Source organism: Pedobacter sp. B4-66, from assembly GCF_018492665.1.
Classification (GTDB): Bacteria; Bacteroidota; Bacteroidia; order Sphingobacteriales; family Sphingobacteriaceae; genus Pedobacter.
The window spans coordinates 692,057-749,727 of the sequence record NZ_JAFVME010000003.1 but is presented as its reverse complement, the minus strand read 5'-3'; the positions used below and the strand labels follow the sequence as shown (position 1 = coordinate 749,727).

The window sequence follows — 57,671 nt, the reverse complement described above, 5'->3', positions numbered from 1 at the left end:
TTATACCAGGTGTACAGGTAACAGGAAAGGATATTTTATTCAGAGGATCCGAAAGCGTTACGGTTTACATAGATAATAGAAGAATTCCGTTGATAGGAGATCAATTGCTCACTTATCTGCGCTCTATTCCTTCGGAGTCTATAAAATCCTATGAGCTAAAGGCTGTTCCTGGTGCCGAAAATGATGCACAAAATGGTGGCGTAATTATTAATATTGTTCTAAAATCTGAATATAAATACGGGTTAACCGGCAACCTAAATGCAGGCTATTGGTATAATAGATATAGCAATGCTTTTGGTTCAACTTTTTTGAACTATAGAACCGGGAAATTGAATGTACAGGGCAATTTTAATTACAGGAATACACGAGCTTTTTATGAAGACAATATTACTCAAGAGTTTAAATCTACTGGAGTTTACAGTCCTCAAACCGAGAAGTATACGGAGCATTATAATACTATTGGTTACAATGTTGGTGTCGATTATAAACTAACTCCCCAACAAACAGTAGGAGTTGATTTTAACCTGTTTGCTAATCCTGGAGATATCAGTAATAATAGCATTACCAATATCAATTATTTAGCAAATAAACAGGCAAATTCCATTGATTCATCTTCATATACTAATAGGAGTACAACTTTTCGTTATGTTAACCAAATGACCAATGTTTTTTATCGCAATAAGCTCGACACTCTTGGTAGTAAATTAGATGTGGGTTATAGTTACATAAATTATAGTTTGAGAGACCCTGCGGCAATAGAAACCCGATTTTTAAATGCTGAAGGAGTTGAGTTTCATCCTCGTGACAGCTTATTTACCAAAACAATGGGTAAATCTATGATTCATGTAGCCAATATAGATTTAGAAAAATATTTGTCTAAGTTGTTGGTACTAAATGTTGGAGGTAAATACACTGCTTCAAAAACTGATTACTCTATAAATTATCGAAGTGGTTTAAATGATCAATCACCATTGGACACATTGCAGTCGAACAGATTTTTGTATAATGAATATATATTGGCTTTTTATGGGACTCTTTCCCAGTCTTTCGATCAATGGAATATAAAAATAGGACTGAGAACTGAGCAAACTAATTATAATGGATTATCAGTAACAACCGGGCAAACTATTAACCGTAACCAGTGGGACTTATTTCCTTCGGCGTATATAAATAGAAAATTAGATGAAAGTCATTCATTTACCCTTTCTTATGCCAGAAGAATAAACCGCCCGGGATTTAGAGACTTGAATCCTTTTGTAGTTTATACAAACCTTAACTTTATCCAGCAGGGGAATCCAAATTTGCGTCCCTATTTTAGCAATAATCTACAGCTGGAATATTTATTAAAGAGTAAATATTCATTAACCGTTGGGTATCAAAACACCAATAATGCCATCGCAACCAATGTTACTAACATTGGCGACGTAATCATTTCAAAAGATGAGAATATCAACGACAATTACAATGTTTTTATCTCTGGGTATATACCTGTGCAAATAACAAAGTGGTGGGAGTTTAATACGAATGTTACGCTGAGATATAGAACCATAGATATCCAGACAACGCCCCTGGTGCACAGATCGAAGTTTTCACAAATGGTATGGGCAACAAGTAAGTTTAACTTGCCGGGTAAATATTTTGTTGAAGTCTCCGGATCTTTTAATAGAAACAGTTTTTATGATATCTATGACCAATTTAATGTCGGGAAACTGGATATGGCTATTAAGAAAAGTTTTTTCAATGATAGACTCACCTCGAGGATAGAATTGCAAGATCCTTTCCATTTGTATAAACCACAATACGAAATTAATACACCTGAACTTAGAAGAAATGTATTAAGAAACAGGTTGGATTGGAGTAGGAGTGTTGGTGTTTTCCTTAGCTACAATTTTTCGAGAGGAAAAAAACAGAGCAACAAGGAGAATATAGATGCTGCTGGAAATGAAGCGAGAGGGCGCTTGTAATGCAAAAAATCCTTTTTAAAATAAAAGCCTTAGAGAAATCTAAGGCTTTATATAAGATTACATAATTAAAAATCAGATATAACAACACCTGCGTCCGGATTTACTTTGCTTCGATGCATATTTCCCCAATCTGACATGGCTTTCAGCATAGGTTGCATACTTAAGCCGAGTTCTGTAAGTTCATATTCCACCCTTGGTGGAACAACAGGATACACCGTCCGCTTTACCACCTGGTCAGCTTCTAGTTCACGCAACTGAGAAACCAACATCCTTTCAGAAATCTGTTCTATAGAGTTTTTTAAATCACTGTAGCGCATAGTTTGGTGCATTAGTCTGCACAGTATGGCAGGTTTCCATCTGCCTCCTAATACCGATAGAGAGTACGCCATGCCACAACTGTCATTAATCTGCTTTTCGTTAATAGCATTCGTAGAAGATTCCTTTCTCATTTCTTACTTTTTTGTTAGTACCTGACAATTTAGTGTTTACCATCAAAAATAGGTATTAGTATCTACTTTTGAATATAAATTTAATAAAAACATTATGAAACGTTTAGAAAACAAGATAGCATTCATCACAGGCGGTGGTCGTGGAATGGGTGCGGCCATTAGTAAAAGACTTGCAGAAGAGGGGGCAAGTGTGGTATTAACCTACTCAAAATCCAGGGAGAAAGCGGAAGCCGTTGCCTCAGAAATTAACGCCAAAGGCGGAAATGCCCGAGCCGTTGAAGCAGATAGCATTGACCCGAAAGCTTTGACTAGTGCCATTCAAAATACAATCGCAGAACTCGGTCCTATTGACATTCTGGTTAACAATGCCGGAATTTATGTTGGTAAAGAATTTGAATCGCATACATTGGAAGATTACGAAGAAATTATGGCCATTAATGTTCGTGCCGTATACGTAGCTGCACTGGCAGTAGCACCTCAAATGCCAAATCATGGTAGGGTCATCACCATTGGTAGCAATATGGCAGAGAATGCCGTCGGCCCTCAAACAACTCTATATACGATGAGTAAAGCTGCGCTTACAGGTTTCACACGTGGATTAGCCCGAGATCTTGGGAGTAGGGGTATCACAGTGAACCTTGTACAGCCAGGGCCAATTAATACTGATATGAATCCTTCGGATACGGCACTAGCCGATTTTCTGAGAAGCCGGATGGCACTTTCAGAATATGGAACGGGTGAGGATATTGCTGGTCTTGTTGCCTATCTCGCGAGTGAAGAAGGTAAGTTCATTACAGGTACTGCCATTACAATTGACGGTGGTTTGAATGCTTAGTAATTTATTTATTTTTTGCTAATCGAGACCTGTTTTGTAGATGGAGCTTTCTTTGGCTTTGGACCTAAGCTTCTAAAATGGCTAAGGTCCTTCATTAATCCTATAATCAATTCCTTAATTAATTCAATATTGCTATCATCATGATTTAATAGTCTCAAACTCTCTTGCTCCGGAAGTTTAAGCTGTCGCTTCAATACAAGTGGTATTTTGTTGCTTTGTGCCGTTAGGGCATAAGCGTACAAACTCAAACTTTCAATAAAACCAGATATTGTGCGGTCATAGTATAGTTTTAATTTTTTTAAACTTTTAGAACGCTTAAAAACCAACGTATAAGGATAGAATCTGTTTGATTCCAAATTGATGATTTCATCTTCCAAATCTTCCACTTCATCAATACCAAACCTTAAGGAAAGTTCGACTTTATATTCAATAAGTCTTGTCATGGTATTAAGTGCGTTTTGAACGAAGGGGTCATCAATCTCTCTAAAAAACGCTTCGTGTTCAATGTGTTGCTCCCAGGGGTCTTTGAAATCTTGACCATAGGATTTCATTGTTTTTTTAAAGGTGAAATGGTAAATATATTCGTAAACATCTGAATGCATGTTTGTGATCACTACACCCAATCCTCTCATACAAAGGTTCAAATCAAACGGATCATTTCTAGAAGTTTTCATAAATACTTTAGATTTTATGTGTAACTTACATCAATAATAAATAATTTAAAAACATTAAAAAATTATCTACAGATAATTTTCCTATATTTAATGAGGGTAGCATTCTATCCGTTGAATCGGATGGTTTTTGATCCTAAAAGGAATCAAATTTCGTCGTAGAATATAGTCGTCTCTCGCACCATACTAAAACGGGTCTTGTTCGGACCTCGTTCGACCACAGTCGAACAAAGGGCGAACAAGTCTGGTACAAGGTCCGAGCGATTTCAAGAACCCAAAAAGAAGCCAAATTTTTTGGAACATAAAAACTTCTTTTGCGTTTAGTAAAAAAAAACATCTATTTATAAGGCGTAATACCAAAATTATTTTGGATATTTTTGTAGTGAAATACAATTCCATTTTGAAAACAGAACTTTTCCTTGTTACGCCTCCTTTTACCCAGCTGAATACTCCGTATCCTGCAACTGCATATATCAAAGGTTTTTTGAACACTAAAAATATATCTTCAACTCAGGCCGATTTAGGTATTGAAGTGATTTTGGCTTTGTTTTCCAAAAAAGGCTTGGAAGATCTTTTTTTATTTGCGGGGGAGCAAAGTGACAAACCAAAAAGTTTAAATGCAAAGCGAATTCTTGCTTTAAAAAACGAGTACATCAAAACAATAAACGCTGTTATTGCTTTTTTGCAGGGTAAAAATCCAACCCTGGCATTGCAAATTTGTCAGGAAGATTATTTACCAGAAGCCTCCAGATTTGAGCAGTTGGAAGAGCTAGATTGGGCATTTGGCGCAATGGGAACGCAGGATAAGGGTAAACATTTAGCAACGCTTTATCTTGAGGATATTTCGGATTTTATTATTGAATGTGTAGATCAGAATTTTGGTTTTAGTCGTTATGCGGAAAGACTGGGTAGGAGTGCAAATTCATTTGATGAGCTTTACGAGGTTTTAAATCAGGATTATACCTATATGGATAAGATTCTGATTGAAATTCTGGAAGAGAAAATTTCGGTCATTCAACCTAAGTTATTGTTAATTTCTGTTCCCTTTCCTGGAAATTTGTATGCAGCTTTTCGATGTGCACAATATGTGAAACAACGTTATCCAGAGGTTAAAATATCAATGGGCGGTGGTTTTGCTAATACCGAATTACGTTCAGTGTCTGACAAAAGGGTATTTGAATTTTTCGATTATATCTCGTTAGACGATGGAGAGTTACCTATTGAACTGCTCTATAACTCCATCATAAAAGGCGGAGATTTTAACTTGTACAAAAGAACTTTTCTATTAGAAAATGGAGAGGTTACTTATAGAAATGATGCTTTAAGAAGTGATTACAAGCAGTTTGATGTAGGAACGCCGGATTATAGCGATTTGAAATTGGATCAATACATTTCGGTTATTGAAATTGTAAATCCAATGCATCGGATGTGGAGTGATGGGCGTTGGAATAAATTGACAATGGCGCATGGATGTTATTGGGGGAAATGTACATTTTGTGATATTTCTTTAGATTATATTAAGGTTTATGAACCTGTTGCAGCTAAATTAATTGTTGATAGAATTGAAGAGCTAAGTGTACAAACAGGTCAGAATGGCTTTCACTTTGTGGACGAGGCTGCACCACCGGCTTTGATGCGCGAAGTAGCGCTGGAGATTTTAAGAAGGAAAATATCTGTAACCTGGTGGACTAATATTCGGTTCGAGAAAAGCTTTACCAGAGATTTATGCCTTTTGCTAAAGGCATCGGGTTGCATTGCAGTTTCCGGTGGTTTAGAAGTGGCATCTGATAGGTTATTAAAACTAATTGACAAAGGGGTAACGGTTGAGCAGGTTGCTAAGGTTACTCAGAATTTTACGGAAGCAGGTGTGCTGGTTCATGCTTATTTGATGTATGGTTACCCGACACAAACTATTCAAGAGACTGTAGATAGTTTGGAAATGGTAAGACAGTTGTTTGAAGCAGGCGTTTTACAATCTGGTTTCTGGCATCAGTTTGCAATGACTGCACATAGCCCTGTTGGCATGCATCCGGAAAGATTTGGTGTGGTAAAAGAGACTGAAGCTATTGGAACCTTTGCCAATAATGACATCAATTATATAGATAAAACGGGAATAGACCACGATAAATTTAGTTATGGCTTAAAGAAGTCGCTTTTTAATTTTATGCATGGCATCTGCTTCGATTACAAGTTGCAAGATTGGTTTGATTTTAAGATTCCCAGAACCGCTGTTCCTTCGGATTTTATTGAGAAAGCTCTTGTGGATGAAAACAGATTCAATATTAAACCAACAGCTAAAGTAATTTGGCTAGGAGGGAAGCCAGATACGGAAAGTGTTGTAAAGCATAAAAAGGGTAATACTTTTGAAACAATGGTTTTAACTTTTCACGATAAAAAGGAAACCTTTAGTATCAATACCAATAAAAATGAAGGAGAATGGTTGGTTTCAATGTTACAAAAGATAGCGGTTTCTAATGAGCAGGTTTATACTTTCCAGGAAATAAAAGCCGATTTTGAAGCTTCAATGGAGCATTTCGAACTATTTTGGCATTCAAAACCAATAAATAGTTTAAGGGGGTTTGGGCTGTTAGTTTTATAGCCCATTTTGTAAAACAAAAGCCTCACTTTTTTTGTGAAGCTTTTGTGAATCTCATTCAATTGCCTTTCCGAAGGGCTTAAAGGCAAATTGCTAAAAGAGTTTTTCTTGTGGTGGTTTTACACCTGCCAGTCTAAGATATACAGTTGTTTGCCCCCTGTGATGTGCCTGATGTTCAAAAGCCTTAGCTAAAGCCAATCTTTTAGTCATATCGAAGCTTCCAAACAGTTTAACCTGTTCATCTAGCTGCGCCTCGGGCATCTTTTTTATATTATCAATCACAAAGTCATAACTAGCCAGTACTAACTTGGTTACATTAGCTTTGGATTTATCACTGGTTTTTTCCAATTCGCCCTGACCAAAGGGACTTTTCGCACCTGTAGCAGCCGAAGCGAAACCATAGTTGGCATCCGATAGGTGTAATACTTGCTCTGCAAAAGATCGCATTTCAGGTGTGGGTTTTAAGGCATACCCGCTTTCAGGCATTGCGTCCAGATATTCTTTAGTATAAGCTTTTGATCTTTCCCATTCCTTTGCCAAATCGGCTACTTTTACTTGCGCCTTTGCCAATTGACTGCCTATGAGTAAACATAGTACAACTGCTAAACTTTTAAGTTTCATTTTTTTAGATTTTAGGGTGAGTATTTATTTTTTGCTTCTAATAAATTTACGGATTTTTCTAATGTGTAAGCTAATTAAGTTGATATCGTTTACCTGTTGTGGTAAGCCAGTAAAATAATGTGGCCCTATTAACAATCACTTAACCGACTGTTAATATGTGCTTGCTTTTAGCCTCTTATTTTTGCTTTGGATAAAAGCAAACCATCAATTATGATATTTAAGGGGTTACCAGATCGGACATTGATAGATCATTGTAAAGAGGGAAATGATAAAGCATTCAACGAACTTTTTAGGCGATACTTTAACAAGCTCTATCAGTTTTCATTAAAATATGTGAAAGACGAATCCATAGCCGAAGGTTTGGTCTTAGATCTTCTGCTAAAAATTTGGCAAAAGAGTGACGAGATCAGAACTGATGGTGAGATTGCTCCTTATCTTTTTTCTGCAATGAAAAATACCCTATTTAACCATATTCGTAAAAGACAGGAAGTTACAGTTCCTTTGGATTTAGTCTCCGAATGCGTAATGAGAAGTTCATCGCCTGCAGAAGACTTCGAAGCCAAAGAATTGCAGTTCGCTTATAGTCACACATTAACTCAATTGAGTCCCCAACGTAAAAAGGTATTTGTAATGAGTCGTGAGATGGATATGAATCATAAAGAAATTGCCGCTGAGCTGAAGCTCTCCCTTAATACAGTTGAAAATCATATTAGCGCATCTATTAAATTTCTGCGCAGAGAGCTACAAAAACATACGGATATAGCGCTTCTTTTGGCCATCTGCTTTTTTCTGTAAAATAATTTCATTTCCATTAGTGGTTGCCTTCAAAATATGTGTATTAACATATAGAAGCATCTAATTAATGAAATGGAGCAACAGGTAAATAAGCAAATCATCCTAAAATATCTTAAAGGCGAGTGTTCTCCCTCCGAATTGCAAACGATGAATTTGTTTATGCAAAGGGAGGATGCCGAACAGCTTATTGATGAGGTTTGGGCTGAGGAATGGGCAGAGTTTCAGGAGCAACAGATTTCTGATCAGGAAATTGCAAACTGGAAAAATCGCTTCACAGAAGAGCGATTACAAGACAATTCTGTATCGACTAAGAGAACAGGGATTAAATTCTTTGCCCTTCGCTATGCAGCTGTATGGCTAACCATGCTGCTCAGTTTAGGTGTATGGTTTGGTGTTTCGACTTTAAAAAAGCAGGAAAGCAATAAGGTGGCAGTAACCATGTTTGAACGTGTTAATGCCAATGGTCAGCGTGTTCAGATCCGTTTGTCAGATAGTTCGATTGTTTATCTGGCAGGAGGTAGTAAGTTGAGATATCCCTCTCGTTTTACCGGAAACACACGTGAGATTAGCCTGGAAGGAGAAGCCTTTTTTGAAATTGCTAAAAATCGGAAAAAGCCTTTTATTATTCATACGGGAGATGTGAGGACTCTAGTTGTGGGAACTTCATTCCGAATCAACGCTTTTAAAGATAAACCATTTTTAGTAGAGGTGGCAACTGGAAAAGTCCGAATAAGTCATCAACAGGGAAATCATGAAAACCAACTTGCTACACTCACACCTGGACAGAGTATGCTCTGGAAAAACAATCACGCAGTATTAGGCGAAATAAATGCGGATGATGTATCTGAGTGGAAAAACGGCAGATTGGTTTTCAATGGGGCTACCCTAAAGGAAATAGTCTCGGTATTTGAGCGCTTGTACAATGTGGATGTCAGCTTTAAACAACAAGTAAAAGCGGAGCAACACATCACCATAATGCTTACAGCTAACGTTCCTCTGTCTGATATTATGGAGGTACTTGCCACAACAGGTAAATTCCAATATAAGATTAAGGGAAGACAGGTTATTATTAATTAACAGAATGCAAACTAACAGCCTAAATATGTAACAGAGATACAAAAAACAAAACCCGTCCCTGAAACCAGGAACGGATTTAGACAAATAAGCCACAAGTTTTCGACGACCATTTGGCTTAATGAATTGACAACAGATTTACCGCCATAGGCGGGCAAACCCATTATTTAACAAAAATATGAAAAAAGGTTCAATCCTTCACTCAACAGTAAGACACAAACTTATCTTTCTCATGAAATGCTCCTCTATTTTATTGGTTGCAATCCTTACCTTAAGCAGTGTGCTGTTTGCCAACGAGGCAAACAGTCAGAATCTGGATAGGTTGAAAATTTCCTTGCATGTTGAAAAAGCAGGGATCAAAGAGAGTTTACTGGCTATTCAAAAACAGTCAAAATTACGGTTTTCCATACCTGATGATCTGCTTAGTAAATACCCTAAGAATATTAAGCTCAATGAGGATGAAATCAGTGTAAAAAAGGCTATCGAGCTCATTCTAAAAAACACCAACCTTCAATACAGGATACTAAATGATTTTATACTAATTGAAACCAAACCGATTCCTCAGCAGCCAGGTAAAATTACCGGGAAAATAACTGATGTTAAAGGGCAACCTCTGCCTGGTGCTAGTATCAGAATTGTGGAATTGAACAGAAATTTTTCAAACAACAACGATGGTTCTTTTAGCATAGATGTAAAGCCTGGTACTTATAGTGTTGAGGTTAAATACATGTCTTTTATTACACAGCTTAAAAACTCCGTGGTTATTGAAGAAGGTAAAAGTACTGCAGTAGACTTTGTTTTAAAAGAAGACACCGGTGTGCTTAATGAAGTTGTGGTGACTGCTTTGGGTATTAAAAAAGAAGTAAAAAAACTGGGCTATGCCGTTCAGGAAATTAAAAGTGAGGCCATAAATCGTGTACCCACCAATAATTTTGCAACACAGTTGAGCGGAAAGGTAGCGGGCTTAACCGTTTTCAATTCTCCTAACCTGATGCAGCAAACTAAAATTGAACTGAGGGGTAGAGAACCTTTAATGGTAATAGACGGTATTCCGGTTAATTCAAATACCTATGATATCAATGCATTGGATATCGAGAGCATTTCCGTTTTAAAGGGAGCTACTGCAGCAGCACTTTATGGCTCTAAAGGGCAAAATGGCGCCATTCAGATCACCACAAAATCAGCAGGAAAAGAAACTTCCATAGAGCTAAGCCAAAGGTCGATATTTAGGGCTGGATGGATCGTTTTTCCGGAAACCCAAAACCAATACGGAAATGGTGAACAGGGAAAATACGCCTACTTTGATGGAATGGGTAACGGAACATTCGATAATGACTTTGTATGGGGGCCAAAAATGGATGTGAAAGATCCTTCAACAGCTAGCGGTTACTGGGAAACTCCTCAATGGGACAGTCCTTTAGATGCCAATGGTAAAAGAATACCTACTCCGTTTATTTCCAGAGGTAAAAACAACCTTAAAAACTTTCTGGAAACCGGAAGTACCATCAGTAATTATGCCTCTATATCCTCATCAAATGACAAGACCAGCATGAGATTGGGTTTAGGCTATGATTACACCAATGGAGAAGTTCCTTCTACTGAGTTAAAAAATTATAACGCAACACTGAATGTAACCTCTCAGGCTACTGATCGTTTGAAATTATCATCAACACTCCAGTTCAACAAACAGGACTCTCCAAACTTTCCGCGTATCAATTATGGTAATACCAACATTTTGTACGGAATGCTGATATGGGCAGGAACAGATGTGGATATGCGGGATTTTAAAAACTACTGGAAAGCCGGTAAAGAAAACTATGAGCCGGTTTACTTTAATTATTCCTGGATCAATAATCCATACTATATGGCTTATGAGCAAACACAATCTTTAAGCAGGAATAAGTTTTTTGGTGTTGGTAGCGCAGATTATCAAATCTCTAAATCCTTTAGTGCAACCTTAAGGCAAAGTGCTGAGGTTTCGGGAACAACCAATGAAATGAAATATCCTTATGGATACATCGGCGCTAACGCCATCAAAGGAAATTATGAACTGACTGATGCAAATGTTTCGGAGTACAATACTGATGCATTTGTTAAGTACGCTTCTACTCTTGGTAAATTCGGCATCAATGCTTTCGTAGGTGGAAGTATTAACTTTAAGCAGAATACGCTTCACAATTCAAAAACACAGGGCTTGCAGGTTCCCAAAATTTATAACCTTTCCAATTCTATAGGTTCAGTTTTGTCAACCAATTCCTTAACACAGTATGCCAGAAACAGCTTATTTGTTTCAGCAGATTTAAGTTATGATGATGCTTACTTCTTGTCGTTAACAGAGCGTGTGGATGTTTCTTCGGCACTTCCTGAAACGAATAATCAATACAGTTACCCTTCTGTTTCAGGTTCGGTAATCTTATCCAAACTGCTTGGTATGCCAAGCTCAAGTTTCCTTAAAATAAGAGGATCATGGGCAATGGTAAGAGCAGATTTGGCTCCTTACCAATACTCCAGCTATTACAATCCTTCCATTATTTATGATGGGAACAACTCGGTAACCTATTCTCCGGTTTTAGGGAATGAACAACTTAGACCTCAAAAAACCACAGGATATGAACTGGGTACTAATGCATCCTTTTTTGGAGGAAAACTAACTGTTGACCTAACAGCCTATAGGTATGTAGACTCGGAATCTATTTACGATCAAAATGCTTCACTTGCTTCTGGTTTCACCAGATACAAGATCAACGGAAACAGGTTCAACCGCTTTGGTTTTGAAGCCATTTTAGGAACCAATTTAAAGATCAGTGATCGGGTAGAATTAACCTCTACTGTTAACTGGAGTTTAAACAGGAACAAGCTTGCCGCGATTTATGGCGGAGCAGACAATCTGGGTGGTATCAAGGTCGGCGATCGGATGGATTTGTATATAACCAATAATTCTATGCAAAAAGCTCCGGATGGCCAGTTGATTATCGGAGCCAATGGGCTACCGGTTAAGGATACTGAGCTAAAAACATTAGGTCATATTGGTCCGGATTGGACGGCTAGCTGGTTTAACAATTTCAAGTTGTTTAAGCAGTTTAACTTCAGCTTTTTATTAGAAGGCCGTGTTGGCGGTATAGATCAGGCAAATCTTAATCAGCAACTGTGGTACTCAGGTGCGCATCCTGATGCTGTGGGACCAGATCGTGAGGCCTATACGCGTGGAGAGCCTTATATTGCAAAGGGTGTAAACCTGGTAAATGGAGAGTATGTTCCAAACACCAATAAAACAACCTATAAAGATTTCTCAGAACAATATTGGTACCGCATGAATGGCGAATCCAATGTGTTTAGTTTAACTTTTCTTAAGCTTAGGGAAGTATCCATTGGTTACGACCTACCAAAATCATTATTGGACAAGTTCAAATTGAACATTAAAGGAGCCTCCTTCAGTGTAGTAGGTTCTAATTTGTTTATTGTCTCTGCGTTCCCCCTGTCTGATCCGGATATAGGTAATGGTGGAACTAATGGCAACCTACTTCAATTCCCTTCTTCAAGAAATGTAGGTTTTAACTTAAATGTGAAATTTTAACACTAAAACAGATGACTAAGAAAATTATATACGTAATGGTAAGTGTTATTATTATGCTTACTGCTTGTAAACAAGAAAAATACAATAAGGATCCAAACCGTCCGACAGAAGTTGGCGCACAGGCAATTTTGCCAAACGTGATATTTAATAGCTTCAAGAACCGTTATCCATGGCAACCGGGATTAGTTGTTAGGCAGGCAACAGCCACTTCTGATAGACAGGCATTCCAAACCTATGAATGGGCAAATGGAGATTGGGCAGAGTTTAACGTGCTTCGTGATGTGACTAAGATGATGGAAAGTGCCAAGGGTGCAAAGGAATATCTGGCAATCGGGAAAATCTTAAGAGCCCATAATTTCTTCTTTTTAACCAGAATGTATGGCTCCGTTCCTTACAATGATGCGCTTAAAGGTCAACAGTCCAATAATTATCAGCCTAAATATGACAGTCAGAAAGACATTATAGTAGGTATATTGAACGAATTAGAAGAGGCCAATCAATTGCTAATTAAACCAGAGGCTGCGATTACCGGAGACATCTTATACAATGGTGACCTTAAAAAGTGGCGTAAACTTGCCAACTCTTACAAATTGAGGGTATTACTTATGCTCAGCAAAAAAGAAAATGATCAGGATTTGCAGGTGGCCAAACGGTTTAACGACATCATTTCTAATCCAGGTTTATACCCAATCTTTGAGCGTGATGAGGACGAAGCTAAAATAAGCTACCGTGATTATGAGAACATACGTTATCCGCTTTACATGGATTTTAATGTTCGTAACAAACGCTTTATAGGTAAAACCCTTGCTGATTTGTTAAAGCGATTAGAAGATCCGCGTTTGTTCTATTATGCAACACCATTTCTAAATGCTGCTGCACAGGGTAAAACGGGTTTTGATGCGTATGAAGGGATTGATGCTTCAAAATCGCTTACTGCTGCTACCGAAGATGCATCTACAGGTAATTATAGCCGTGTTAACAGTCGTAACTATACTGAGCTGCCTATTGGAAAGCCTTCACTTGGATTTAGCTATGCTGAATTGATGTTGGCTATAGCCGAAGCAGCTGAAAGAGGGTGGGTACAGGCAAATGCAGCTACTTTCTACGAACATGCTGTTCAATCCTCATTCCAGTTTTATGATGTGGCAGGTTCAGCAGCAGCTTATCTGACTAAGAATCCACTTTCATCGGTAAAGGAAAATGCATTGACTCAGCTCTATGAACAACGCTATATCTTATTCAATGCCCAGGCAGATTTTGAATTGTTCTTTCATTATCACAGAACAAATTTTCCTGTAATTGTTAATGGTCAGGGGCAAGCCACTGCTATAGTACCATTCCGCTTACTTTACCCTACTGATGAACAAAGGGTAAACACTGCAAATTATAGCGACGCATTGAAAGCACAAGGTTTCAATGCAGACAATATCCTTATGAAACCATGGTTGTATCAATAATTTAAGGTGATGAAAAGACTGATTTTAATTTTAATCTCGTTGGTATGCTTACAGGAGTTTTCGCATGCCCAAAACAATAAGCCAATTCCAGAATGGAAAGAAGGGAATCTGGACATTATCATTTTCAAAACTGGCAGAGGTGATGCTATATTCACGATTATGCCGGATGGTACCACTATGCTTTCTGATCCGGGCGAATTGGATTTAACGGATCCCAGAACAGAATCAGACCGAAACTCCAAGGCCTATCCAAACGCTTCAAGATACGCTGATGAATGGATTGCTAGTTACATACGCCAGGTTAGTCCGTCTAAGAAACCCTCATTTGTTGATTATGCGTTTATTACACACTTTCATGATGATCATTACGGATTGATTTATGATGGTGCCAGAAAATCAAAGAACGGAGACTACTATTTGTCTGGTATGACAGGGGTAGGGGATCAGATCTCCTTTGGGAAAATTTTGGATAGAGGTTATCCGAATTATAATACCCCTGTAGATATAAGAACGCAGCTTAAAAAGAGAAATGAGATTAAGGAATACAATACCCTGGTAAACTACATTCGCTATGCTGAAGAGAAAAAGAAGAAGGATGGCACAAAGATTGAACAATTTGAGGTGGGAAGTAATAAGCAGATCGTGTTGAACAATAATCCTAAAGCTTATCCTGATTTTTCAGTTAGGAATATACAAGGGAATGGCTGGGTTTGGAACAAAGCAACAGGAAAGAACTTCTATGTTTACCCGGATACAACAACTTATGTTCCTTCGGAAAATGGTTTGAGTTTGGGTTACCTGATTAAGTACGGCAACTTTAAGTTTTATCATGGAGGAGATATTCCGGGGGTAGTTACTATTGGAAACCCTGAATATTATGATGTAGAATCAAAAATGGCTTCTTCTATAGGAAAGGTTGATGTAGCTATTGCCAATCATCATGGCGGACGTGATGTTTTGAATCCTTTGTTTATCAAAACTCTGCAGCCCAGAGTCTGGTTTGAGGTGGTTTGGTCAAGCGACCAGCCCTCGCATGAGACTTTAACGCGTATGCTCTCCAAATCCATTTATCCCGGAGAGCGGGATTTGTTTGCAACAGATATCTTAGCGGCCAATAAGGTGGTCATCGGCGACCTGATTGATAATTCCTATAAATCTACCAGCGGACACATCTGGCTACAGGTAAAACCAGATGGAAGTTACACGGTATCTACCCTTGAAACCATAAACAATAAGCTGAGCCTGAAAAACTCTTACGGGCCTTATTACAGTGAAAAGAAATAGCCCTTTATTAAGTTACATAAAATCCTAATAACCCTTTAAGTCATAATTGTGAGAAAGTTAATTCTTCTTTTTATAGCCGTTAGTATGTTTGGACAACTACGTGCACAAAATCTAAAAACTAAAAATATAATCATTGTTACCCTTGATGGCTTTCGCTGGCAAGAGCTTTACCGGGGGGCAGATTCAGCACTTCTCAATTCAAAATTCACTAAGGATAAGGATGAAATGACCAGGGAATTCTGGGCACCAGATGCTGCTAGTCGCCGAAAACTGCTATTGCCTTTTTTCTGGAATGTAATTGCAGAAAAGGGACAACTATATGGCAACAGGGATATGGGGAATAAAAGTGAGGTGGCTAACCCATATCATTTCTCCTATCCGGGATACAATGAAATCCTCACCGGTTTCCCTGATGTAAGAATCAACTTTAACGATCCTAATCCAAATCCCAATGTCAACGTTCTTGAGTATTTAAATAAGCAAAAGGGATTTGAGAACAAGGTGGCTGCATTTACTTCATGGCACATTTTTCCTGCTATATTGAATGAAAAGCGGTCAGGACTATTGATAAATTCTGGTTATACCAATTTCAAAGATCCAAAAGCCAATGAACGATTGAAGTATTTAAGCGAAATCCAGCACAAAGTACCTGAGCTGCTTGGTCCTGATATACGCCTTGACTTTTTAACCTTTGAGCTTGGCAAGGCATACCTCAAACAATATAAACCACGTGTGTTGTATATGGGGTTTGCTGAAACTGATGATTTGGCACATGAAGGCAGTTATAAGTTCTATCTACAGTCGGCCAATAAAGAAGATGGGTTTTTGAATGAACTGTGGCAATACTTGCAAAGCGACCCACAGTATAAGGATAAAACCACCTTAATTATTACCAGTGACCATGGAAGGGGTGAAGCACCACTTGAAAAATGGATGGGTCATGGAACGGATACACCAAACTCGGAACAATCGTGGTTTGCTGTAATAGGCCCTGATACACCGCCAACCGGAATAGTAAAAACCCAAACAACAACCTATCACAAGCAATTGGCTCAAACCATTTCCAATTTGTTAGGCTTCGATTTTAAAGCTGCCGCTGGGCACGAAGTTGGTGATGCGGTAGGTAGTGTTATTGGGAAGTAAACATTTCCTAATTCTTTACTAAGCCATGAGTCTTACTTTATAAAAGTTAGACTCATGGCTTTAGGTTTAAAAAGCGAAATCCGCAGATATAAAAGCAGATGGTGTAGTGCCCAGAAACTGCTTAAATTCTTTAATCAAGTGCATTTGGTCAAAATAATCATTATCATAGGCCAATACCGCCCATTTCTGGTTAGGAGTGGTTATTCTGTTCTGCAATAAGTGCTGAAAGCGAAGCATGCGAGCATAAATTTTGGGGCTTACACCAATTTCTCTTATAAAGTTCCTTTCTAGTTGCCGTAAAGAGAGGTTGCAGTTGGTGGCCAATTGTAGAATAGATGAGTTTCCTTTTTGTTGTCTTAGTAGTTCAATAGCCTGATCTGTTACGCCAGAAAGAGGTATGTGTCTCGAAACCAGTTGCAATAAAAAAGGCTCTACAATATTTATGCAGGTTTCTATGTCAGGGGCGTATAATAGCTGCCTGGTGATGTTTTCAAATGGTAGTACACTAATATTGGAAGCAGGAACTGCTTTGTTTCGGAATTGATCCATAGGAATTCCCAATAGTTGATACATTCCTGTAGCTGTGAATTTAACAGTAAACGAGATAAACTGCCCTTGAATACGAATAAGGTATTTTTTGCTGGTACGCAGGCCGCGTATAGTGCAACGATTAAAGGGAATTACCGCATTTGAAGAACAATCAATTGTCTCAAAGGCATCTCCAATAAAAAAATCAATAGAGTTGATTAATCGTAATGGCATCGCTTTTTCAAGGTAGCTGCCTTTCGGTATTAAGGTGCGGCGAAAGGTATAATGACTAATAAATGGACTTAATAGAGGCTGAGGTGCTGAATGGAAAGCGCCATTATCGTTTGCGGTTACTATCGTGTTTTCCATTAAGTTTTTTATTTCTCTGTTTATAACCAATTCGTTTTCAGAAACAAACTTAATGGGCTTGTTGTTTTTAAGATTGTAAAAAAGCACAAAATTTAGTATCTAAAACAAAGAGAAAAGAACCGATGTATTCAAATGTCAGTTGTGTTAGTCATGCTTATCTCAAGTTAGTCCTATTTTAACAGTTGATTTTTAAAGGCCTCAGTCCATTTATTGATCAATTTTCTACTTTGTCCCCAATTGGGTTGGTTGAGTTGTCTTTACAGATAGCAACCCAATTTACGTAAGGAATGAAATTTAAACGAACTTGCCTCTTTTTTTTAGTCATCCCAATTATCGCGCTATTTGCTTTCATCCCTCGTGATGAAAATCCTTTAGAAAAGATAATCAGCTCTTTGTCCAATTGGAGCAAAGTACATCCTGTTGAAAAGGTTTATTTGCATATGGATAAGCCGTATTATGCGCTTGGAGATACGATTTGGTTTAAAGCATATATAACTGTTGGAAGCCGCCATCAGCTGTCGGCAATGAGCGGGGCTTTGTATGTAGATCTTATAAATGAGAAGGATTCCATTTTAAAAACATTGAAATTACCGGTTTCTGCGGGAACCACATTGGGCGATTTTGCCCTTCAGGATGAATGGCACGAAGGCAATTACCGTATCCGTGCCTATACGCAATGGATGCGAAATGCAGGTGAGGATTATTTCTTTGATCATTTGTTTATGGTTGGTAGTTCAACGGCTGATTTGAATATCACATCTGAAGGGAATTCTTTAGGTGATAAAACATCCAAGGGATCTGCTTCAACTAGTCAGAAAAACGCATCAACTTACGACATACAGTTTTTTCCTGAAGGAGGCAATTTAATTAACGGAGTGGTTGCTAAGGTTGCCTTTAAAGCTGTGGCCCCAAGCGGTTATGGGGCAGCCATTAAGGGAACTGTTGTGGATGATCAGAACACAAATATTATAGAATTTAAAAGCGAGCATGCTGGCATCGGTTATTTCACTTTTAAACCAGAAGAAGGACGTAGCTATTCTGCTAAAGTAACTACACCCGATGGCAACGAAACTACTATACCCTTGCCGAAGGCAGTTGAGGATGGTTATGCTCTTGCCGTTTTTCAACCGGAAGGAGATAGTGTGTTGGTTCGAATAAACGTTTCAGCTAAACAACTCAACTTATTGAAGCAGAATCCAGTTCCTGTTAGCCTCATTGTGCAGTCGGGGGGTGAATCAATATTTACTTTGGGTGTAAATATCACAACTGTGAGGACATCAATTTGGCTGAAGAAAAGTGAATTTCCGATGGGAATTGCTCAGTTTACGCTGTTTGCCCCTAACGGCGAGCCTTTAAATGAGCGCATTGCCTTTATAAAAAATAAGGATCATATGCAGCTAGAGGTGGCTTCTCCAAAGTCAACTTTTAAAAGTAAGGACAAAGTTGAACTGCAGCTCGTGGCTAGAAATGGAAAAGGAGAACCGGTTCCGGGGAGTTTCTCGATTTCAGTAATTGATGAAAGTAAAGTTCCGCTAGATGAAGCAGAAGAAAGTACCATCTTCTCCAATATACTGCTTTCGTCTGATCTTAAGGGTTATATCGAAAAGCCGAACTATTACTTCACGAAGGATTCAGAGGATGTAAATAGGGCGCTGGATGGTTTAATGTTAACACAAGGCTATAGAAGGTTTAGCTGGAAAGAAATTACAGGGGCTAATCCAGTTCTTCCAAAGTTTAAAGCAGAGCAGTTGGGTTCGTCAATTTCTGGTGTGGTAAAAACATTGAGCAATAAAGTCTTTGCTGGTGCTAAAGTAAAGTTGTTTTCGTTGAGATCAGGGATTATGTTAGATACCATTTCAGATGCGGCAGGCCGGTTCAGTTTCGATAACCTGGTACTTACCGATAGCATTAAACTTACCGTGCAGGCCACGACAGCAAAAAATGGAAATAAACTGGAACTGATCATTGACACTGCCTCTAAAATGGGTTTGAGTAAACACAAGTTCAAAAGTTTAGATTCATTATCTTTCCTATACTCGATGAAAGCTTATGTAGAGCATGTTAAGAAACAAGATGCTTTGGTGAATAAAATGGGAAGATTGAGTAGGGTTCAGCGATTAAAAGAAGTAACTATTTCTGCCAGGAAGAAGGCTAGCCAGCAGTACACGGTACAAGGAATATTCCAAGTTCCAGGTGGTCACAGTGATCAAACCTTTGTATTAACAAATCCCGAAGGCTGCGCTACTTTGGCTATTTGTTTGCAAGGTATGCTTCATGGTGTAGTATTCCGCTCGTCTGCGTCTGGTACGGTACGAAACTATCCTTTTTCCAGAAATACCCCTATGACCGTGTATCTGGACGGTAGGAAACTGGATCTATTTGAGATAAGCGATCTCTTCGATAACAACCTGATTGATCCTTCAGATGTTGGGAAGATTGAGGTTGTGCGTACCAATACAGCACTGTTAAATATGTTTGGCGGAGTGCCGTCATTATTTATTATCACTAAGAATGGGTATTTCAGAAAAACATACCAACCGAATATCGTCAATATAACTCCAAAAGGTTTTAATAAGGTGAGGGACTTTTATAGTCCCAAATACGACCGGCCGAGTAGTGCAAATGTGATTCCCGATCTCCGTTCCACAATTTACTGGAACGCAAATGTAAAAACCTATTCTACTGGTAAGGCTACCTTAAATTATTTCAATGCTGATGGACCTGGTAGTTATAAAGTAGTTGTGGAGGGAATAAATGCGGAAGGTGAATTGGGGAGGCAGGTTTTTAGGTACAAGGTAGAAGCTGGTGATCAGCCATTGCAGACGGAATTTGCGAAAATTGAAGCCAATGCAGCTACTCGGGGATTAGATAGTTTAAACATTAAATTACCTATGGAAAGGGTGTACCTTCATATCGACAAAACATCTTATAACATTGGTGATACCCTCTGGTTTAAAGGATACGTAATGAGTGGGTCTAGTCTGTCGGCCACTAAAGTTAGTGGAGTATTGTTGGTTGAGCTGAATAATGATAGTGCTGAAGTGGTACGAAGGATTAGTGTGCCAATTAAGAATGGAATCGCTATGGCGCAAATTCCGCTGCCTTCCAAGATTTTCAGGGAAGGCGGTTATACGCTGCGTGCGTACACCAATTGGATGCAAAACTTTGGAGAAGGACATTTCTTTAACCAACGATTTTATCTTGGGCTACCACAGGGAAACCGTTGGCTGGTTAAGTCATCTGCTGTGCTGGATAGTACTGAAAAAAGTGATGAGTTAAAGGTAGATATGAGTCTGTTTAGATTGGATAGAAGTCCTGTGGCCCTACGTGATGTAGAGGTTTATTTATATGATATGGATAATTATTTATATAAAGAGAAACTTCAAACAGGCTCAGATGGCCGACTCCAGTTTAGTAAAGTATTATCCAAGAGGGTGAACGGTAAAAACATCAGGGTGGAAGTAAGGAGCCTTCATCCGGCAGATAAAAGCCAGGTGCTACAGGTTCCGCTCACTATAGCGCGTACGCAAAAGATAGATCTCCAATTTATGCCAGAAGGAGGTAAGTTGGTTGCCGGTTTAAAATCTGTGGTAGGTTTTAAGGCGCTTGCTGAAAATGGTAAGGGTACATCTGTTGAGGGAAGCATTGTAGATAGAGAAGGTAAGGTGGTTAGTAGTTTCTCCTCCGTTCACAACGGTATGGGGTCATTTGAATTTATGCCCTTAGCTGGGGAGATTTATACTGCTAAAATCACAAAGCCATCAGGATCAACTAAAGATTACCCTATGCCGAAAGTGAGTAAAGAAGGGGTGGTTATGACGGTGCAGAACTTACAGGAAAGTGATTTTGTAACCTTAAAAATAACCGCAACGCCTAAAGCACTTACCGCTGATAGTATTTATTATCTGATAGGAACTACACGTGGTAAAGTCTATTTGTCTGAGCAATTGAGTCCGAAGGAACAGATATTGAATATACCAAAAACTGCTTTCCCAACCGGCGTGTCTCGATTTACCTTGTTAAAAGGGACTCAACCAATAAATGAACGTGTTGTTTTTATCAACCATCATCAAGAACTGGAGGTTAGTCTTGTTCCAGCTAAAACTTCGTATACCAAACGCGCACCTGTAGAGATTGAAATTTTGGTGAAAGACAGAGCCGGGTTTCCTGTTAAGGGGAATTTTTCTCTTGCTGTTACCGATGATAGCCAAGTGTTACCAGATAGCTCAGGGAACCTTGGTATTGCGGTATCCTTTCTGATGAATTCTGGTCTGAGGGGAAATATTGAATCTCCTGCTTATTACCTGGGGAAAGCTGCATCTGTTGCTACTCACGTGGACAATTTGATGCTTACTCAAGGTTGGACTGATTACGACTGGAAAAACGTGTTCAAGTTCCCGAAAAAGATTCCGTTTGCTGCTGAAGATGGTTATAGAATTACCGGCTTGGTTAAAAATCTGACTGATAAGCCTGTCGCCAATGCGCCGGTACTGATCTCTTCACAAAAACCTAGTTTCATTAATACCACAACAACAGACTCCACAGGACGATACGTTTTTAAGGACTTGCCTCCAATAGATACCGGATCGTTCTTTATTCAGGCAAGAACTGCAAAAGGTAAGACGATGAGAATGGGGGAAATTACTGTTGATCGTTTTCGGGCACCAAAGATTCCGCAGGGGATGGCTGATGTAGTGATGCCTTGGTATGTTAATAGTGATAGTACACAGATTAAAAACTATAGCAATAGGCTCCAACTGGTAACAGGTGATAATGATTTCGTGGGCGATGGAGTGCAATTAGCTGAAGTCAGTATCAATGCAACTAAAATAATTAAAGGTTCTGAGAACCCTTATGGAGAGGGTAAATCCGATTTAGCTTTTGACGCGATTGACATCAAGGAATCAGGTACAGCAAATCTATATCAGCTCTTAAAGCAGAAAGTACCAGGTTTCAGGTTAATCTATGACTACGAAAATTTGAAAGGTGATCCGGCCATAAGAGTAGGGAAGTATGTGGTTGTTGTTGGTTTGGATATAAATATAGATGGTCGACCACTAGAGCTTTCGGCCGAGCCTTCGTGGTCGGTAGAAGGACTTAAAGATGCATTGGCTGAGTACCAATTGGCTAACATCAGGGGGGTGGAGGTCATCTATAGTAGAAAATATACAGTTGGGACTGTAGATGGGGCAGTTGGCTATAGAGAATATGATTTTGCAAAAATTGAAATCACTACTTTAAATGGAAAGGGCTGGTATAGACCTGTGAACAATGATGTGGTATACTACCGACCACTTCCCATCATGCGTCCTCAGCAATTTTATAGTCCAAAGTACACCACTCCGGTTAGCGTAAAAGATTCGCAAAGTGATAGTAGGTCTACGATCTTTTGGGAACCAAATGTTATAACGGATTCAGAGGGCAGAGCTAAAGTTTCATTTTATACTTCAGACGTTTTAGGTGGATATACCATCAGTCTAGAGGGAAGTGACATGAAAGGTGCATTTGGAAGCGGTAGGAAAGGGGTAATTGTGAAAGAAGAATAGGTATTAAGATTACTTGCCCATTTTTTAAGGCTGAAAAATTAGTAAGACACCTGTAATTATTTAGTTTTTTTTCTTAACGTTACATAACGCAACTCTTTTTCTTATGGAAAGAATATCTTAATTAACAATCTAACATTTATAAATTATATGGCAATTAAACCGCCGGTCGACGTTGTAGACCTTACACTTTGTTTGGAGGTAAAAGTATCAGGTACTATTATCCCAGATTATTATTCCCTAATCTCTGTAGGGACTCAACACGAGGTAAATTGCATCGCATATGCTGAACTAATCTTTGCTGGCGGAGCGATGGAGCCTGGGGTTTTTCCGATTAGTGACAGTGATAGTTTTGTATCTGGAAATAAGATTGAAATTCTTGCGGGTTACGGTGGGGAAGATAAAGTATCTGTATTTAACGGTGTAATTGTTAAAGAAAGTATTGAGGTTAGCGGTAACGGTGGTTTTAGGCTAATGGTGAGCTGTAAACAAGAGGCGATTGGAATGACTTTTAATCATATAGATGTAACTATGCTAGAGTTGAGTGCTGAACCAGTGTTACGGCTTGCTTTTGGTGAGAGTATCCAGAGTTTTAATGTGGAGAGTAATATGTTTACCGAAGCAGCCACGGAGAAGTCAGAAATTGAGGTCAATGCAGACGCTTCCTTGGTGAAAATACACCAACCGGATTTGAAAGGGAGTGTCAGTTTTCAGGGGAATGGGAAAGTCCATCCTGGAGAATTTGTCTTGCTGGAAGGTGTTGGCTCCCGATATAGCGGCAAGGCCTTTGTTTCATCGGTAAGCCATCATATTGAAGATGGTATTTGGAAAACAACTGCGGGCTTTTCAAAAAATCCTCCGTACCTGGCAAAAGATGATGACAATTATATCAAGTCGATTGTTAGTAAATGGGGACTTAAAATTATTTTTGATGATGCAAAGAGAGCAATCAAGCTGGAAACTCCAGGCGGAAGCTCTTTCGTTTTGGATGACGAAAATAGAAAGATCGTAATTACTGATCACAATGAAAATGTGATTTGTATGGATTCTAATGGAATTAGTATGGAGAGCGACAAAGATATTAGCCTTAAAGCAGGTGGGGATATTAGGTTGAGCGCTGATGGGAAAATAGAACTGGCGGCTAAGATGGATGCAGTTGTTTCAGGGTTGAACGTGCATAATAAAGCTAAAGTAGGCTTTGTGGCTGAAGGAGTAAGAACTGCTGAAATAAACTCTTCTGGTCAGACCAAAGTTAAAGGAGCTATTGTAATGATTAATTAACAGATTATGGGAATGATGGCTGCTAGAATAACAGATATGCACGTATGTCCGATGGTTACCCCCACTGAACCGCCGATTCCACATGTAGGTGGACCTTTGGTTGGGCCTGGAGCTCCCACAGTTTTGATCGGTGGTTTACCGGCCTCTGTAGTGGGAGATATGGCAATTTGTGTAGGTCCTCCGGATTCAGTGATAAAAGGCTCCGAAACCGTGTTGATTTGCGGGAAACCCGCAGTAAGAATGGGTGATCCTACCGCACATGGTGGTACGGTTGTTTTAGGATTTCCGACGGTTTTGATTGGAGGGTAGTGATAAAGGAAAGTATTTAAAACTTATGGGACAAATACAACAAGACAAGGCTTGCAGGGGATAAAAAAACTGCAACAAAATTGTTATTAAATTGACATAGAACTTGGGTAATACCTTTAGGAGTGTTTTTGAAACGAAAAATCTTAAAGCTAAAAGGGAGCAAACTAAATTAAGCCCTGCAGAATGCAGGTTTTAACTAGTTGTGCGGTATTTTTGCATTCTGCCTTAGCCAAAATATTTTTTCGGTGCTTCTTCACGGTTGATTCGGCAATAAAAAGTTTATCAGCTATTTCGCCACTGCTCAGACCTGCGGCAATACTTTTAATGATCTCGATTTCTCTTTTCGAGAATGAAATCAGCACCTCAGCATTTTCGTCAATACTTAAATTCATGAATGAAGGTTCACCTTGTAAACCGATAAGTGAAACTTTATAGTTAGGTGTGCTACCAAGGTGGTCAATCCGGGTGTTAATAATTAGCGACTTTCCAAAACCTCCGATTTCATCTAAAGTAAGCATCAGCGCCTGATGGTTAAATAAAACATAACTTCCGTTTTTTAACCGGACTCTATAATTGTAGCTAATCTTATAACGCATTAACTTCTCTCTGCTAACTTTCTCTAAGAAAAATTTTGTTAAAAAATCTTCTGCCCTTATAACAAAACCAATATCGTCTGGATGGAGTGTGCCTAATATGTCATTAATTGTAATGTTATCAGGATTGAGACCATGCATTTCATAAACTGAGTCGCTGACATTGGAAATAGACATATCATAAAAATCAATAATGAAAAAAGAAAATGGCCCGGTGCTTACAACCGAATTAGTAAGCTCATTAAAAGAGATTTGGTGGTTATCTATTAACTTTGCCGATCTGTTGGCAGACCAGACATTGTGGAGTGTTTGTATTTCAGCATTCATTCTAAATCAAATTAAACAAATAATCACTACTTTTCAAATACTAATCATTTGTGATTACTAAAATACACCTGATTCGGTCTTATCCGTCTATAACTTTACAGTTTTGGATAAACCAAAAGTAATATTGAAAAACACTGACCCTAAGGTTATTAAGATTTTGCCCTTGATAGTTTAGAATATTTTTTATAAACTTGAGGTGAGAGCGTTAATTTAAGAGGCGGCGACTGTCCATTAATTTAGGCAGCGCCGCCTTCTTTTTTCATTAAAGGAGCTCTAAAAAATCATTGTTGAAAGAAAACCTTATAAATGACTGATTGTAGAACACTTTCAGACGCTCAGCTTGTAGACCTCCTGAAGGCAGGGGACCATCATTCATTTACTGAGATTTATAAACGGTACAATAGCTTGCTTTACATCTATGCCTATAAAAAGCTTCAGGACAACGAAAGTGCCAAAGATATTATCCAGGAGATATATACTCATTTATGGAATTCCAGGAGTAATTTAAATATTCAGACTACGCTTTCTGGCTACCTTTACAAGGCTGTTTTAAACCGTGTACTGAATGTTTTTCGGCATGTGGCCATCACACAGGAATACATCTCATCATTCAAAGAAGTTATAGACAATGCACCTGCTCAAACGGACTATCGCATTAGGGAAAAAGATCTTAAATCATTAATTGAAAAAGAGATCAACAACCTGCCAGAAAAAATGCGCGAAATATTTCAATTGAGACGCCAGGAATATTTAAGTAACAAAGAAATAGCAGATCGCTTAAATATCTCCGAACATACAGTAGCTACTCAAATCAAAAGAGCATTGAAAACACTTCGGGGAAAACTTGGACTGCTCCTTTTTATATATGCTTTTTTAACAGGGATGTTGAAATAAATATTTTTTTTCTCTCCGTGTACCCGATTCCTAATTCTGAGGTGTCTTTGTTTTGATTATCTTAAAAAACGCATAGGGTAGATTATGAACGATGAACAAGTAAAGGACTTATTGGAGAGATTTCAGGCCGGGGCATGCTCTGATCTGGAACTTGAAAAAGTGCGTTACTGGCTGCACAAATTCCGTGAGGATGAGCAGTCCGGTTTGTCACAGATTGATCTGGAAACTATCGATGATCAGATGTGGCAACGTATTCTTAAAGCTACTCAGCCAAAAACGGTCAGAATGATACGCTGGCCATTACGGGTTGCAGTTTCAGCAGCATCGATCATTATCATCCTGGGTGTTTTTATTTATTTCTTCACAAAAGACTCTTCGTATAAAACATATGCAAATGACGTTGATCCGGGAAAGAATACTGCCGTACTCATTTTGAGCGATGGCAAAAAGATCAATTTGTTAAATGCTAAAAATGGTTTGCTGGCCCTACAATCTACCACTCAAATTACAAAAACCGAAGAAGGAGAAATTATTTATACCTCTCGAAATGAGCTACCCCCGTTACAGAACGGGGGCAAAAGCTCATATTCTGGAATTTCAAATACCATTCGAACGCCACGTGGCGGACAATATAAGCTCTCGTTGCCGGACGGCACGAAAGTATGGCTAAACGCTGCTTCATCTCTAACATATCCGATTTCTTTTGATTGGCTTAAAGAGCGTAGAATAGAGCTGAGCGGCGAAGCCTACTTTGAAGTTGCTAAAGATAAATTACGTCCATTTTTAGTACAAAGTAAAACACAAACTGTAGAAGTATTTGGAACACGGTTTAATATCAGTACCTATTCTGATGACCAGTTTACAAATACAACGTTGCTTGAAGGTAGTGTTCTGGTTAACCAGGTTACCCTTAAACCCGGACAGCAGGCTGTGAATTCAGGAACGGCGATTAAAGTGAATGTTGTGGACCCCAATGATGTTATTGCCTGGAAAGATGGAGAATTTTCTTTTAGAAATGAACCTCTTCAAAATATCATGAAGAAAATATCAAGATGGTACAATGTGGATGTTGTTTATCAAAATAAAGAAGCTGGCAAACAGATTTTTGGCGGTACCATATCCAAATATGGAAAAATCTCACAGATACTTCATATGCTGGAGTTAACTGGTGATGTAAAATTCAAGGTAGAAGGAAAAACAATCACTGTGTTATAGAAAATTTAGTTTCCCGACAAGAGACTCATCAAAATTTTGTAATTTGCATCAAAAAATTAATGCACTGAAAAAGGTGTATTAATTGAGACTATTAGTATAAATGCGATTACTTACCTTTATCATATTTGCTGGTCTGTTATTGATCAGTTCATCCATTTTTGCTCAAAATCTAACCTTTGTAAAGAAGGAGGTAAGCCTCATCCGCCTCTTCAAGGAGATTAAGAAACAAACCAACTTTAACGTGATCTGGAATGAGGGTAAACTTGATGCAGAAGTTACTATTAATGCCGATTTCACAAATGCTTCTTTGGAGCAAGTCATGACAATAGCTCTAAACGGACAGGGACTTACCTATACCATCAGCGATAAAACAATCATCGTGACCGTAAAGGAGCTGTCTTTTGCTGAAAAGGTGGTAAAGCTTTTCAGCTCCATTGAAGTAAAAGGTAGCGTTAAAGGTGAAGATAACCTCCCGCTTAGCGGAGCAATGGTAAGTGTTAAAGATCGTAAGAAATATACTTATACGGATAGTAATGGTGAATTTAAATTAGAAAGCATTCACCCGGATGCCGTTTTAATCATTTCATGTCTTGGTCATCAACCAAAAGTAATCAAAGCAAATGAAGACCTGAAGGGCCTCAAACTAACAATGATCAGCGGAGAGCTGAAAGAAGTGGAGATCGTATCTAATGGTTATCAAAGTTTACCAAAAGAAAGAGCAACCGGATCTTTTGTTCAAATAGATAAAGCTTTAGTAGACCGGTCTGTTACAACAACGATATTGAATAGGTTAGATGGTATAAGCAGTGGATTGATCTTTACTTCTCCGGTAACCCAACAGATCGGACAAGGAGCTATTGAAATACATGGCCGTTCCACTTTATTTGGAAATGCCAACCCATTAATTGTACTTGACAATTTTCCATATGACGGCAATTTGAACAATATCAACCCCAACGATGTGGAGAGCATAACTATACTTAAAGATGCTGCTGCTGCTTCTGCCTGGGGTGTCCGTTCAGGAAATGGAGTAATTGTAATTACTACCAAAAAAGGGGCTTTGAATACTGCCCCAAGAATTGGATTTAATGCCAATGTATCCATTGGGAATAAACCTGATCTTTATTATTCACCCCAACTTAGTTCATCTGAGTATATTGACGTTCAACAATTCTTATACAACAAAGGTGCTTATACCACCGCGATTAATGATGGTTATTCAGCGCTTTCTCCGGCAGTAGAGATTTTTAGGAATCCTTCCGATCCAAATTATCAGTCTAAATTAAATGCACTAAGAAATTATGATGTCCGGGACCAATTATCTAAATATTTTTATCGGCCTAGCATTAATCAACAATACCAGGCAAATGTTAGTGGAGGAGGCCACCATCAGAAATATTATGTATCTGCCGGCTATGATCGTAATCTGGCAAGTGAAGTGGGAAATAGTTATAACCGGATCAATCTAGGTGTCAGTAACACCTATTACTTTTTGAAAAATAAATTGGAGTTAACTTCTGGTCTAATGTATTCAGGGAGCAGAGCTAAGAATGGGACAGGTTATTATTATAACAATCCTTACGACCAATTTGCTGATCTAAATGGCAATACCTTACCTGTTGCCAAGGTACTTCGTCTATCTTACGCTCAAACAGCCGGAAATGGAAAACTACTCGACTGGTTTTATAGGCCCTTAGAAGAGCTACGCAACAGATACAGCACAGCAGATGAAAGTTTAGCCGATTACCGAATCAATCTCTCTTTGAATTATAAAATTGTAAAAGGTTTGAGGGCTTCGGTATTATATAATTATGGGAAAGGTAAATCCAATTTGGACGTGCTTCATGAATTAGAATCTTTCTATACTCGTAACCTAATCAATACCTACACTCAGATTGATCCTGCAACTGGTACTGTTATGTATCCATTACCTATTGGGGACATTTATGCCCGTCAAGAGTCCAATATACAATCTCAGAATGGAAGGTTTCAGCTTAACTACGATAGGGCTTGGGGAAAACATGCCCTTAATTTGCTTGCAGGATCTGAAATTAGGGAATTTAGGGTGGATGAAGCCCACAGCAAACTTTATGGCTATAACAGAATAACCGGAAACGATCAAAATGCAGCAGTTAACTTTAAAGAGGAGTATCCATATTTTTATGGAGCAGGTTCCAGTATTATAGATCAAAACCGTGGGCCAATTGGTACTGTTGATCGTTTCTTTTCCTATTATTTTAATGGTGCCTATTCATATTCGGAAAAGTATATTGCTTCTTTTAGTGTGCGAGAAGATGAATCTAATTTATTTGGGGTAGCAACCAACCAGAAAGGTATACCGTTGTGGAGTACCGGAGTAGCTTGGATGATCAATAAGGAGAAATTTTATCATTCCACATGGTTACCTGAACTAAAACTGAGGGCAACTTATGGATATACTGGAAATGTAGATAATAGCCTTTCCGCATATTTAACTACCTTGATTAGTCCGGAGGCTCTAAATCCTTATGGGACATTCTACTCAACAATCATAAATCCTCCTAATCCTTCATTCAGATGGGAAAAAGTTAAAAACATCAATCTTGGTATCGATTTTTCATCAAAAAATAATAGGCTTAGCGGGAGCATAGAGTTATGGAAAAAAAAGGCAGTCGATCTGATAGGAAATAGTCCAATTGCACCACAAACAGGTGTCAGTATTTTTACCGGTAATTCGGCAAGTACTGTAACCAAAGGAGTAGATATTCGACTGAACCGTATTAATTTACAAGGTACTGTAAGGTGGTCTACGACCTTATTGTACAATTTTATTACGAGTAAAGTGACAGCATATAAAGTTTCGAATGGCAAAAATTACAATGTAGTAGCTGCCAATTATAATAACCCTTTATCTGGCTTTCCTTATTATTCTGTTTTTAGCTTTAAATATGCTGGATTAAGTAAAACAGGCGACCCACAGGGTTACTTAAATGGTTTGATCAGTACAGATTATGCCGCCATCTCTAATTCTACAAACCGCGATGAAATTGTTTATAATGGCTCGGCTACCCCAACCAGTTTTGGAACTTTGATAAATACATTAGACTATAAGAATTTTAGTCTGTCTTTTAATATCTCTTATCGATTAGGTTACTATTTTAGGAGAAATTCATTAGATAATACTGCGCTTTACAGTGGATCTTACTTCTCTGCAGATTATGAAAACCGATGGCAGAATCCGGGAGATGAAGTTCATACTAATGTTCCGGCATTGAATTATCCCGCCAACGGTGATCGAACGAATTTATATCTTTACTCAGATGTTCTTGTTGAAAAAGCGGATAACATCCGGCTAAAGGATATTCGCCTTTCATACACTTTCCCAAAGGGATTCCGAAGCCCACTCAAGAATTTAAATCTATTTACTTATGTTAGCAATGTGGGTATTCTTTGGCGTGCAAACTCTTATGGTCTTGATCCTGATTATCCCACAGGAATTCCTTTGGTCAGGACAATTGCATTTGGGCTTAAGTCAGATTTATAACCATTGAAAACAAACTATATACTGATGAAAAATATTAAAAATCTGGTTTGTATCTCAATTCTAATACTAGGTTGCCTTGCGTGTAGGAAATCTGATTTTTTAAATAAAAAACCCAGCACTGCAATTACCGATCCATCGTCTTTATCAGATTTTGAGCTATTATTAAATAATACTATAGTAATGAACACTACCGGAGGTTTAGCTCAGGCTTCTGCAGATGATGTTGAAATATCATATCCGAATTATCAATCCGCAAATATTGTAGAAAGAAACGCTTATGTGTGGAATAAGGACCTTTATGGTGATGAGATTGATATCCAGGATTGGAATGCTTGTTATCAGCAGGTTTTTTATGCCAATGTGGTATTGGAAGGATTAACAAAGTCTGATAGTGCTTCTTCGATAAGAGCACAAAACCTTAAGGGTTGGGCATTATTTGCGCGTGCGTTTGCCTTTTACGATTTAACCCGTAATTTCTGTAAAGCCTATGATGCATCTTCGGCTAATCAAGATCTTGGCATCCCTTTAAGACTATCATCGGGCATTGATTATATCAAACAAAGGAGTACACTGCAACAAAGCTTTGATCAGATTTTTTCCGACTTAAATGAGAGCATCACTTTGTTGCCGACGGAAAGACCATCGGCAGATTTAAACCGTCCATCGAAAGTTGCCGCCTATGCCTTGTTGGCAAGAATAGCTCTGGATATGCGTAATTACGCAGCCGCTGAAAATTATGCGGACCAGAGTTTAGCTCTTTACAGCACCTTAATAGACTATAATACTATAAGTCAAACTTCTGCGACACCTTTTTCGAAAACAAACAATGAATTGATCTGTAATTACGGACAACAACCTCGTTATGGACGTCTCACTTCAAACTATTCAGGATCAGCTGCTCGAGTCTCGTCAATACTAATAGGTCTGTACGGACCTAGAGATCTTCGGCTAAAAGTTTATTATGGTGAGTCGTCAGATGGGGGATATTACAAAAAACGGGGATACAATGGAATGGGTCTTTATCCATTTACAGGACTGGCGACTGACGAGCAATATTTAATTAAAGCTGAATGTTTGGCCAGAAAGGGAGAGACGAAACTTGCCATGGATAAATTGAACCAGTTGCTGGTCAATCGGTTCGACAAAACATTTTCTTACAATGCTTTAACAGCCCATTCTTCTGTAGAAGCTTTATCTCAAATATTATTGGAAAGAAGAAAAGAATTGGTTTGGAGAGGCTTGAGGTGGCATGATCTGAAACGGCTTAACAAAGAAGGTGGTAATATTATCATAACCCGGGTGATTAATAAGATAAAATATACATTACTATCTAATGATCCTAGATATGTATTTCCAATTCCAAGCGATGAGATTGCCTTAAGTGGGATCCAGCAAAACGATAGGTAAAAAACATGTAAATAAGCCAAAGTAACATAGTTGCACCCTGGCTTATATGTGTTATAAATTTAGTTTGTGTATAGGCCATTAGTGCCGGATTGTACAATAGGTGCAGCAGGCATTGAATTTGAGAAGAAAGACTCTCCCTTATAGGTTGCATAGCCTACAAAACATTTATGGGAGGCTGTACCTTCGCAATTACTTGGATCAGGAACTACTTCAACTTTCGTATAAGTCCCTTCCTCAGTTAGTACATAATAATAAGTAGCAAAAATTCGTTTTGAAGCCAAACTTGTAAACGTGCTTGCACCCAATGCAACTCCCGTTGCAAAAAGCCCGATAAATAATCGTTTCATAATAATTAAATAAAAAATGTTGGTTTATTTTTACTGGATTTCTTTTAACAGGCCACAGTATTTCCCTGTATTTTCATTCTAATTTCTCTATTTCTTATACAGTCTAAGCCCGAAGACGGCCAGTGCTATAAATATCATATTGAAAAAAATGTGCTGCGTCCAACTCAAAGAGCTGATTACGCCCCCGCAGAGACAAGGCAGCGTAGATCCTGAATTCACCATGTACACCAGATATACAGTGAATACAATCATTAAAAGGAGAGAGAAGAAAAGGCCTGTTCTTTTGGTTTTATTGATCAGCAGTAACCCACTTAGAATGAGTTCTGTTATAGGAATTAAGTAAGCTAGAAGTATATTGAAATGACCAAGCAGGGGAGACTTCCCTAACACCTTAGTGAAGCGATCAAAAGCCATGAATTTACTTGCTGCTGTATACACAAAGAGCATAATAAAAACAAAAGTGATCACATCAAAAATGAGTTCTTTTTTCTTCGCGGAGAGCGCAAAGGCCGATTTCTTACTTAATGTTGTTTCCATATTACTTAGAGTCATTTCTTAATTAAATTCCATAATTAAATTTCGAAATATATTGTTGAAGCAAACTTCTTGAGAAGTTAGCGGAAAAACCTGATCCGGAAGTAATAAAAGGGCCGTGACGTATCGATTTTAACTATTTTTAACATAAATACCTGATAATCTTAAGTATATCGCCATAAATTCATTTGATTTCACATCGGTTTAGCCGTTCAGAAGGCTTGATAAATCGGTTGAGACCGAGTTAGTTTACAAAAAATCACCAATAGTTACGATGAGAACGTAAAAACCCCATCAATTGATCAATTGATGGGGTTTTTACGTTTTGATGTTTAATCTGGTGATCCCGCTGGGATCACTTTATATCGATAAAATCCGCTTAAATGGCGTGATTTCGAAGGTTTTCAAAATTGGGGTCTCAAATGGGTCACCATTTTTTTTTGACCTGTTTTGATTTGATTTAAAGAACTTTTTGTGTGATACAAAAATACTAAATCTTATTTTAATATTGAAAATATCGTCCGATTTTTTAAATTTATTAAAGATTAAAATTTTAAAAAGCCAACTTCACAAGAACTCTTAAGTACTTTGATTTGCTTTGATTTTTTCGAATTCACGCCTAATAACTTCCCTTAATTGATCTGAAACGGAAATAAAAGGAGATTCACTTCGTAGAGTATTTTCTACGCTTACATTTGTTTGTGGAACGGTATCGTATTGTACCGTAGCACCATCTACCAAAGATGAAGTTCTAGACTGTTGTTTTTTAAGAATATCCATATCCTTTATGTTGTAAAATATTTGTCTTTAAATGATTGGTTGTTATTAATGTCAAAGTAATGTTTACGTTTCATCCAGATAAATCCATCACCCTTTGTAATAATAGCTACATCTACAGGGCCACCTACACTTTCATCAGCAGAATTAGAAGAAGTAAATTTACGTTTTAATGAGGTTATATTCACTAGAGATTCTGCGAGTTCAGACATATCTTCCTTGCCCATATGAGCCAGAATTTCTAAAAGCGGACCTGTGATTTTTGTCCATTGGTACTCCTCCAATTTTTGAATAAGAGTATCTGAGATAGTTCCCAAAGCTAGACGAATTGCAGCAGATTGCTCAGCATTGTTTAAGATTGCAGCAATTTGGTCAGAAACATCATTGAAAGTGCTTTTAACTGATTGTTTTACTTCGTTTTTATAGTTGGGGTCGACACCTGTCAAAACAGTTGTGGTAACATCCCCTTGTGCATAGGGTAAAATATTTGAGTTAAGCACTCCTGGGCTAATCTTAACAGGATCTCCAATAATGAATCGAAGGTCATCAGCGATAAGGCTCCCTACCAAAACCAGATGACTTGAGGGATATATTTCTGTTTCACCAAACCCGAAGAAAATCAAACCACAATGTTTTTCAAAAATAAACTGAATATTCACTAATGCATATAACATAGTTTTTATGCTTGCCCTATGAGCTTCGTTTAGAATAAAACCTTCAAACTCTTTATTGATTTCCGCCTGAATAAAATCTTCTATAGCGACCAGTTCATCAACGTAGTGTATACAGTATTGTTCAAACGACAAATTAGTATAATTTGCCTGATGATATGTCCCCAATTTGGCTGTATACTTTTCCAATTCTTCACTAACAACTTCATGATAAATAACCAACTTGTCAGGTTGTTCAATTCCAATGAGTTCAGTATTGCGTTGGCTAAGACTATCTATTGTATTGTTTATAAGTGTTAAATGAGCTTCAGAACAAAATCCAAAAAAAGCACTTTTTCTTAACTCAGGACTAACGTTAACTAGTTGTGTCCTCAAAAACGTTATGAAATTATCTTTATATTCCTGAATAGTATTAAAAGAGCTTTCCCCGAGGCTTTTACGATACATTTTAATTATGGTTTCTAACGGCATTCCCATAAAATCAGCACTGTTATATATCGCTATACCAACAGGATGGAACTTAGATAAAGTGAAAATCTTATTGCTACGATTATAGACTTTCTTTCCGTTATTTCCGGTAACTGTAACGGCGCTATCAGCTGCAATAGCGATGCCTTGAGAATTTAATACACCAACAATGGCAGTCATAAGGTTTAGAGTATAAGGTATCTGTAAATATAGAAGAAACTTCGATAAAATGGATATACACACTTAACTTAAAATCCCTAAAATCCAATTGGATACATTAAGATCTTTCGTAAAGAGTCTTCTTCTATCGTATCTTCAAAATCAATTAATCCGTATTAAATAAATTTTTTCCTAAATAATAGTCGATTACTATTAATTTGAAAATAAGATCATATTTAGTTGCTGCAACATCAGCGTTAGCTTTGAAAGCAGTATTCTGAGCAAGCAATAAATCAATGGCTGGGATTAACCCTTTCTCATAGCGCTTCTGTGCAAAATCCAGTCCTGTTAAAGCCATATCTGCAGCACTCTTGGAAGCTCTGTAAGTTTGATAAGCAGTTGATACCTCGTTACAAGCCTTATAAATATCTTGCTTTAATTTAAGTTTTATTTCATCATTTTGAAGAGAAGTAATTTGCAAATTAGCTTTGGATTGTTTTATTGAATACCTGGTTGAAAGACCGTTAAAAATTGGTATGCTCAGACCTAAATAGATAGACTGTGAGAAATTGTTTTGAAGTTGTTTACCCCAGGACATGGTACGAATTTGTCCGTCAGGAAGATTCTCACTATAGGTTGATGAATAATTTGTGCCAGAAGAGGCACTGAAGTTTAATTGAGGATAAAGGTTGCTTTTCTCGATTTCGAGAACTTTTTTTGCGCTTTCAATTTTAAGCTTGCTTGCTCTAACAATTGCAAACCTTTGTTCAGCTTCGGTATAGATGATTTCTGGTTCCAAAAGTAAAACTAGATTCTCGATATTCTCGCCATTGATTGAACGGGCTTCGAATGCTTCACTTAAACTTAAATTGAGTAGTGCTTTTATATCTATAGTCGCTTGTTGAAAAAGAAGTTGTGCCTTAAAGTAATTTGAACTGTCGGAAATTAATTGTGTTTTTACTTGAGCAACATCAAGGCCGTTACTACGTCCGGCTAATAGTAATCTTTCAGTTTGTTTTACTTGACTATCACTTAAAATTAGTTGATTTAAGCAGATATTTATCTGCTCTTGTGCTAATAATATTCGTAGAAAACCTGTTGCAACATTTAGAGAAATATCATTTTGTAATTGGGTCATTTCAGCTTCCGAGATACGGTGTAAGATATCCTGATTTGAAACGGTTTTCCTTAATCGAAACCATCCAAAAAGTAAAACGCCAGCACTTCCACTGAGGCCAGTAAAGTCATACGTAGTACTAACAAAGGTGTTGGTAGTCGGATCTATGGAGCGACCATAACTACGACCATAGCTTGTAGATAATGAAACGTTGGGAAGGAGAGCAAGCTTGCTTTGCTCCCAACGCATTTTTGAAACACGCTCATTAAGGACACTTTGCTTTACCTGTAAGTTATTGGTTTTTGCATAATCAATTACACTTTCTAGTGTCCATGAGGCCCCTTGACCTTCGCTATTTAAGGTTACTAGCATAAAAAGTAATAGGTAAGTAAGTGTATATTTCATTTTCGAGGACTAATGACATTATGTTATTTATTCACTATTAATCTCTTCTCAAAAGCTTTACTAGATCATAATAGAATCGTTCGGAAAGGCGCATGTCCTTAGTGATGATTTCTGCTTCAGCTATAAGGCCCTCTTTATATCCCAACACTTTGCCACGGTTTGTAGTAAGGCCATTCGGCAATGTTATTTTGGCCATATAGCCACTATCAGTTGCAACGTTTGACATATAATCAACAATGCCAATTACTGTACCATATTCCTGCCATTGCCATGCGTCGAACTTTAGAAAAACTTTTTGGCCTATGTCAACTTTCCCTAAATTATTTTGTGGTATAAGCATTTGCAGATAGTATTCATTGTTGGGCGGATTTATATAGGCTATCTGACTACCAGCTTCGACAACTTGGTTTTCTTGTACGAACCTCGTAAATGACAACAAACCCGAAATCGAGGCTATGAGCAAATAATCCCTTTTCCATGTTTCAATTCTACTTTTAAAGCTATAAACAGCTTCATTAAATGTTGCTTCATTTGTCCTGATTTGATTATCTAGCTCCAACAATTCTTTCTGCTTGGCATTACTTTGAGAAGCGGAGTTGATATAATTCGATTGCATTTGAGGAACCGCCATTTTTTTATTGATATTCTGGCTTGTTAATTCTCTGTACTCTTGCTCTGAAATAACATTGTCTTTTAAAAGTTCCTTATTATTTTCCAAGTTAGTTTGACTTAATGCTATGTCTTCAGAATACAGTTTTGCCTGTTGTGCGAGGACAGAATTCGATTCTTTAATATAACTTATGTCTTTTTGTACTAACGCCCGTTTACGATCCGCATAACTCCCTAAAACAAAGTCCCTATATGGGATGTATGCCTGAGTAAAAGATTGATAGTCGGATTGTAACTCACCCAAATGACTGAAAGAAGAGGACATAATTCGCTGAATTGTGCTTTTATCATTGTCTTTGATGGCAGCATACAATGTGTCAATTGCTGACGATAATTTAAGAACTTCCTGCCAATCGGAAGTCGTCTCAAGACAGCCGATTATTTCACCTTGCTGAACTTTGTCACCATTATTTTTCAATAGATGCAAAAGTTTGCCTGATTGATACACCACAAGTGGCTTGGGGGCATTCTCTCCTGATAACTTTGCACTAGTAATAATGGTTTCAGGGTATTTTACAAACCATGAAAAAAGTAACACGACAAGGAGTATTACGCAAATCAAGAAAGTGCCGTATCGTGCTAGTAGACTCGGTTTAATGACCATAATTCAAATATTAATTTCCTAATTCTAATTGATTTTTAACTAACTCATAGTAGTGATCCTTAGCATAAACCAAATCTTCATGTTTACCTTCTTCTACAATTTCTCCCTGGTGTAATACTACAATCTTGTCTGCGTTCTTTACAGTACTTAATCTGTGAGCAACTACCACCACTGTTCTGCCTTTGAAAAATTCTGCTAAATTTTCAAGTATTATTTTCTCATTGTTGGCGTCTAACGAGTTGGTTGCTTCATCAAAAAAGATGATTTGAGGATCTTTATATATTACCCGGGCGATCAAAAGACGTTGTTTCTGCCCCATGCTGACACCGATCCCTTCGTTTCCAATTCTGGTGTTATATCCCAATGGTAAAGTCTCTATGAAAGTATGTATGTTAGCCATCCTTGCGGCGTATTCGAGCTTTTCCATGTTAGGAGATTCATCACCCACTGCGATATTTTCGGCAATGGTTTGGCTAAAAATATACCCATCTTGCATTACGCACCCTACCATGTTGCGCCAATTAGCAGGAATTATATACTTTAACTCAGTCCCATGATGTTCAAAATTCTTACCTATTCGAATTTCACCCTTGTATTTATTGTCATAAAATTTCTGTAAAACTTTCAACAACGTAGTCTTTCCGCTTCCGCTCATGCCAACAATAGCCGTAACTTTTCCTGCCTCTATTTCAAGTTTAATATTCTTCAATACTTTATCATCCTCTAATTGAGAATAGGAAAATGATAAGTTTTCAATGTTAATGCTGGAATTTAATTTGTCCAACCTTGTTGGCAAGCCGATCGGTTGCAACTCGTCTTCTTCTCTATGTATTTCATTGAGGCGCTCCAAAGATATTTTTGCATCTTGGAATTCCTGGATAAAACCAGTAAGCTGTTGAATTGGATTATTTAATGCTCCCAAAATATATTGAATTGCAAGCATCGCACCTAATGTTAGATCCCCTTTTATAACTGCTGTGGCAACAATTCCCGTGATAAGCAGATTCTTACCTTCATTGATAAGTAATGCACCTGCAGTTTGTATTTGATTTAATGAAAGGTTTTTAAAATTTATTTTGAATAGGCCACGTTGCAATCGTTCCCATATCCAACGATAATGATTTTCTGCATTATGCATCTTAATTTCTTGCATCCCATAAATTAATTGCAGCGTAGCGCTGTTTTCTCGGGATGCAAGAGCAAATTGTTTATAATTGAGCTTTCTTCTTTGTTTTAAAAAGATGCCTACCCACAACAAATACAGCCCGCTGCCGATAATGAATATAAAAAATATAGGGATGCTGTAAAGAAGCATCACAACTGAATAAATTAACAGATTAATGAATGAAAATGCGATGCTTATACTGTTACCTGTGAGAAATCGTTCTATTTGACTTTGATCCCCTAATCTCTGCATAATGTCTCCTGTATGTTTGGTGTCAAAGTATGAAACCGACAAACGCATCAGTTTTTTCCAGAAATCTGTTAACAAAGCCAGGTTTATGTGCGTACTAATATAAAGCAATAGACTCTGCCTGGAAAATTCAACAATTGATCGGGCAACAAGAAGTACCAACTGAGCAATCAGCATGATATAAACAAAGTTCATATCATGCTGATTGATTCCTCTATCAACTATTCCCTGTGTAAGGAATGGTAACACCAATTGAAAAACACTTGCGGCAATTAGTCCTAAAAAAATCTGAAAAAAGTACCGTTTATGGTATTTCAGATATTGCCAAAGCATTCCCCAAGAAACTATATTTTTTTGCTTGTCTTCATGATTATCTTCATCAGTGCTATAAAACTCAGCAGTGGTTTCTAAAAGAACGGCAGTACTTTCCGAGAATTCATTACCTAGCCAACACTTAATGAAGGTAGCTTTGTCAATTATTAGTTTTGAATCTATGCCTGGATCAGCGATGTAAAATTTGTTCTTCTTAATTTTATAGAGAACGACAAAATGTTTTTGATTCCAATGTAAAATACAAGGTAGTGGAGCTTGCCTGTCTATTAAATCACTAAAAGTAAATTTTACCGGTAACGCATTAAATCCAATTTGCTCGGCAGCATTAATAATACCAAGCATGCTTACGCCTTGCTTTTGGATATCACAATATTGCCTCAGCTTATTAATACTGACATCTTTGCCATAATATTTGGCAACCATCTGAAGGCAAGTAGGCCCACAGTCCATAGCATCAAGCTGGTGGTAGAACGGAAATTTTCTCAAACTATGTTTAAGCTTTAGGATATTAGTAAAGGAATGGCACAGTAATTTATTTGAATACTACAATCGAATTTCAATAGATTTATCGCAACTGGTAATGGTCAATTGCTTTTTGCTTTAAAGGATTTTTACTCCATAGGTCCCAATCATTCGTGTAGGGATTGTAACCACACTTTAAAGGAGCCGAGTAAAGATCTTCCGGACTTTCAATATATGCTCGACAGTCTGTACACACGTGCCTGAATTCACAATCCTTACACTTCTGTATTTCATTTTTCGTTATGAACCAATAATCTTTGAAACTTTGACAATTAATAACCATTTCAATTGTTGTATCATTAATATGACCAAAGTTATTGTTCATTGAGGGGCAGTTTTTTATAAATCCGTCCGTGTCAATACCGATTTTTCGATTAAGGCATGTATTGTGTTGTAATGATTCAGTATATGCTTGTATGGTTGTCGAAAAATAAAGCGATTGTATTGCACCACATGATTTACTAGAAATGGTCTGTTTAATTTTTAAAATTTTACACCTAAATTTCTTGTTTTCGTAAAAATTATCTTCTATTGAATTGAACAAAATAAGTTCTGTAATTATTGGAAATTGAGACATGAAAATTTCAAATTCATCCTCGGAATTTAAATTCAGGGATTCTGCATCAACAACAAGAGATATTGAATCTAGCCTTCCGGTATTATAAGCAAATGAAACAATATTGCATATTTCCTTGTATGTTTCTTTGCCAAAGAAGCGTAGCTGAAGAATATTACAACCACATTTGGCTAACTCATTTATCTTTTGGATGTAAGCTTCTGAGAATTTTTCATTATAATCAATTATAGCATTTGAAATTTGATAGGGAGTATCCCATTGGCTGTAATCTACGTTTAAAACACTAGGATGTTTTATCATTTCTTTTGAAAAGTAAGCGTATCCTTTCTTAATGATAAAATCAAAATAAGAATCGAGAATGCCAAAGTTCACCTCGCCGTAATTAGCATAGATCTTATCCAGGTTTTGGTGATTTGCTTGATTGATAATATCGGCAAATTCATTTGGGATAACATCAAATGTATTTGTAGTTGTATCTTGGATTAATGCTCTGCCGGCACCCTTTACAATAAAACATCCAGGCAATAAAGCTAAAAAACCATTTGACCTATAATTCGACTTCATATCTGCTAATAGATTTGTAGAAATAAGCTTTCTTTGCTGTAGGGTTTTGAATTCTTAAATTTATGTAAGTCCGCTCTTTGTGTCTACCATTAACAATATCTAGCTTAAGGTCACCAATATTCTTAATAAGATATTTAACGCACATGTAGTTAAAAGGAACATGTTCTACATCTTGAAATACAATAAACGGCTTAACTGTTGGAGGTTCCATATTCAATTAGAGTTTTCGCTATTTCCTTTTCGATATATAAATTTGCTAGTTGACTAATAAAATCAATTTGACCCACTGGATTTATTTCTAGAAAATATAACTCATCATTTTCTGATAGTACATAATCAGCAGACCCGCTTTCAAGTCCCATTTCTCTTGCCAACTCTAGCAATTTTGTTTCTTCAATTTGAGGCAATTGGAAAGGTAATATTGCCATATTTTTGGATTCTCTAAAATCGATTAGATTAGTTTCAGCAAAGTCAAAAACTATCGTAGTAAAAATGCGGTTAAGGATAAAAAATACCCTGACATCCGCCTTCTTTTTTATTGCAGATTGAAACAATGATGGGAAAAAAGAATTTTTTACCCTTGAAACATACTTATCTACCACTAATGTGGTTGATTGCATCATAAAGAAATTGTCTGTATGGCATGTTAAGACGTCACCAATATTTTTTGTAATCAACGCCTCGTGTTTTCTAAGCTCGTTTATCCGATCTTTTTTACTTGTTATATATGTATCTGGAGTAAGCATCCCTAACTTTGATGCTCGATAAAGACACTCAAGTTTATTGATATTGTATTTTACAGGGTTATTAATTTGAGGGACAAGGTGTGGAATCTGAGAATAAACAAATTCATTTAGGGTTTTAATTTCTCTATGAAGATGGTCGTTAATTTGATCATTAATGATTTCGTCATTAGGATAAATATTGTTGGAAGCACCTCTAATGGTATTAATGAATTGACCTCTGCGGAACCAAATATTTTTGAAGTCATGTAGCTTATATTTCCCGGATACATGACCAATACTTATATCGACTTGAGTTCCCTTCATGGTTATTTCATCTATCCAAACTGCCTCTTTATCTGTATTGAATCGAACGAAATCCTGATCTAAGTGAACCAACCAACCACATACTTTGTCAGCGGTGATGTCAATACTCTCTGTTAAAATCAAAATCTTCTTTTCCCGCATATTTGATTATTTTGGTTTTCGAACTCAATTCTTTTTCCATTGCGTCTGCATCTTCTCTAGACATTGCAATCATATTTGTGTCGTAGAGAAATCCAAACCTAAAGTTGTAGAATGCGAATGCTCGAACTTTCGCTTCTTCCAACACATCTGGCAGATACATTTTTTTTCTATTTTTTGAAATTGAGGCGTAACATTCCTTAGAAAGTTTTGAAATGAAAGCAGGTTTATAAGGACCTGAAATATATACGAGCAATAAAATTGAATTCCCATATAGCCCGTATTGGTCACAAACATCTTTATCTTTCTTTATGTACCCTATCTTGTAGAAATAATCAAGGTTAGATGCTGTGCTGCTTGCTTCTAAAACCCCTTTAATAATTAGGCGCTCGATTTGAAAGCGGTCTAATCGTCCCCAAGATGCGTTATGTTGAATTAAAGTAAATAGCGATGTACTTGCATCGTTTCCGATTAAGTTCTCGATTGGAATATTTTTGTTTTCAGCTTCGATTAATATTTTTCGAACTAACCCATAATTGAAGGAGTCGACATGACGCATTTCACTTTGCACTGCTGGATGCTCTGTACCTCTGGTGTCTTTTCTGGGTTTTTGATCAAGTTCAATTGCATCTTGTACCGACTTTCTTGCAGCAGTATTGACAACTTTATGGCATTCAGCTTCTTTAACCAAACCCAGGAAGGGGCGGAACTTATCTCTTTTTTCATACTCCTCATGAACACAAATTCCTTTATGTTGCAACATTTTCAAATAAGATACAATTTTAGAGGTATCAGGGGATTTAGAGTTTACCTGCGCAAAAATTGCATTATTGATGTCAGTATAGAAGGGATATTTGGTTAATTTTAAACCAGCGTTAAATACCTTATTAGCACCTTCAAAATCACCTTTACATATCAATACATTTGCATGATGTACTGCATCATAATATTGTTGGAGTGAATTCTTCGCAGATGCTTGTGTACAACTAGTCAAAATTGAAATATAAATTAGAGCTGAAGCTATTTTCATTTTATGTATTTAAACAGTTTGTGTTGGGAGACTCCCAACACAAACCGCATTGATTAAATTAATATCCTGCCAACCAATCTTTGTATTCTTTTGATACAAAGAATGCTTCGCCATCTACGTGATTTTTACATAATCCGTAGATCTTTCTATTTCCGGAAACTGCATCAGCTACATAATCACCGCCTCCGGGAGCATTCGTCCCACCAGCGGTTTGTTCTACTGCTCCGCCTAAAATGAATTTTAAACCTTGTGTTACTCTTTTGTCTTCAAACGATGCCAATGATGGCAATTGTTTATTGTTCATATTACAAAATTTAGATTTCTCCTGTCTTATCGCCATGGAGTAAATATATTCAGCGTACATCGTTTTATTCAGGTTGTAGATGTATCCTCCTGCAAGTTGTATTCGGCCGAAATACAATATCTTAAGAATGCTTAAAAGAAACTTCAATACAATCAATCACCTTGGAAATTAGACGAATCAGAAATTAAAAACTGGTCGATTTTTCTAATGGCATTGAAAACTTTACAAATGGTAATATTGACAAGAAACACAGCATAGCATCAAATTAGTCCTCATATTTATTTAGAAAATGTGATTCTATTACTTTTGTTTTTTTCCTAAAACAAAAAATATTTCACGTAATAATTAATGATCAACGCGATAAAAGTAGTATTTATTATGTCTTTTGCAACCCCCACAAATGTCCCCCCTGAAATTTTTAACTGTTGATTTTTTAACTTCTGTAACATTCCGCAACTGATCAAGTTTACCAAATACTTCAAATGATGCTATTTCCCTACATTTGTAAAATGCAGCGTAACAAATAGCAACTGGACAGTTGCCATTTGTACTATAACATTAAACAATTTTTAACATAAACGCCTCTTTTATGAATACCGATCTCTTCAAACCATTATCTATTGGAAGAAAAATTGAAAAGATAAGGAAGCTGAGGGACATAAGCCAGCAAGCCCTGGCGAAGGAGTTAGGAATGACGCGGCAGGGCATTTCTAAACTGGAGAAAAGTGAAACCATTGAAGACGAAAAGCTTGATCAGATTGCCCTAGCATTGGGCGTAACCTCAGAAGGGATCAGGGACTTTAACCAGGAAGCGGCCTTAAATAACTATTTCTACGAACAAAACAATAGTGTCATCAATTACCAGGTCAATAATCCTTTGGATTTTTGTATGAGTTTAGTTGAGGAAAACAAAAGCCTTTACCAGCAACTCGTTCAGAGTGAAAGGGAAAAAGTAGAAATGCTGCAAAAAATGCTGAGTAAAAAATAATGGCAGCAAGGTTTCCTGCTGCCTTATCACTATTTTTTGGCAAGCAATAGATGGTGCATGGCAGGATCATCACTCATTTTGCTGATCTCAGCATGAATAATATCCTGCACATCTTTCCTGATCTGGTCAAAATTCCTTTGAATCATTTGCTGATCAACACGACGAATGATTGGAATAGGTTTATATTTCGCTTCTTCCTTATTAATGGCATCAAAGTCATTTACAATCCGGCAATGAAAGGCTTTGTATTCTATTTTCTGTTGAGGTGTATCGGCCACTGTTCCGGCAAATTCACCGCTGGAAAGGTTTGCCATTTTTGATGCAGGAACGGCATAATCCAGTTGTAAACTTTTGCTGATAGAGGTGTCCCCGCTATTGATAGAAAGGCTGGTTTTATGTTGGTTGATCTTTCCAATGCGTTCACTAACCTGTTTGGCACTATCTCCTGTAACCTGGCCGGAGATCAGGTTGCCGACCATATTAATCAATACCTCGGCAGAGTCTTTACCGTACTCTTTCCTTAATTGTGCTACCTCTTGAAGCCCGATAAAGGTGCAGATTTTATTTTGTCTCCCGGTGCTGACGACCGTGTTTAGTTCAACTGTTAAGGTGGGTTCTTCGTCAAGGATAAGCGCACATTTGTGTTTATCTTTCTGATTGATGACCTTTAAAATCCGGTTGACATACAAGGAAAGTACCGCCCCATAGGTCATAATTTTCTGCGGGTTATTGCCCATACAAAGCACTGCCGGATGCTTCGGATTGTTGATATCCAGGCTGAAGTCATCGCCGGAAAGAACATAATATAATTGCGGGGAGGTAAGGCGGGCAAGGGCAATTTTAGCACTCCCGATCTGGCCTTCGAGTTGTTCTTTAGCACTGGCATAAGCACTGATAAAGGGATTGATCAATACAGATATTTGTGGTTCCAGCCGCAGTACGCTAAATAATAAATGGTATTCTATCTGGATCAGTTCTAGGACATGGGGCAAGGTACAATAACGGCCATCCTTGTATCTTCGCAGGAACCAGATAATTGCCGTAACAAAATTGATCGGGCTTTCCACAAAGAAATCACCCTGGCGGCTTTTTCCCCATTCTTTGTTTAACCCATATAATATAGTCCTTGCAGATTCACTGGCATCCGTAATGTCGGTCATGCCTAATGGGTCAAAAACATTGGCACGATGGGAGCGGGAGAGGTCATCAAAATTGATAAAATAACAATTTGACTCCTCCTTATACCTGTCTTTATTTTTCAGCCAATGGTTGTAGGCAATGATTGAAAGATCAGGGAATTTGAAATCATAAACCAGAGCTGAAAAAGGCTCTTCTTTACCCAGGCATTGCGTGATAACATGTCTTAAAAAGAATGCCGTCTTGCCTGAACCTGCCGATCCCTGACAAATAACGCCCCTTTGTGGCGAAATTACATTGAGGAAACCTTTGTGTATTTTTCCTTTGTACCGGAAAAGGGTCGGAAGGTTTATAGAAAATGCATTGGTAATTAAACTTGTTTCCTGAGGAAAGGTTTCGTTCTCCAGGTTAAAGGGATCATCTCGTAATTTTTGCTTGATGATCCTGGAAAGGAGGGTTCCGCCGGTCAACATGAGCAGGTATCCTACGGACAAAATGCTCATGTAAATTATAGCCAGGTTTACCTTATTCCAGGGAAGCAGGAGGGAAAGGGCGCTAAGAAAATACAACAGCAATCCTGAAAGTAAGTAGGAAAATGCTTCCTTATAATTTACCTTTTCATTTTTCCTTCCCCTTGCACCAATCAGGGAAATACAAAGAAAACCTAGGGCAATAAGCTTAGATCTATAGAAGTTGATGAATAGTCCTGTATCCCGAATGTTGCGCAATAACTTATCCGTAAAGGATGATGTAAACTGCCATTGTTCAAAGGCAGTATATAAAAAATAGTAACAATGAAAGAGTAGTAAAATGATACTGATAAACCTGGTCATATCCAGAATCTTCCTCATCGCCTGTTCGTTTTCACCTGTCTGCATAGCCATAATCGTTCTTTATTTGTTTTATCTTTTGATTGAATTTTTACGCTTTTTCTTTTTGCCGCTCAGCTCATAAGGCAGGTAAGCGGATGCGTTTTCGTACTGTAAAAGCTCTTCCAGTATGGTTGTTGTGGGTAGATGATCATGCGCCTTTACATGATGGCTGTCCGCAGGGAACTTATCCAAATGCGGTTCGTTTTCATTCCTGCTTTGCTTGTCTGAAAAAATCGAAGGTGCTATAAATTGTCCCGCCTGGTGTTCATTGCCGCAACGTTCCAGGATGCCTTTGGCGCTATAACCTTTCCCCAGATCACTGCCATTGAATACGCATTTCGCAACATGATCGACATAGGTAATCCCATACACCACCCCATCCTTGTTCTGCCTTATGATCGCATCTATCCCTTCTTTATGCAACCCTAAAATCATTTGCTGGAGACTGCTATGGGGATTACTTAGGAAGAAAAGGTCAATAGCATTTTTAACACGGGCTTTGTGCTTCGGCTTCTCTTTTTCGTGTTCAATAAACTTTTCATTGAGCTTGCTCAGCGTGGGTTTACTATAAAAATCACTTGCTTTAATCGGTACTCCCTTTAACGTTCCATTCGGGGTACGGATACGGTATAATAAGCCTCCATTCAGGTACACACGGGATTGTTCAGAGCCTCGTTCGGCACTGACATTATACCGGTTTAATACCGCGTTGAGTTCAGGCAGGGAACTGAATTTATAAGTATTCAGGACATGGTTCAGGATATTTGTAATCGCGCGTTTCGTTGCTGATTTACCATATTCCACCTTTGCATTTATAGCCTGAACCTCATATACATTCTGCCTTTGTTTGTCATCTGCTTTGACCAGACCGAAGGAGATCTCAATCTCTTTTCTTGCCGTTTCAGATTGGTTTTTACCCAGGTTATGTAGGTTAATTGCCTTTCCATCGGGCTTAATATTTGTCGTCAGGATATGCACGTGCGGGTGTCCTGCGTCAAAATGCTGATAGAGTAAATAGGGCTGCCCAGCAAAGCCGATTTTCTCTAAATAAGAGGCCGTAATCTCTTTTAATTTTTCAACGGAATGCTTTTCAGAAGGGTCGAAATTGAGCGAAATATGAACGGTATTTACTTTGGTGCCTTCCCTTAGGGCAGCCAGTTTCTGGAGGCGTCCAAGCTTTTCTTTGAACGTTAATTTATCTACATCCTTAAGGTAATAGGCTGCTTCCAAGCAGGTGGCAACTCCTTCTTTTACCTTATGCTCGTTGTAGTCTAAAACCTTCTTGATGCTACCGCTGTTGTGAATTACTGAAACCATTGGTCATTGATTTTATCCATGTGCCTAGCAATCGATTCCACACTTTTCTGGAAGCCTCTCTTATCCAGTTCCCAGGTGATCAGCCATCGTTCCATATCCTTTCTATCATTTAGGGTGTGGAGTTTTTTAACGGCCTGGTTCAGGTTGTTGCCAGCCGCTTTCAGCTCCATTTTCAGGGCAGAAAGCACGGTTACAAATTCATTTAGGGAGTCATTACGATACCTGCCGATATGCGGTTTCCCGAGTAGTTGTTTGCGTAGGTACTCGCTTAATTTCAGGCTTGTAGTCTTACTAAAAGCCTTGTTTATGGCCTCATGCTCTGCCACTGTCAGTCGGACATGCAGCCATTTGTTGCGGTTGTTTTTTTGATCTTTCATCACGTATCATTTTCACTTTTTAAGAAAACACCATTATTACGGAATGCACTGCCCACGACTTCGGAGTAAGGGCAGCCAGAACCAGTTGTGAAACAACTGTACATCTGGCCGATTACGGTGCTCACAGGTAATCGTGGTACTTTTCAGTAAATTATTATGCTTTCGTTCCTATCAATTCCGATTCTTTCGTTATCTCGAAAGCCCTCGTTTTACCTCTTGTGTTATTTTCTGGGGATTCATATTATTGCACAAGTAATTGTTCAGATCCTGGTACTCACGGTAGAGGTTGCTCTCATCAATGTATTGCTTATTGGCAGATATTGCGTCCTTTATCATTTTCTGTCCTGCGGCATCACCGTCCAGGTATAAATTGGATGATCCATAGGATTCCATTAGGGTCTTTGCTTTTTCAAAAAATGCAAGGCTGTTGAGGATAAGAAAATCAGGATTGTTTCTTTGATCATTCTTTGATAAAACGAGGTAAGAGAGGAAGTCAAAAAAACCTTCAAAAACGGCAACGCTGTTCCCTCCGTTTAGAATGGTGGTAATATCTTTTGGGGAGCTGGAAGACTTGAAGAAAGGGTTACGTATTTCATACCCACCGGAATTGTTTTGAAAGCCGATTCCGTAGTATGTTTTTTCCCCCATTTTATAGCGGACTTCCTTGCAATAAATTCGGGCCAGGTCAACAGGGATACATCTTTGTCGGAGATATTCCAGTAAAGCAAAACTCTGTAACTCTTGTTCCCCTACGATTTCAATAATTTTGTTGTTCGGTCGGTTGGGATTATGGATATATTGATGTTGAACGGGAGGGAAGGTGTTACCTTCCAACCTTTGTAAAAAGGTGGTAACAGTACACCCGAAAAACAAGGTACCAAAATCAACCAGGTTGCCGCCTTTCCCAAGTCCAAAATCGTACCATCGGTTAAGCTTCGCATTAATTTTAAACGATGCACTTTTCTCGTTCCTTAACGGTGAATGGTACCAATGATCAGATCCGGTAACCTTTACTGGTTTAAGACCTAGTTGGGACAGGTAGGCAACCATGTCCATTTGTTTTGCTTCGTCGCACGTAAGCAAAGCTTTCTTCTTTTCCATATCTCACATTTTTCTACTGCACAAAAGAAATTCAGTGAAACAAAAATAAAAGGCTGCCTCGGCTAAACCTCGACCTGGTTAAATTCTATACAGGTGAAAACAACGGCTGATAAGTACTTTTGATGAGTAAACGTAAAAAGAACAATTATGACGACAAGCGATGTGGCCGTGATGTATGACGTGATGTTAAGCGTCCCAGGCATGAATGAAAAAAATGTGAAGGTTGATTTGAAGATCAGCAAAACACAAATCCTGTTACTGAGCCAAGCGATCAGGCAGGGGGTAAAACAGGAAACAGGAATGGTAAAAGATTTGTTGTCGGTGCTGCCGAAAGAAAGCAGTACTGAGCTTTGCGAAATTGCAGATGACTTTTTACAAAAAGCAGGTTTGGCGGAACTCTATCAGAAATTGCAAGGCTTCCCGGGTAAGTAGTCTTTACCAGTTCAAAAAGTGAGCACCGTCTTTTGATGGTGCTTTTTTTTTGCTGTTGATTATTGAAACGCACCTGATCATAAAACGATCAGAGTTATATAGGGTTTGCCGGCTTTTGAGGGAAGGTTTCCATTTTCAATTTGCATCTCTTGTTTTGTTTGAATTTTTATTATACTTTTGAATTAGGAAGCAAGCGCCCCAGTTGTGAGTGACTGAAACGCAAGATTGATTCAAGTATTGACAAACCCGAGTAACAGCAAATTTTATTTAACCGCTGGCGCAGGTTGTCTTAAACATTCACGGCACCGATTTAAAGTCCGGCATTTAATAAAATATTGCTATGCAACACGACATCACAAAAGTATGCGCAGACTCTCTGCGCTCATTCGCTACAAACCATTTTGGAGTTCAATTAAAGTCATCGCACGCGCATGAACTCTTCGCGGCTTATATGGGCTATTCATCCCGCGCCGCTTTGTTAGCGGACAAAAAATGGCCTATTACCAATTTAAGTCAGGCCGAGTTTATTGTTTTGCAGCCTACGACAACAATCAAAAAACGTTGTAAGGAACTTACGCTACCGGAAGAACTTGTTAGTGGCTTGACAGAAGGTGTTTATTCACCAATGCTTGTGGAAAAGTGGTTTCTGCACAAGATTTACCCGACTCTTGAATTTTTGGCACTGACCCTGGCTAATGACGGTATGAATTTAAGGGGCAGGATTTTCAACGATCAAAAAGTTCAGCGTGAAGGCGTAAAGGTAGAACCTTATGATGAAGGGGTTTATTTAAGGGTCTCACGGGAGTATGTGTCGCCAAGCCGGATACTTTCCAATCAACAAGGGATACGTGGTATCGTCGATTTAATCAAGCTTAAGCGTGTCGCAGGTAACGTCGGCTATGTTAAAGCAGATCATTATTGGGCGGAAGGGGAATCTTTGGAAATGGCTAAAGAAGAAATGGAGAATAATGGCGGGCAATCCCTTAATGTTAGAACACCAGATCGAGCCAAAGGTGAAACATCACCCAAGTTTGAGCTTAGCTTCCCTGACTGGTTAGCAAAGCATAAAAACAGGGATTCTCCGCTCGGGGATTTGGCTAATAAACGCGGATTCTCAGATCAAAACAATGGATGGCCATCATATGATAATTTAGAAGCCTACAAGGATCATTTGAAGTTGGATAATCCGCCCAGGGGTACAACCGCCGCGTTGGAAATGGCCTGGAAGACCTACGGAAGGTTTTTGAACAGGAAACGCGCTTCTGACACTGAGAAACAAATAACAAAACCCGTCCTGAATGATTCAGAGGCAAGGACAATTGTGTATGTTAAAAATGTCGTGCCGCTTCATTATAGTAAACGGACTGTTGAAAGTTTTATGGCCGGAGATAAGGCTTGGATTTCATGGGACGGGAAAAAAGCCATTCCTGTAATGGTTACTGAAGTGGATGAGCGGTATTATACATTCAAAGTAGAACGGCCTTTAAAAAAAGCGGGAAATGAATATTATGTAAGATTAGATGAAGTACGTAGCACACCTGAGTTAGCCTGCAAAAATTGTATTACCCTTTAAAAGTTAACCAAAAAAGAAGCTGGAACAATCATTTCGATCATTCCAGCTTCATCTAAATTAACGCTCTCAAACATATAGACGCATCATTGAGCATATTATTGTTTTGAGCAAGAAAAATCTACAAAAAAGTTGGGATTTTGCTGAAATTGTTTGGCGTTAAAATCTGACATAATTTTGCATGATGCAAAAGGACATGGTACAACATCCCGAAGTACTTAAAGAAATAGCCAGATTAAAAGAGTATTTTGACACAACACCCATTCTCCTGAAAGAATGGCGCGAGGGGTGTATGGTCGTAAAGGATATTCCCGAATTTATCCGGCTTGAACTAAACGCTGCAGCAACTTTTAACCCAAAACATCCGTTCAATCCGCCACTAAAGCGGCTGTTGCAGTTAGAGCAGAGCATACGCAACCAATTAAATATCTCACCGGTCGTTTAGCCTAAATTATATCATGCAGCGATAGCAAAATTGGAAACAACATTTTTGTTATACTTCATAATGGACGAAGTGCTGTAGCCTACCAAATATAAAACTCAAGCCTTGCCGCAAAGACTACCAAAACAATAAAACTTCATTGCGGCAAGGCTTGCACCGCTTCCCGCAAACGCCCCATCCGCAGGATGGGAGCGTTTGCGGTTTTTGTCCTATTTGTCGTCGCTGATATACGAAAGACAATATAACTCTTGCTGAAACATTTAAAGCCCCGTAATGAGGCTTTAAATGAACTTGGTGAGCATATGCATTTTAGAAATGCCAATGCTATTTCGGATTAGCGGGGGTAGCTTCCTGCATCGGTCTTTTTTCTTTATCATCCTTGTGGTTATACCATTCCACGATAAGCAGGAAACTGCCGAAAAGGATTAAGGCCATAGCCATGATTTTTACAAACCTTTCAAAAGGTTGTGCCACTGATTTGTGTTCAAAATTTCTAAACTGCTGTATTCCCGCAGCATTGGTACGGTTAAACTTCCTTCGGTACATCGTATAGCGAAGCACGAGTCCAATGATTAAAATGATGGTTCCGTAAACCTGAACATTTGAAATATCCATAACAATAATTTTATTAAGTTAAACGTCGTTGCAGCTCTAATAGTTTTTGCAGGAAATCATTCCAATAGGCCAACCTGCGTCTTTCAAATACCTGAAGCGAAATAAAACGGCTATGCGTCGTAAAAGCAAGAAATCCCTCTACCATTTTAATTGTTTCAGCAAGGTCAATGATTTCAAACGTCCTGCCCTCCATATCTGTTACTTCCATAATATCGTATTTTTTAAGAAAAGAATGAAATGTGCGCCCCTTGAACGGCTGCGCCCCCGTACCTTGAATTATCCAATAACCTGCATTTTTTTAATGCGTTTTTCCAGTTCTTTAATCCGTAATTCCATTTTTTCCTGACGTTCCGTTGCTTTGTTCTGCTGTGATTGTTCAATGGCTGCAACATCAAGGCCGGAAGCCGTAGCCATGTGAATTAAGGCATAGGCGGTACTATTGGTCGGATATTTACTTTCAAATTTTCCGGCTATAGCCATGCGGATAAGGAATGCGTATAATTCTTCCGGCAGGTTAGCCAGTGCATTGTACAGTTGCTCATGATTTGCAATATCTGTATCGGCAAACAGGGCATCATTGACCGCGTGCCTTACGGAATAATCAAGAGCCTGATAAATGACGAGCCTTGCGCAGACAAGATCTGCTGGTGTAGGTTTTTGTCCCCGTTCGTCTGCTGCCTGTTGGTTTAGGAATTGTTCATGTACCTGCACCTGTATTTTTTCATTATCCAGTTCTTTTGCCCTTGCTTCCCTTGCGGTAATACGGGTAATTTCTCCGTTTAAAAGTTCAGGGGTAGCCGTTCCTGCTTTTATAGCTTCCTGTACCTCTTTTGCCGTAACAGTTGTATGTGTGTTTCGGGCAGGTTGTTGCTCGGTACTGAATAGAACAATCCTCCATTCCCCGTTAGTTACTGTAAGCCCTGTTTTGGTTGTATCTTTTTCTGTCTTTTCCTGAAATGCTGCAAGGTCACTTTTATATTCCTCCATGTCATGATGATAACTTTCTTCGTCAAATTCCGGTTCTTCGCCTTCTTCTGTATTCCATGTGTCCATATAATCTTCTTTGTCCGGTACTTCTGGGCTTTGGAGAATAGTCACTTCGTAACGGGCAATACGGGGGAGGCTGTCTGTTTCCGGTAGCGATTGTAATACCACTTCGGTTTCTTCTGATAATGTGGAGTTCAAAAGCAAAGCATCGGGTTGCTTTTCTTTAATGGCATTGCGTACCTTCCTCACTGTGTTTTCAATACACTTATCCTTGTAACAACTTTTATTGGTACAAACCGCTTCTTTGGCAAATTCAGGGAATAAGGATTTTAGCGTAGCTGAATTAAACGGGCAGTTTGTACAGGCACCTATGGCGGGTTTCAGGGTTTTATCCTTAGTGTCAAAGGGTGCATTTTTCAGGTCGTAGCGGTAACGGTTCAATGCGTGATTCAGGTTGGTTATCCTGAAATCTTTTTTCTTCCATTCCTTGCAACAGTCATTATAAAATTCCTGTTGAGATTCTGCCGATAACGAAGCGATACCAAAGGCGTCCTGAATCGTCAGTTTATCTTCAATAAATATCTCCTGTAGTGCTCCAGTCAATCCGGCCAGTTTTATACGGCCATAGACATAGGCTTTGGATTTACCGATGCGCAGTGCCACCTCTTCGATGGTTTTCCCTTCGCTTTGCATTTCTGCAATAAGCAGGGATTCCTCCAAAGGGTGCGGGTCTGCTCTTTTGAGATTTTCCGCCAAACGGATTTCGTTTGCCTGTTCATCTGTCAGTTCGCGAATGACTACAGGAAGTGTTGTAACTTCTGCAAGTCTCGCAGCTCTTAACCTACATTCCCCAATAACGAGTTCGTACCGTTCACCCGATTTGCGAACGGTCAAGGCATGTATCAATCCATGTAGTTTAATGCTTTCGGCCAGTTCTTCTATATAAGCCGACTTAAAAATTTTCCTGTAATTTTTAGTACTGAAATCAATCATGGAAATTTCTATTTCCATGCGTTCACCCGCTGGTACTACTGCTTCGTAAGTTGCAGGAATAATAATTTCTTTACGGGTATTTTTTAAGGGGTTACGGTTTTTCCGTTTTGCTATCGTTGTCATATTATTAGATTTAGTATAAAATAAATGATGGGTAAAAGGCAGCCACAACCCTGCGGCTGCCTTATTCTTTTTATTGTTCCTTGTTGTTGAAGTAAGAACCGCTGGTAGTGAATGGGTAATCACCTTCCGTTAGCCTTACTTCTGCTTTAAAAAGCCTTGCTACCTTTTTGGCAAGCATGACAGCGGAAACCCTGTCGGACATTAGTTTTTTATGAGGCCGTATGGCATCCCAATGTTTGCGGTCATGGTCAGGGTTGATCTGGAAATTAAATTGAACGTTCATAGCTACTTGTTTAAAAATCCTTGTTGCTGAATATTGCCGAGCCATTGATTTGCAAACTCGGTATGTGATTGCTGCATGGGTCTGTGAAACTTGGTCAGGCTGTTTGATTCCATCCGTACACTTTCTTCGTAAATACCAACATTGGCCTGTCGAAAAGAATATGGCGCAATCCTTACTTTGTCAAAGTCAGCCGTAAATCCCTGCCTGTTGTCGATCATGAAAAAGCACATTTCGGGGTCTTGTATCAGGTCACCGTTTTGCTCATAGTAATGGCAAAAACTATACAGCTTGGCGATTCCCCAGGGTGTGCTGATCTGTTCTCCGATCTGTTCAATCGTAAGGGGCATAAACGGGCGGTTTTCGATTATCCTGTAGCCATTGTTAAGGGTGTCTACCAGTTTGGTAAACACGATTGTCGATTTAAGATTTAAAAATTCCATTTTATGCTACGCTACTTGTCCGGTAGCTTTTCGGTTTAATGGTTTAATACAAAAGTTATTTGTCGGTGAGCAGGGAATAAGCAGCAATGATTTTTTGGCTCATTTCCTTTGCCTCGTCTATCCGGTTTTCATTCCTATCAGGATGCCATTCCATAATCAGTTTGCGAAAGGCTTTTTTGATTTCTCCGGCTGTCGCGTTTGCTTTGACCCCTAAAATTTCATGGGGGCTTTGCGTTTGGTTAATCAATACCATTTCGGCATCCTCAGGATTCATCCTTTCCTCAAAGGCTTCCTGCCACTGCTTAGGGCTTCCGTACCCTTTACTTGTATCGTAGGTTTTATAACCGTCTAAAAATCCTTTTCCCATCGCTAATCATTGATAAGGTTAACTTCATAGGGCTGCATATCGGCAGGGATACCCAAAGCCTTTAAATGTTTGCAATGCCTGTTTCTTTTCCATCCGGGGCAACTGCAACCCCAATGCCTTTTTGCTTTGTGTTGCGCTATGACGTAAAGCCTGTCTGAGCTTTCACTTTCTATGGAAAAACGAAGCTGCCATTGATCCGTATCGGGCAAGCGGATATCATTTGATATTCTTATTGTCGGTAACATGATTTTTTCGTTTAATGGTTAATAATGATGTGGTTGGGGTCAGGCGATTTGTTTACGGCTGTTGGTGTATATGGTTTCACTGCCGTACTTATGCCGTAACTGGTCAAGCGTTTTTTTGCCGCCCCTTGTGACTTTGTACATTTCACTGCGGTAATACCAAGCCTCTTTTTTGGATGCAAAAAATAACCCTGCTGCTTTCAGCTCCGAGCGCACCGGAAAGGTTTCGCCTGTTACCCAAATCCATAAGCCAATGGCCTCGATCTTGATGGATGGCAGGTGTATGATCTGTTCGATCACCTTTCGGTATTCTTCCGAAAACTTCATTTCCTGTTCTGTCTCTTCGGCTGAAAGGTTGGCACCTTTTACAAGCCTTGCAGAGACAAAAGCATATTCTGAATTAATGGCCTGCATCGTGGCGGTATCCCCGCCCTGATCGGGATGATATTGGAAAGCCAGTTTTTTATATAGTGCTTTTACTTCATCCAGTGTTTTACAATCCTTAAAAAATTTCATTGCTTTAGATTCAAAGGTTTAAAATGGCAGGTCGTCGTTTGGCTTTTCTTCGCTACCCGCTTTGCTACTGTTTTTTTTGTTTGTGGTCTTAGTTTTGGTTTTCTCGTGGGGCTGTTCTTCGCTTTCCTCTTCGGGAAGCGGTGCGTAACGGGAGAACCTGATCTGACTTGCGTTAAAATTTAAAGATGCTGTCCAGTTGTCCTTTTTGTCCTTGTACGCTTTTGCCCTAGCCCTGCCGATCAGCTCTACCATTGCGCCTTTGCGTAATACTTTGGCGATCCCTGTTCCCAACCAGTAGGTACAGTTAAAAAAAGTGGTCAGCTCAACCCGTTCGTTGCTGTCTTTGGGTTTGTAGGTTTCGTTGTCGGCAATGCTGAAGCTTACGAATTGCCTGCCACCTTCTAATTGTTTGATCGTGGCATCTGCGGTTAATGTTCCTGAAATGTGTTGCATAACATTTGGTTTTAGTGAAAAAAATCTTGTTTCTTTTTCTTTTCAACCGCCTGCCGCAATGAGCCTTTTTCAAAAGAAAAAACGGAAAAAAAGAAAGCAATCGGACAGGGTGACCAAATGCGAAAGCCAAAAAAAATCCGGCTTAATGGGGGGGACCCTTTGGGGGGGCAACCGTTCATCCGTAATTTTTTTGGCAGGTTCGCGCGTGGCTTGGGCACCCTAGATTAGCTGCCCTTTTCGACGTTTTGTTGAAAAAGGCTCAGGGAGGAGGTCGTCCCTTTA

50 protein-coding genes (1 of these 50 cut by a window edge) are annotated in these 57,671 nt (G+C 38.5%); 20 read left to right on the top strand and 30 right to left on the bottom strand.

Annotated elements, in window-relative coordinates; all coding sequences use genetic code 11:
- Positions 1–1,964: the 3' portion of an outer membrane beta-barrel family protein gene (locus J1905_RS07790; RefSeq protein WP_214226709.1), read on the top strand. It extends 811 nt beyond the left edge of the window; only the last 1,964 of its 2,775 coding nucleotides appear in the window; its start codon lies beyond the left edge, outside the window; it ends in the stop codon at positions 1,962–1,964.
- Positions 1,965–2,029: 65 nt separating this feature from the next.
- On the opposite strand, the gene J1905_RS07785 is transcribed toward J1905_RS07790, so the two are convergent.
- Positions 2,030–2,413, bottom strand: a complete 384-nt coding sequence (locus tag J1905_RS07785; RefSeq protein WP_214226708.1) for a winged helix-turn-helix transcriptional regulator — start codon at positions 2,411–2,413, stop codon at positions 2,030–2,032.
- Between the two features lie 94 nt (positions 2,414–2,507).
- On the opposite strand from J1905_RS07785, the gene J1905_RS07780 reads away from it, so the two are divergent.
- Positions 2,508–3,248, top strand: coding sequence for an SDR family NAD(P)-dependent oxidoreductase (locus J1905_RS07780; RefSeq protein ID WP_214226707.1), 741 nt, complete (start codon positions 2,508–2,510; stop codon positions 3,246–3,248).
- A gap of 8 nt (positions 3,249–3,256) precedes the next feature.
- Here the strand turns inward: J1905_RS07780 and J1905_RS07775 are convergent, their stop codons facing one another.
- Positions 3,257–3,922: a hypothetical protein gene (locus tag J1905_RS07775; protein ID WP_214226706.1), complete on the bottom strand. Its 666-nt coding sequence runs from the start codon at positions 3,920–3,922 to the stop codon at positions 3,257–3,259.
- A 397-nt stretch (positions 3,923–4,319) separates the two neighbouring features.
- Here J1905_RS07775 and J1905_RS07770 point away from each other — a divergent pair, with 397 nt between their 5' ends.
- Entirely contained in the window at positions 4,320–6,518 is a 2,199-nt protein-coding gene (locus J1905_RS07770; RefSeq protein WP_214226705.1) for a B12-binding domain-containing radical SAM protein, read from the top strand.
- Between the two features lie 90 nt (positions 6,519–6,608).
- Here J1905_RS07770 and J1905_RS07765 read toward each other — a convergent pair whose 3' ends face one another.
- Positions 6,609–7,136, bottom strand: coding sequence for a DinB family protein (locus J1905_RS07765; RefSeq protein WP_214226704.1), 528 nt, complete (start codon positions 7,134–7,136; stop codon positions 6,609–6,611).
- A gap of 210 nt (positions 7,137–7,346) precedes the next feature.
- On the opposite strand from J1905_RS07765, the gene J1905_RS07760 reads away from it, so the two are divergent.
- From J1905_RS07760 to J1905_RS07735, 6 genes are all read left to right on the top strand, one after another.
- Positions 7,347–7,931 (top strand): RNA polymerase sigma factor, encoded by a 585-nt coding sequence (locus tag J1905_RS07760; RefSeq protein ID WP_214226703.1) that lies wholly within the window; start codon positions 7,347–7,349, stop codon positions 7,929–7,931.
- A 72-nt stretch (positions 7,932–8,003) separates the two neighbouring features.
- Positions 8,004–9,008: a FecR family protein gene (locus J1905_RS07755; RefSeq protein ID WP_214226702.1), complete on the top strand. Its 1,005-nt coding sequence runs from the start codon at positions 8,004–8,006 to the stop codon at positions 9,006–9,008.
- Positions 9,009–9,237: 229 nt separating this feature from the next.
- On the top strand, positions 9,238–12,579 hold the full coding sequence (locus tag J1905_RS07750; RefSeq protein WP_214226701.1) for a SusC/RagA family TonB-linked outer membrane protein: 3,342 nt from the start codon (positions 9,238–9,240) through the stop codon (positions 12,577–12,579).
- An 11-nt stretch (positions 12,580–12,590) separates the two neighbouring features.
- Entirely contained in the window at positions 12,591–14,036 is a 1,446-nt protein-coding gene (locus tag J1905_RS07745) for a SusD/RagB family nutrient-binding outer membrane lipoprotein (RefSeq protein ID WP_214226700.1), read from the top strand.
- 9 nt (positions 14,037–14,045) lie between these two features.
- On the top strand, positions 14,046–15,320 hold the full coding sequence (locus tag J1905_RS07740) for a ComEC/Rec2 family competence protein (protein ID WP_214226699.1): 1,275 nt from the start codon (positions 14,046–14,048) through the stop codon (positions 15,318–15,320).
- 48 nt (positions 15,321–15,368) lie between these two features.
- Complete coding sequence (locus tag J1905_RS07735; RefSeq protein WP_214226698.1) at positions 15,369–16,463, top strand: alkaline phosphatase family protein; 1,095 nt, start codon at positions 15,369–15,371, stop codon at positions 16,461–16,463.
- Between the two features lie 66 nt (positions 16,464–16,529).
- Here J1905_RS07735 and J1905_RS07730 read toward each other — a convergent pair whose 3' ends face one another.
- Entirely contained in the window at positions 16,530–17,360 is an 831-nt protein-coding gene (locus tag J1905_RS07730) for a helix-turn-helix domain-containing protein (protein ID WP_214226697.1), read from the bottom strand.
- Between the two features lie 287 nt (positions 17,361–17,647).
- On the opposite strand from J1905_RS07730, the gene J1905_RS07725 reads away from it, so the two are divergent.
- From J1905_RS07725 to J1905_RS07715, 3 genes are all read left to right on the top strand, one after another.
- Entirely contained in the window at positions 17,648–22,906 is a 5,259-nt protein-coding gene (locus J1905_RS07725) for a carboxypeptidase-like regulatory domain-containing protein (RefSeq protein ID WP_214226696.1), read from the top strand.
- Between the two features lie 147 nt (positions 22,907–23,053).
- On the top strand, positions 23,054–24,184 hold the full coding sequence (locus J1905_RS07720; protein WP_214226695.1) for a hypothetical protein: 1,131 nt from the start codon (positions 23,054–23,056) through the stop codon (positions 24,182–24,184).
- A 12-nt stretch (positions 24,185–24,196) separates the two neighbouring features.
- A complete protein-coding gene (locus tag J1905_RS07715) occupies positions 24,197–24,493 on the top strand; it encodes a PAAR domain-containing protein (RefSeq protein WP_214226694.1) in 297 nt (98 codons plus the stop codon).
- Between the two features lie 164 nt (positions 24,494–24,657).
- Here the strand turns inward: J1905_RS07715 and J1905_RS07710 are convergent, their stop codons facing one another.
- On the bottom strand, positions 24,658–25,413 hold the full coding sequence (locus J1905_RS07710; protein ID WP_214226693.1) for a LuxR C-terminal-related transcriptional regulator: 756 nt from the start codon (positions 25,411–25,413) through the stop codon (positions 24,658–24,660).
- Between the two features lie 306 nt (positions 25,414–25,719).
- Between J1905_RS07710 and J1905_RS07705 the strand changes: the two genes are divergently transcribed.
- The 4 genes from J1905_RS07705 to J1905_RS07690 all read left to right on the top strand — a co-directional run bounded on the left by J1905_RS07705 (position 25,720) and on the right by J1905_RS07690 (position 32,452).
- The gene (locus tag J1905_RS07705; protein WP_214226692.1) at positions 25,720–26,307 is read left to right on the top strand and encodes an RNA polymerase sigma factor; all 588 of its coding nucleotides are present in this window, start codon (positions 25,720–25,722) and stop codon (positions 26,305–26,307) included.
- A gap of 84 nt (positions 26,308–26,391) precedes the next feature.
- Positions 26,392–27,522 (top strand): FecR family protein, encoded by a 1,131-nt coding sequence (locus J1905_RS07700; RefSeq protein WP_214226691.1) that lies wholly within the window; start codon positions 26,392–26,394, stop codon positions 27,520–27,522.
- 100 nt (positions 27,523–27,622) lie between these two features.
- Positions 27,623–31,045: a SusC/RagA family TonB-linked outer membrane protein gene (locus J1905_RS07695; protein ID WP_214226690.1), complete on the top strand. Its 3,423-nt coding sequence runs from the start codon at positions 27,623–27,625 to the stop codon at positions 31,043–31,045.
- A gap of 24 nt (positions 31,046–31,069) precedes the next feature.
- Positions 31,070–32,452 carry a RagB/SusD family nutrient uptake outer membrane protein gene (locus tag J1905_RS07690; RefSeq protein ID WP_214226689.1) on the top strand — a complete coding sequence of 461 codons (1,383 nt, stop codon included), beginning with the start codon at positions 31,070–31,072 and terminating at the stop codon, positions 32,450–32,452.
- Between the two features lie 59 nt (positions 32,453–32,511).
- Here J1905_RS07690 and J1905_RS07685 read toward each other — a convergent pair whose 3' ends face one another.
- The 12 genes from J1905_RS07685 to J1905_RS07630 all read right to left on the bottom strand — a co-directional run bounded on the left by J1905_RS07685 (position 32,512) and on the right by J1905_RS07630 (position 44,134).
- A complete protein-coding gene (locus J1905_RS07685; RefSeq protein WP_214226688.1) occupies positions 32,512–32,799 on the bottom strand; it encodes a hypothetical protein in 288 nt (95 codons plus the stop codon).
- An 87-nt stretch (positions 32,800–32,886) separates the two neighbouring features.
- Positions 32,887–33,351, bottom strand: a complete 465-nt coding sequence (locus J1905_RS07680) for a MauE/DoxX family redox-associated membrane protein (protein WP_214226687.1) — start codon at positions 33,349–33,351, stop codon at positions 32,887–32,889.
- 561 nt (positions 33,352–33,912) lie between these two features.
- Positions 33,913–34,113, bottom strand: a complete 201-nt coding sequence (locus J1905_RS07675; protein WP_214226686.1) for a hypothetical protein — start codon at positions 34,111–34,113, stop codon at positions 33,913–33,915.
- A 5-nt stretch (positions 34,114–34,118) separates the two neighbouring features.
- Positions 34,119–35,429: a hypothetical protein gene (locus tag J1905_RS07670; RefSeq protein ID WP_214226685.1), complete on the bottom strand. Its 1,311-nt coding sequence runs from the start codon at positions 35,427–35,429 to the stop codon at positions 34,119–34,121.
- 145 nt (positions 35,430–35,574) lie between these two features.
- Complete coding sequence (locus tag J1905_RS07665) at positions 35,575–36,930, bottom strand: TolC family protein (RefSeq protein ID WP_214226684.1); 1,356 nt, start codon at positions 36,928–36,930, stop codon at positions 35,575–35,577.
- 37 nt (positions 36,931–36,967) lie between these two features.
- Entirely contained in the window at positions 36,968–38,203 is a 1,236-nt protein-coding gene (locus J1905_RS07660) for an HlyD family secretion protein (RefSeq protein ID WP_214226683.1), read from the bottom strand.
- Positions 38,204–38,213: 10 nt separating this feature from the next.
- Complete coding sequence (locus tag J1905_RS07655; protein WP_214226682.1) at positions 38,214–40,436, bottom strand: peptidase domain-containing ABC transporter; 2,223 nt, start codon at positions 40,434–40,436, stop codon at positions 38,214–38,216.
- A 79-nt stretch (positions 40,437–40,515) separates the two neighbouring features.
- Positions 40,516–41,613, bottom strand: a complete 1,098-nt coding sequence (gwsS, locus tag J1905_RS07650) for a grasp-with-spasm system SPASM domain peptide maturase (protein ID WP_214226681.1) — start codon at positions 41,611–41,613, stop codon at positions 40,516–40,518.
- A complete protein-coding gene (locus J1905_RS07645; RefSeq protein WP_214226680.1) occupies positions 41,597–41,824 on the bottom strand; it encodes a hypothetical protein in 228 nt (75 codons plus the stop codon). Before J1905_RS07645 ends, gwsS begins: the two co-directional genes overlap by 17 nt.
- Positions 41,805–42,803 (bottom strand): ATP-grasp domain-containing protein, encoded by a 999-nt coding sequence (locus J1905_RS07640; protein WP_214226679.1) that lies wholly within the window; start codon positions 42,801–42,803, stop codon positions 41,805–41,807. Before J1905_RS07640 ends, J1905_RS07645 begins: the two co-directional genes overlap by 20 nt.
- Complete coding sequence (locus tag J1905_RS07635; RefSeq protein ID WP_214226678.1) at positions 42,763–43,830, bottom strand: hypothetical protein; 1,068 nt, start codon at positions 43,828–43,830, stop codon at positions 42,763–42,765. The genes J1905_RS07640 and J1905_RS07635 overlap by 41 nt, the downstream gene beginning before the upstream one ends.
- A gap of 58 nt (positions 43,831–43,888) precedes the next feature.
- On the bottom strand, positions 43,889–44,134 hold the full coding sequence (locus J1905_RS07630; protein WP_214226677.1) for a hypothetical protein: 246 nt from the start codon (positions 44,132–44,134) through the stop codon (positions 43,889–43,891).
- A gap of 589 nt (positions 44,135–44,723) precedes the next feature.
- Between J1905_RS07630 and J1905_RS07625 the strand changes: the two genes are divergently transcribed.
- Positions 44,724–45,122 (top strand): helix-turn-helix domain-containing protein, encoded by a 399-nt coding sequence (locus tag J1905_RS07625; protein WP_214226676.1) that lies wholly within the window; start codon positions 44,724–44,726, stop codon positions 45,120–45,122.
- Positions 45,123–45,151: 29 nt separating this feature from the next.
- On the opposite strand, the gene mobC is transcribed toward J1905_RS07625, so the two are convergent.
- From mobC to J1905_RS07605, 4 genes are all read right to left on the bottom strand, one after another.
- Positions 45,152–47,143 (bottom strand): conjugal transfer protein MobC, encoded by a 1,992-nt coding sequence (mobC, locus tag J1905_RS07620; RefSeq protein WP_250318033.1) that lies wholly within the window; start codon positions 47,141–47,143, stop codon positions 45,152–45,154.
- A gap of 18 nt (positions 47,144–47,161) precedes the next feature.
- Positions 47,162–48,448 (bottom strand): relaxase/mobilization nuclease domain-containing protein, encoded by a 1,287-nt coding sequence (locus tag J1905_RS07615; protein ID WP_214226675.1) that lies wholly within the window; start codon positions 48,446–48,448, stop codon positions 47,162–47,164.
- Positions 48,436–48,825 (bottom strand): plasmid mobilization protein, encoded by a 390-nt coding sequence (locus tag J1905_RS07610; RefSeq protein ID WP_214226674.1) that lies wholly within the window; start codon positions 48,823–48,825, stop codon positions 48,436–48,438. Before J1905_RS07610 ends, J1905_RS07615 begins: the two co-directional genes overlap by 13 nt.
- A gap of 189 nt (positions 48,826–49,014) precedes the next feature.
- Positions 49,015–49,926 (bottom strand): DUF8464 domain-containing protein, encoded by a 912-nt coding sequence (locus J1905_RS07605; protein ID WP_214226673.1) that lies wholly within the window; start codon positions 49,924–49,926, stop codon positions 49,015–49,017.
- 147 nt (positions 49,927–50,073) lie between these two features.
- Between J1905_RS07605 and J1905_RS07600 the strand changes: the two genes are divergently transcribed.
- The 3 genes from J1905_RS07600 to J1905_RS07590 all read left to right on the top strand — a co-directional run bounded on the left by J1905_RS07600 (position 50,074) and on the right by J1905_RS07590 (position 52,373).
- The gene (locus tag J1905_RS07600) at positions 50,074–50,358 is read left to right on the top strand and encodes a hypothetical protein (protein ID WP_250318032.1); all 285 of its coding nucleotides are present in this window, start codon (positions 50,074–50,076) and stop codon (positions 50,356–50,358) included.
- A 340-nt stretch (positions 50,359–50,698) separates the two neighbouring features.
- Positions 50,699–51,931 (top strand): hypothetical protein, encoded by a 1,233-nt coding sequence (locus J1905_RS07595; RefSeq protein WP_214226672.1) that lies wholly within the window; start codon positions 50,699–50,701, stop codon positions 51,929–51,931.
- A gap of 178 nt (positions 51,932–52,109) precedes the next feature.
- The gene (locus tag J1905_RS07590; protein WP_214226671.1) at positions 52,110–52,373 is read left to right on the top strand and encodes a DUF6965 family protein; all 264 of its coding nucleotides are present in this window, start codon (positions 52,110–52,112) and stop codon (positions 52,371–52,373) included.
- A gap of 321 nt (positions 52,374–52,694) precedes the next feature.
- Here the strand turns inward: J1905_RS07590 and J1905_RS07585 are convergent, their stop codons facing one another.
- From J1905_RS07585 to J1905_RS07545, 9 genes are all read right to left on the bottom strand, one after another.
- Positions 52,695–52,985, bottom strand: coding sequence for a molybdenum ABC transporter permease (locus tag J1905_RS07585; protein ID WP_214226670.1), 291 nt, complete (start codon positions 52,983–52,985; stop codon positions 52,695–52,697).
- 13 nt (positions 52,986–52,998) lie between these two features.
- Positions 52,999–53,193 carry a hypothetical protein gene (locus J1905_RS07580; RefSeq protein WP_214226669.1) on the bottom strand — a complete coding sequence of 65 codons (195 nt, stop codon included), beginning with the start codon at positions 53,191–53,193 and terminating at the stop codon, positions 52,999–53,001.
- 68 nt (positions 53,194–53,261) lie between these two features.
- Positions 53,262–55,088: a ParB/RepB/Spo0J family partition protein gene (locus J1905_RS07575; protein WP_214226668.1), complete on the bottom strand. Its 1,827-nt coding sequence runs from the start codon at positions 55,086–55,088 to the stop codon at positions 53,262–53,264.
- A 70-nt stretch (positions 55,089–55,158) separates the two neighbouring features.
- Complete coding sequence (locus J1905_RS07570; RefSeq protein ID WP_214226667.1) at positions 55,159–55,371, bottom strand: hypothetical protein; 213 nt, start codon at positions 55,369–55,371, stop codon at positions 55,159–55,161.
- A 2-nt stretch (positions 55,372–55,373) separates the two neighbouring features.
- The gene (locus tag J1905_RS07565) at positions 55,374–55,781 is read right to left on the bottom strand and encodes a DUF6908 domain-containing protein (RefSeq protein ID WP_214226666.1); all 408 of its coding nucleotides are present in this window, start codon (positions 55,779–55,781) and stop codon (positions 55,374–55,376) included.
- Positions 55,782–55,866: 85 nt separating this feature from the next.
- Positions 55,867–56,178, bottom strand: a complete 312-nt coding sequence (locus tag J1905_RS07560) for a J domain-containing protein (RefSeq protein ID WP_214226665.1) — start codon at positions 56,176–56,178, stop codon at positions 55,867–55,869.
- Between the two features lie 2 nt (positions 56,179–56,180).
- The gene (locus tag J1905_RS07555) at positions 56,181–56,423 is read right to left on the bottom strand and encodes a hypothetical protein (RefSeq protein ID WP_214226664.1); all 243 of its coding nucleotides are present in this window, start codon (positions 56,421–56,423) and stop codon (positions 56,181–56,183) included.
- Between the two features lie 39 nt (positions 56,424–56,462).
- Positions 56,463–56,936, bottom strand: a complete 474-nt coding sequence (locus J1905_RS07550; protein ID WP_214226663.1) for a J domain-containing protein — start codon at positions 56,934–56,936, stop codon at positions 56,463–56,465.
- 18 nt (positions 56,937–56,954) lie between these two features.
- Positions 56,955–57,389, bottom strand: coding sequence for a single-stranded DNA-binding protein (locus J1905_RS07545; RefSeq protein ID WP_214226662.1), 435 nt, complete (start codon positions 57,387–57,389; stop codon positions 56,955–56,957).
- Positions 57,390–57,671 lie beyond the last annotated feature (282 nt).

Bases quoted from the DNA above. Each gene is read 5' to 3' on its own strand.
- J1905_RS07785 (WP_214226708.1), bottom strand. From the start codon at position 2,413: ATGAGAAAGGAATCTTCTACGAATGCTATTAACGAAAAGCAGATTAAT.
- J1905_RS07780 (WP_214226707.1), top strand. From the start codon at position 2,508: ATGAAACGTTTAGAAAACAAGATAGCATTCATCACAGGCGGTGGTCGT.
- J1905_RS07775 (WP_214226706.1), bottom strand. From the start codon at position 3,922: ATGAAAACTTCTAGAAATGATCCGTTTGATTTGAACCTTTGTATGAGA.
- J1905_RS07765 (WP_214226704.1), bottom strand. From the start codon at position 7,136: ATGAAACTTAAAAGTTTAGCAGTTGTACTATGTTTACTCATAGGCAGT.
- J1905_RS07760 (WP_214226703.1), top strand. From the start codon at position 7,347: ATGATATTTAAGGGGTTACCAGATCGGACATTGATAGATCATTGTAAA.
- J1905_RS07755 (WP_214226702.1), top strand. From the start codon at position 8,004: ATGGAGCAACAGGTAAATAAGCAAATCATCCTAAAATATCTTAAAGGC.
- J1905_RS07750 (WP_214226701.1), top strand. From the start codon at position 9,238: ATGAAATGCTCCTCTATTTTATTGGTTGCAATCCTTACCTTAAGCAGT.
- J1905_RS07745 (WP_214226700.1), top strand. From the start codon at position 12,591: ATGACTAAGAAAATTATATACGTAATGGTAAGTGTTATTATTATGCTT.
- J1905_RS07740 (WP_214226699.1), top strand. From the start codon at position 14,046: ATGAAAAGACTGATTTTAATTTTAATCTCGTTGGTATGCTTACAGGAG.
- J1905_RS07730 (WP_214226697.1), bottom strand. From the start codon at position 17,360: ATGGAAAACACGATAGTAACCGCAAACGATAATGGCGCTTTCCATTCA.
- J1905_RS07725 (WP_214226696.1), top strand. From the start codon at position 17,648: ATGAAATTTAAACGAACTTGCCTCTTTTTTTTAGTCATCCCAATTATC.
- J1905_RS07720 (WP_214226695.1), top strand. From the start codon at position 23,054: ATGGCAATTAAACCGCCGGTCGACGTTGTAGACCTTACACTTTGTTTG.
- J1905_RS07715 (WP_214226694.1), top strand. From the start codon at position 24,197: ATGATGGCTGCTAGAATAACAGATATGCACGTATGTCCGATGGTTACC.
- J1905_RS07710 (WP_214226693.1), bottom strand. From the start codon at position 25,413: ATGAATGCTGAAATACAAACACTCCACAATGTCTGGTCTGCCAACAGA.
- J1905_RS07705 (WP_214226692.1), top strand. From the start codon at position 25,720: ATGACTGATTGTAGAACACTTTCAGACGCTCAGCTTGTAGACCTCCTG.
- J1905_RS07700 (WP_214226691.1), top strand. From the start codon at position 26,392: ATGAACGATGAACAAGTAAAGGACTTATTGGAGAGATTTCAGGCCGGG.
- J1905_RS07695 (WP_214226690.1), top strand. From the start codon at position 27,623: ATGCGATTACTTACCTTTATCATATTTGCTGGTCTGTTATTGATCAGT.
- J1905_RS07690 (WP_214226689.1), top strand. From the start codon at position 31,070: ATGAAAAATATTAAAAATCTGGTTTGTATCTCAATTCTAATACTAGGT.
- J1905_RS07685 (WP_214226688.1), bottom strand. From the start codon at position 32,799: ATGAAACGATTATTTATCGGGCTTTTTGCAACGGGAGTTGCATTGGGT.
- J1905_RS07680 (WP_214226687.1), bottom strand. From the start codon at position 33,351: ATGACTCTAAGTAATATGGAAACAACATTAAGTAAGAAATCGGCCTTT.
- J1905_RS07675 (WP_214226686.1), bottom strand. From the start codon at position 34,113: ATGGATATTCTTAAAAAACAACAGTCTAGAACTTCATCTTTGGTAGAT.
- J1905_RS07670 (WP_214226685.1), bottom strand. From the start codon at position 35,429: ATGACTGCCATTGTTGGTGTATTAAATTCTCAAGGCATCGCTATTGCA.
- J1905_RS07665 (WP_214226684.1), bottom strand. From the start codon at position 36,930: ATGAAATATACACTTACTTACCTATTACTTTTTATGCTAGTAACCTTA.
- J1905_RS07660 (WP_214226683.1), bottom strand. From the start codon at position 38,203: ATGGTCATTAAACCGAGTCTACTAGCACGATACGGCACTTTCTTGATT.
- gwsS (WP_214226681.1), bottom strand. From the start codon at position 41,613: ATGAAGTCGAATTATAGGTCAAATGGTTTTTTAGCTTTATTGCCTGGA.
- J1905_RS07645 (WP_214226680.1), bottom strand. From the start codon at position 41,824: ATGGAACCTCCAACAGTTAAGCCGTTTATTGTATTTCAAGATGTAGAA.
- J1905_RS07640 (WP_214226679.1), bottom strand. From the start codon at position 42,803: ATGCGGGAAAAGAAGATTTTGATTTTAACAGAGAGTATTGACATCACC.
- J1905_RS07635 (WP_214226678.1), bottom strand. From the start codon at position 43,830: ATGAAAATAGCTTCAGCTCTAATTTATATTTCAATTTTGACTAGTTGT.
- J1905_RS07630 (WP_214226677.1), bottom strand. From the start codon at position 44,134: ATGAACAATAAACAATTGCCATCATTGGCATCGTTTGAAGACAAAAGA.
- J1905_RS07625 (WP_214226676.1), top strand. From the start codon at position 44,724: ATGAATACCGATCTCTTCAAACCATTATCTATTGGAAGAAAAATTGAA.
- mobC (WP_250318033.1), bottom strand. From the start codon at position 47,143: ATGGCTATGCAGACAGGTGAAAACGAACAGGCGATGAGGAAGATTCTG.
- J1905_RS07615 (WP_214226675.1), bottom strand. From the start codon at position 48,448: ATGGTTTCAGTAATTCACAACAGCGGTAGCATCAAGAAGGTTTTAGAC.
- J1905_RS07610 (WP_214226674.1), bottom strand. From the start codon at position 48,825: ATGAAAGATCAAAAAAACAACCGCAACAAATGGCTGCATGTCCGACTG.
- J1905_RS07605 (WP_214226673.1), bottom strand. From the start codon at position 49,926: ATGGAAAAGAAGAAAGCTTTGCTTACGTGCGACGAAGCAAAACAAATG.
- J1905_RS07600 (WP_250318032.1), top strand. From the start codon at position 50,074: ATGACGACAAGCGATGTGGCCGTGATGTATGACGTGATGTTAAGCGTC.
- J1905_RS07595 (WP_214226672.1), top strand. From the start codon at position 50,699: ATGCAACACGACATCACAAAAGTATGCGCAGACTCTCTGCGCTCATTC.
- J1905_RS07590 (WP_214226671.1), top strand. From the start codon at position 52,110: ATGATGCAAAAGGACATGGTACAACATCCCGAAGTACTTAAAGAAATA.
- J1905_RS07585 (WP_214226670.1), bottom strand. From the start codon at position 52,985: ATGGATATTTCAAATGTTCAGGTTTACGGAACCATCATTTTAATCATT.
- J1905_RS07580 (WP_214226669.1), bottom strand. From the start codon at position 53,193: ATGGAAGTAACAGATATGGAGGGCAGGACGTTTGAAATCATTGACCTT.
- J1905_RS07575 (WP_214226668.1), bottom strand. From the start codon at position 55,088: ATGACAACGATAGCAAAACGGAAAAACCGTAACCCCTTAAAAAATACC.
- J1905_RS07570 (WP_214226667.1), bottom strand. From the start codon at position 55,371: ATGAACGTTCAATTTAATTTCCAGATCAACCCTGACCATGACCGCAAA.
- J1905_RS07560 (WP_214226665.1), bottom strand. From the start codon at position 56,178: ATGGGAAAAGGATTTTTAGACGGTTATAAAACCTACGATACAAGTAAA.
- J1905_RS07555 (WP_214226664.1), bottom strand. From the start codon at position 56,423: ATGTTACCGACAATAAGAATATCAAATGATATCCGCTTGCCCGATACG.
- J1905_RS07550 (WP_214226663.1), bottom strand. From the start codon at position 56,936: ATGAAATTTTTTAAGGATTGTAAAACACTGGATGAAGTAAAAGCACTA.
- J1905_RS07545 (WP_214226662.1), bottom strand. From the start codon at position 57,389: ATGCAACACATTTCAGGAACATTAACCGCAGATGCCACGATCAAACAA.